This is a genomic window from uncultured Campylobacter sp. (genome assembly GCF_938002845.1).
Classification (GTDB): Bacteria; Campylobacterota; Campylobacteria; order Campylobacterales; family Campylobacteraceae; genus Campylobacter_B.
The window spans coordinates 1-57671 of sequence record NZ_CALKZP010000021.1 but is presented as its reverse complement, the minus strand read 5'-3'; the positions used below and the strand labels follow the sequence as shown (position 1 = coordinate 57671).

Here is a 57671-nt window from a genome sequence, read left to right as displayed (position 1 = left end):
GCTAGATCAAGAAGAGATAGAATTTTTAAAAAAATTGTATCCTGATTCAAAAATTTTATCTAAAGAGTTACCGAGCAGAAAATAATCAATTTTTATAAATATAAATTTGTCATAAAGATGGCTAAATGTTTAATAAAGAAATGAAAAAAAGGATAAGTGATTAATGGAGTTAAAACTTTTATACCAGAATTCAACGAATTCTGACAAATTCAGCATCAATTCGTTTGTCGGAAAATTTATCTATCAAAAAACTTGGTCGGATTGCGACTATTGGGAGTTAGATAAAACTTTAATGCAGATTTTGAGCTTTTATCATAACAAAACGCTTCCAAGAGAAATTTTCGCCGCAATACTAGCGATATTTAATGATGTTATCGGCGTGGAGGACAAATCAGAAATTTATGTAAGTAATATGTTGTGCGCGGAAAACAGCGACGGCGTAGTGCCTAGCATATATGATAGATTTGAAAGATTAAAGGTTCTGTGCAATAGCATCGTATTCAAAGAAGAATTTAGCAATAGCGGTTTTTGGTATGTTCCAAAGGATTAATGCAATGAATCTTGTAAATTTTTATAGAAATACCGCATTTGATGATAGATATGATGCAAATTCGTTCATAGGTATGATTTTGGATTATAATTTATGGTCCGATGATGAATATTGGAAATTAGAAGCCGATTTAAAAAAGATTTTGCAGCATTATAAAAACAAAGAGTTGGACCCAGAAATAATGCAAGGCATTATTTCTATCTCTAATGATATATTTCTAAACGGAAGTTGGCGCGACGTAGATATAGACGCAAAAAGCGAATGTTTTAAAACGTATGAATATCAAGAAGATACAAAGCCAAATATTTTCGATAGATTTCGTCGCATAAAAAGCTTATTATTGGCGGTTGCTTCAGGGGATGAAAATTTTTATAAAATCAAATTTTTCTATGAAAATTGTATGCTGGAGTCTTGTGCTAAAAATAGCAAAGACGGTGCGGTAGTTAAAATTCCATTAAAAGGAAATGCGATTTTAAATGAATAAAAAGACGATTTTAACTATTTTATCGGGAATAGTCGAAGATGGCGATTATATCTCTTTATGGGAGATCGTTTGGGAATTAAATTCTATTAACGTTGCCAATTCGCTTAAAGTGGCGAAAGAAATTTTATTGTTTTTATACGAGCAAGGTTATATAAGATTGTTTAGTTCAAACTGGGGTTATGATACAGAAATGAAAGAGATATGTGATAAATCTGAAATTTTAAATATTTTAAGAGATGATAAAAGTTATGAGCCGGTCGGCGTAAATAGCAAATACTTTTGTGCAACCGAAACGCAGCAAGGAAGAGCTTATTATGCAAAACAATACTAAAATGCGAAAAACAGTAGTTTGGACGGTATAAAATGAGAATAAAAGCACTTAATCTAAATTTAAGTCCATACGTCTATTTCTTTAGCGAAGCGGAAGATTTTAGGTTTAAGATTTTTAAAGATTTTCAAGCCGCAAGCGGGAAAAGACCACCGGATTTTTATGAGCTTGAGGCGTTTAGCCTAATGAAAAGCACCGAAGTCTATGAGACCGATTCTATCGCTAGCACATTAATTCATAATTTTAGTTTATGCGATGAGAATGTAAAAGATATTTTAATAATGCTATTTGGGCAGTTTTATCTAAATAATTTCATAGATACCGACATAAAATATAAAAATAGCGCTAATATAAATTCAAATATGAAAAAATTTGAAGAATGGAAAATTTTAAGAGAAAATTTCTTTTATAATTTAGATAATTTTGTAGCCCGCTCATACGAACCTCTAAAAAATTATACTTACGCAGACTGCGCCTTTTGGGAGGAGCCGAATCGGTGGTGCCATCATAATATGTATATGTTTATCACAGAATGCGGCAAAAGATATTATAATGAAATTTTAATTCCGAGCCTCTGCAACAAATACGAACACATAGAGGTCGATATCGATGAAGAAGGAAATGTAACTAAGTGGTATGGAATATAAAATTTAGGAGAATAAATGTTGATAAAAGAAAGATTATTAAGAGAATTATGCTGCCTTGCTTCATTAAAATGCCAAGAAAAATATATGCTCAACCCCACAAAGGATAAGTATTTGTTGTGCATAGATTTAATAGAAGATTGCGAGAGTGCTTGCAAAATAGCTCTAGTGGAATCAAATAAAATTTATTTCAGCGTAGAGGAGCGTAAAGCGATAGTTAAAATGCTAGATAAATTTGCAGAGTGTGATTCAAAATTTTGGAAAGAAGAGGAAAGGGCTTCTATGGCAGACTACGAAGACTTTATATACCACAATAGTACCTTTTGCGGACTACGCGAGCTAGCTCTAAAAACAATCCATATTTTCGGATACGATTTGGATGACCTCAACTACGACTAAAAGCCTTATAAGGAAAAATAGAATATGTACAAGCAAATAAAAGAGCTGTTAGAAAAGAGCGGTATAGAATTGAGCGATGGTTTGAAAGAGAGCGAAATAGACAAAATAGAGCAAATTTATGAGTTTAAATTTCCAAAAAGCCTAAGAGATTTTTTATCATATACATTGCCCATTTCGGTAGAATTTTATAATTGGAGAGACTTTAGCGATGAAAATATAAAGGAGATAAAGCAGGCCATGAACTACGTCTTTGAGTACTTAAAAAACGATCCTATTGATGAAATTTTTCCAAATGAGAACTATTGGAATACGCAAAAATGGGGTCCGATGCCCGAAGACGGATCTCGCAAGCGAGCCGTTGTACTAGAAGCAGCCAAAATTGCACCTAAGATTATACCCGTATATTCTCATAGATATATGCCGTGTCTTAAATTGCCGGATCCGCCAGTCTTATCTATACACTATACCGATGTCATTTATTATGGGAAAAATTTATATGACTACTTTTTGAGGGAATTTGGTAAAAATCCTCTTGAGCCGGTCAGAAAATGCCCGTATGTGCCTTTTTGGTCTGATTTATACTAAAATTTAATAAAGGCGAGTTTGCGTTAATCTACGCTTATTTGATTTTTAGAATTAAAGAAAATATGCGTTAGCATAGTTAGGGTGGGGAAAAATGATAGAAGCAGTGATTGACTTTGATGAGTTACAAAAAGACAGAAGATATATTGATGAGTGGCATGATTATTGCCCCAAAGAAATAGAGCATAAGTTATACTCATATTTATCCGAAAAGCTGTATTTGCCGCTGCGTATCGGCCCTGATGCATTCGCGGACTTCTTTTGGTTTCTACGATTTAAAGAATGGAAAGACTACAGCGAGGAAGAATGGGAGCAATATGAAGATAAGGAGGAATGGGAAAGCTATAGCGAATATATCGAGGAAAAAGAAGAAAACTCACGATACGGTTTAAAAAATAAGCAAGGCGTTCGAGACGATTTAAAGCTAATTTTCTTACATTTCAATGCATTTAAGAAAAAATACGGTGATTTGGCTGAGCGGTTACTCGACGTGATAAAATTTACGCTCTCGGAGACCGCCAAATACCCAGATTACGATGACTTGCTTGATATTCAAATAGAAATTCGAGGCTAGAAGATTATGAGGCGGCTATGAGAAATAAATTTAAGGAAAGTGGCGAATGATATACGGCGATTTGATATTTTTAAATTTGTTCCGTAATTACGAAGATGAATTTGCCGGAGTCGGTCGGTGCGACTTTATAATTTATTTGGAAGAGCTGGTTAAGGCTGGAGAATATGGTATAGCGCTGGAAGATTTTTTAGTTCAAATGTATGAATATGATATAAAAATTTCTTCTAACGACTTAACAATTATAAAAAATTTATGCGAAGGCGTGAATATAGGTAGTGATTTATGGTCGGTTCTAGGCATTAGAGCGGCGGGCGATTAAAAATATATCTGAAAGGGGCTCTTATGATAGAGGAATATATAAAAATAATAGAGGATTTTTTGCAAAACAGAATCGACGTATTTGAATTTGAAAAGATATATTGGGATAAATTTATGAATGATAAAAATTTTCCCGATGAATATTATGAGCCGCTTAATAGACTTCTTACAGATATCGATGAATTTGAACCAGACGAAGAGTTGAGGGGTGATGATACGGTAGGCGATTCATTAAGTGAAGAGGATCTAAGGGGATGCGCGAAAAAGGCTTTAAAACAAATTACGCTTTTAAAATAGTAGTTTTATAAAATGATAATTTCTGCGAGAATTTTAAAAATATATTACGATATAATGCGCGCAAACTCACATCCCAATAAAAGGAAACCCAAATGCAGAAAAATAATGCACAAAAGGCTTTTATCGTCGAGCCTTTATATTGTCTTGCATCGAGAAAACATCAGATTAGATATATAGATAATTCCACTATCGATGAATATGCAACACCGGGCGAATTAGTAGAATATGTATATAATCCTCTATAGATAGCCCAGAGACCGGAATACAAATTTCTATTTACAGAAATAGAACTAAAAGCCATAGCAGAGTATAAAGAGATGATCGATTATTTTTATAGCAAATATGACTACGATGAGATATATGATAATATGCCTGAAATTTGGAAAAAGATAATGAAGAAGTCATTAAGACTACTGAATATACTTGGTTTCACTCTCGATGATTTTTATGAGCGCGGGGATTTAAAATCCAAAACCAACGAAACTCATATCCCAATAAAAGGAAACCCAAATGCAAATTAACGGAAAAGAGATATTTAAGAAAGGCACTCTTATGTGCCGCCTAAGCAGAATGGCTTCTTCGGAATATCAGGACAAGTATATCGTCCATCCCACAATCAATAAATATGAAGATCCGTCGGAAATGGCGGAACTTTTATATACCGAATGCAAGAGCGCTTTATTGGAGCAATTTGAATTTTGCTTCCTGCCATACGAGAGGGATGCGCTAAGAGAGCTTATGGGGCTTATAGATAGATACTTTAAAGATCAAAGCCTACTAGAAGGCATAGGTGAGTATTTGGTATATCACAATAAATCTTGGATAGAGGTTAGAGAGCTAGCCTTAAATACCTTGCATATTTTCGGCTACGATTTGGACGACTTTAATTATGATTAAATTCCGATAAAATGAAATTTATCCTATATATCTTTAATCTGCTGCTATGCCTAAGTGCCTGGGCTCTGCTTCGTCATATACGGCAAAATAAAACCGATGCCGCGTAAACAAATAGTTTTATTTCGGGTTGCGCTTGGTTGTGCTGCATCATACCGCACGCCGTAACGGCGCATCTAATGCTGTCAGGCCGTGCTCTAGCCACTACGTCGCGATGCGCTCTATCGCTATGCCTTAAATCCTTACACCGAGGCGTCTAGATCATCTTTCCGACGAGTTTTTCTTTAAATTCTTTATAAATTTCAGGCCCCGCGTGTTTGTATTCGCTCGTCAGCTTATTGTGAAATTCCGCCATATCGCCGCCGCTTTCGCGGTAGAGCTTGATCGCGTTTCGCCTTACGGCGCCGTCTTTTAGGTCGCTATCGTAGGCAATGCTCGCGTATCGCGTCCGCGCGCCGTCCTTGATCTCGCGGTAGGCCTCGCAGCCTTTGGCTCTGCCGAGCTTTGCGACGCACGCGGCATAGAGGGCTTGTAGGCTCACGCACTGGGGTATCAGCGCTTCCGCCGCGGCAATGTCCGCTTTGGCGATTTTAGAATTTGCAGCTTTTTGTTCCTGTTGTACAGCCTTCGGCTCCTGCTTCGCGGTTTTTGCCCCTTGCTTTTGGGTCTTTGGCTCACATTTCGCAGTTTTTGGCTCCTGCTTTGTAGCCTTCGGCTCCGCTTTTTGGGCTTTTTTCTCCGCCGCGCCGCTTGCTTTGCTTTGTTTTGCGCTCGCCCCTGCGGCGTGCGAGGCTAGACTGATCTTTTCAAATTTAGGATTTTTGCGGTAGTTTAGATTGTTAAAGAATTCTATCACGTCGTCGTAAAATTTATCGTTACTGACGATGCCGATCTTGCCTTCCTGCCCGCAGAGCTTGCCCATCAAAAACACGATGATCTTATCGGCAAAGTCTTTTCTCTGCTTGCCGATCGTAAAGACCTCGCCTATGCTAACGCCCATCTTCGATAGGCGCGCAAGGGTCAAGGCACCGATCTTTTTGGCGGTGTTGGAGACGATATTTAGCTCATCGCCCTCTTTGAGATTTACGACGTCGAATATATTATCGACGTCGATATTTTCGTCGTCTATGATAAAGTGCGTCAAAGTTTTTCCTTTAAATTAAATTTCAATGCCCACGCTCGCGCAAATTTCATCTCTAAAGCGCGCGAAAGGCTTCATCGCAGGCTGGTTTTGCAGATGCTCGCCGATGGGCTTTTGCATCCACGCCATATCGTACCAGCGGCCGAATTTATAGGCGCAGCGCTCGAATCTGCCGACGAAGCGAAAGCCCATGCGCTCGTGAAATCGCACGCTAGCGTCGTTTAGATATTCGTCATCCCCGCAAGCGATGCAAGCGTTCATATCTACTATGTTTTGAGTCTTGAGCGCGCGCTGTAGCGCCTCGTAGAGCAGCCTGCCGATACCCAGAGCGCGCGCGTTTTGCGACACATAGACCGAGCTTTCCGCCGACCAATCGTATGCCGCCCGCTCTTTGAAAACCGAAGCGTAGGCGTAGCCGAGGATTTGCCCGTGTTTTAAATTTACGCCGCTTTGCTTTGCTGCGACGATTAAATTTGCACCGTTTTGTTTCGTCGCGGCGTTTGTGCGATCTCGCGCTTCGTCTGCGGGCGAAATTTCACTCTCTGCGCCAGCCGCGCTTGCGGAAATTTTAAAATTTTCATCTCGCTTATCGTTCGCAAATGTCGCCTCGTCGCTTGCGTAAGCGAGCAGATAGGGGTATCTTTGCAGCGTCTGCTCGATGCGCCCCGCAAATTCCGCGGCGCCGGGCACGTCGTATTCGAAGCTGATCGCCGTTTGCTTTACGTAAGGAGCGTAAATTTCAAGCAGCGCCTCCGCATCTCGCGGCGTTGCGAGCCGCAGTTTTATCCGCATAAAATCTCCTTTAAATTTCGCCATTTTGTATAATTTCGGTTTTAAGCTTATCCAAATTTGTCGCCGCGACCAGCTTTTAAATTTAGCGGGAATTTTATCTCACGCGCAAAACGGCTAAATTTCAGAGGCGTGTTCGAGCGCGTAAATTTTAAAATTTAACCCGCGCAAGCCTCTATTCGCCGAAAAGTCGCCAAAACTCGGGCGCAAATTTCGTAGGCGCAAATTCTATGATCTCGTATTTTGCGACGCCGTTTTGGAAGAACGGATCTTGCGCGATGATCTCATCAAGCTCCGTGCGGTCTTTGGCGTTGATTAAGATGATGCCACCCGTGCGAGGGACTTTGCGCCCCGAGCAGATAAATTTATCGGCCGCATAAAATCGGTCTAAAAACGCGTTGTGCTCGTTGATGAAGCGATCGATTTCGCTAATTTCTTTGACGTAAGTGAGGTTTGCAATAAACATTTTGATCCTTTGTGAGATTTAAAGCGCGATTTTAGCATAAAATTCCAACGGATAAAATTCCTGCTGGGATTTTCGCGCGCTACGTTATAAAAAATATCGGCGAAATTCCGATTATCGCGCAGCCAAGCGCTGCGTAGCGAAGCTTTATCGCAGCAAGCGCGCAGATGTTTGCGAGCGCGAAAAGAAGCGGCGGAATTTGCGCTTGAAAGCTCGGCAAAGTAAAATTTAAAAACGCAAGCAGCGGCGTATCGAGCGCGCCGCCGAGCCCGAATAGATGCAAAAATATGCTTAGCGGATAAAAGATCACGAACACGTATCCTAGAGGCATTACGCTAAGCTGCTGCAAGCTCGCGGTCGGGAAGAAATAATAGACCGCCGCGTTCATGCTGAGCCAGACGTATAGGTTAAAAAGTATGACGTTCTGCCAGAGCTTAAATTTAGGCGCGAAGTGGTGCAGGTAGAGGAAAATATACAGCACGCCGAGGCAGGAGAAATAAAATCCGATCGAAAAGGCTAGGTGCGGGAAAAATGCAAGCAGAAGCACGATCGTTAGGAAGAGGTTCGTAAATTTAAGTACGTAGAAATTTCGCATCGCGAGGTAAAAGCCCACGCAGCACATCGCAAGCGAGCGTAGAAAGCTCGGCGTAAAATCGAGCACGAAGAGATATCCGCTCATCAGCACGATCACAAAGACGCTAAGATCGCGCTTAGCGCTGCGGTACGGAAAGTAGCGATCCTGAAAATAGCGGTAGATCGGCATTGCAAGCAGAAAGACCGTGCTAAAGATAATGCCCAGATGAAAGCCGCTGATCGAGATGATGTGCGCTATGCCCCAGTTCGTCACGCTGGCGCGCAGCGGTTTTGAAATTTCGGTCGCAAAATACAGCGCGGAGTAAAGATCCGCGGTCATCTCATCTTCGTGTTGGGCTCGGACGAAGCTTATCGCGCGCCATTTTGCCCCGGAGGGCGCGGTTTCGGCTGAAATTTTAAAATTTGGCGCGTAAAAACGCTGCTTTAAAAAATCTAAAAATTTTACGTTTTTGGTTACGATGCCGATATTTACGCGCGCGAAGCGGTGAAATTCCCGCCCGAGCCCAGTGGTCGTGTAGAGGATGAAATCCGCCGTTTTGAGCTTTAGCACCGTGTAGGTGCGGCCGCGCTCGTTGGTTTTGGCGTAGGCGTTTAAAATTTGCGCGTCGTAAAGAGCGTAGTTTTTCGCGCGGAATTCTCTGAATTCATAAAATTTAAGACCTAAATTTAGCGATAAAATTCCAAGCAAAATGAGCAGAAAGTATAAAATTTCACGTTTGCGGTAAAAGAGCTGAAGCTTCACGGACGGTGTTTAAGTTCGCGCGACAGAATTTTAAAAGCTCGCGCGCGGCTAAATTTTAAAATTCCAAAGCCCTATGCCGCTCCGCCCGTTGGAATTTCGGCAGTGCGGCATAAATTCGGTCTTAGCACGAATAATTCGTCGCAAACTCAAACGGCGTAGGGCGCGCCTCGTAAGGCCAAACCTGAGTTTCAAATTTAAAATGTTGATAGGTCTCGATAAAAAGCTCGCTCATTATCGGGCGCAGATACTCGTTGTCGCGGATCACCGCCTCTAGGCTGCCGCGAAGCGTGTGCGGAAGCTGCTCGATGCCGCGCTCGCGAATTTCATCCAGGTGCAGCTTGAATAAATTCTCATCCATCGGCCCGACCGGCTCGGTTTTGTTTTTGATGCCGTCGATTCCCGCCATCAGCATCGCCGCGAACGCTAAATACGGGCACGCCGTGCTATCAGGAAAGCGCATCTCCGCGCGCACGGAGTTCTCGCCGCTGCCGTAAGGGATGCGGATCGAAGCGGAGCGGTTTTGGCTCGAATAAGTTAGAATGGACGGCGCCTCAAAGCCCGGGATCAGGCGCTTGTAGCTGTTGGTGCTCGGGTTCGTAAACGCCGCGACGCTGCGCGCATGCTTTAGCACGCCGCCGATATACCATCTCGCCGCGTCGCTTAAATTTGCATAGTTGCCCTTTTTGTAAAAGGTATTTTTGCCCTTTTTCCAGATCGATTGATGCACGTGCATTCCGCTGCCATTATCGCCGTAGAGCGGCTTCGGCATAAAGGTCGCGGTTTTGCCGTTTAGGTGCGCGACCATCTTTACGACGTATTTGTATTTTTGCACGTTGTCGGCGGCCTCGACGAGAGTGCCGTATTTGACGCCGATCTCGCCTTGACCTTGCGCTACTTCGTGGTGGCAGATGAAGGTCTCAAGCCCGATCTGTTCTAGCACTTTTAGCATTTCGGCGCGCAGATCGACCATCGAATCGACGGGCTGGACGGGGAAGTAGCCGCCCTTTACGCCCGGGCGGTGGCCGCTATTAAAGCCGTCTTTGTAGTTTTTGCCGCTGTTCCAATGCCCCTCCTCGGTATCTACCTTAAACATCGCGCAGTTCATATCGTCGATTATCTTTACGTCGTCGAAAACGAAAAACTCATTCTCCGGCCCGAAGTAGCAGGTATCTCCAAGACCCGTAGTTTGCAGAAACTGCTCGGCTTTTTTAGCGATCGAGCGCGGGCATTTTTCGTAAAGCTTGTTTTTATAGATGTCGTAAACGTCGCAGATGACGATGATCGTAACGTCCGCGGTAAATGGATCCAAAAATGCCGTTTGCACGTCGGGCTTTAGCATCATATCGGATTTATCGATTGGCTGCCATGCCGCTACCGAGCTTGCGTCAAATGGAATTCCGTCGGCGAAGTCCTTCGGCAGGCGCTTGTAGTTGTAAGCGACGTGGTGCCAGGTGCCTTTTAGATCGGTAAATCTAAAATCGACGAACTCGACCTCGTTTTCATCGCAAAATTTAAAAAATTCCTTCACGTCATTAACAAATTTTCCCATATTTTTTCCTTTTTCCGCCCGTGTTCGGGCTAAATTTAACTGCGGATTTTAACATTATTTAGTTGAAATTCGACTTTATCTGCGCGCCGTTTTGCGCGCCGCGATTTTTAAAATTTTGCGCCGCCGAAGCTTTTGAAATTTTAAAATTTCGCGCCGTTCGTACCTTTTAAAATTTAGCAGAGAGCGGCCGCCGCTAAATTTACGCCAGATTTACGAACTGTCGCTCGCGATTTTTGAAAACTGCGATCCGCTCGTAGCCGAACTCGCGCGCTTTGGCGTAAATTTTATCGTAGTTTAGTGCTACTTGAGCTACCGAGTGCGCGTCCGAGCTAAGCGTGATCGGCACGTCCGCATCCGCTAGCATCTGCAAAAGCGCGTCGCTTGGATAAATTTCATTTGCGGGCTTGCGAAGCCCCGCGGAGTTTAGCTCCACGACGATACCGCTTTTTTTGATCGCGTTTATCGTGCCGCCAGCCAAAACTCTAATATCTTTTTTCGGAGTAAATTTAAAAATTTTAATCAGATCCATGTGTCCTAAAATGTCGAATTTGCCGCTTTTGCACAGCGCGCAGATCAGCGCAAAGTATTCGCGATAAACGTCGTCTATCTCGCGCCCGCTCCACTGATCTAAAAATTCCTCATTATCAAAGCCCCAGTTGTTTAAAAAATGCACCGAACCGATGAGATAATCAACCTCGCGCGCGAAAATCCGCTCATCCATCAGCTCTTTTTTCGTCATAAAATCGACCTCGTATCCCAGCCGCACGTCGATCCGCCCGCCAAACTCATCTCGCAGATCCCTAATCATCCCCTCGTAAAGCTCCATCTGCTCGAAGCTCATTCGGTATTTTTGATCGAAGTTCATCGGCGCGTGATCCGCAAAGCCGAAAATTTCTATGCCTCGTGCGATCGCCGCTTCCAAATACTGCCGCGGCTCGCCGTTAGCGTGGTTGCAAAGATAGGTGTGGTTGTGTAGATCGGCTCGCATCAACTGTTCCTTAAATAAAATTTTGGCTAAATTGTAGTAAAATCGCGCTTAAAAAATCACTAGGAATGTATTTGAAAAAACCCGAACTCTTAGCTCCTGCTGGGAATTTAACGAAACTAAAAATCGCCCTGGCTTACGGCGCGGACGCGGTGTATGCAAGCACCGGCTCATTTTCGCTGCGCCAGCGAAGCGCGAAGGAATTTAGCAAGGAAAGCTTCGCGCAGGGCGTCGCGTACGCGCACGAGCGCAGCAAGAAGCTCTACGCGACCGTAAACGGCTTTGCGACCAACGGCCAGCTCGAAAATATCAAAAGGCATTTGGAATTTCTTCGCGATCTGCGCGTGGATGGAATTTTAATCGCCACTTTGGGCGTTGCGAGCCTCGCGCGAGCCGTAGCGCCTGAGATTCCTATTCACGTCTCTACTCAAGCTAACGTGCTAAACTATCTCGACGCGCAGGTTTGGGCAGAGCTGGGCGCCGTTCGCATCGTCGCGGCGCGCGAAATGACGCTCAAAGACGCCGTGGAGATTAAGGAAAAAATTCCGAATCTCGAGATTGAAATTTTCGTGCACGGCTCGATGTGTTTCGCATACAGCGGGCGCTGTCTTGTTAGCGCGGTGCAAAGCGGCCGCTTCAGCAACCGCGGAAGCTGCGCGAACGACTGCAGATTTAACTACGAGCTTTACGCGAAAAATCCCGAAACCAGCGCGCTTTTCCGCTTGCAAGAGCGCGAAGGGGAGGGCACTTTCGTAATGAACGCGAAGGATCTTAGCCTCATTTCGCATGTGCAAAAGATCATGCAAACGGGCGCGATCGACAGCTTCAAAATCGAAGGGCGCACCAAGAGCGAATACTACGTCGCATGCGCCACGAATGCTTATCGCGCGGCGATCGACGATGCCGCGAGCGATAAATTTGAGGCCGGCGTTTACGAGCGCGAGATTGCGACGCTTAAAAACCGCGGCTTTAGCGACGGATATTTGATAAAGCGCCCATACGAGCGAGAGGATACTCAAAATTTAGACCGCAGCATCGAGCTTGGCACGCATCAGGTCTGTGCTATCAGCGAAGACGGCGAGTTTATAAGCGTCAAGGATAAAATTTTGCCAGGCGAGAGCTATGAAATTTTTGCTCCGCGCGGCTTTGAAATTTGCGCTTGCGATAATGAGATCGGCGAAATTTTTGAGCTTGACGGCAAGCCGTATTTAAAATTTAAGAGGCTGCAAAGTCGCAGCGGTAAGGAATTTAGCGAGATTCACAGCGGCAATCTAAATGAGATTAAGCTGCCTGCGAAGCTCGCGGAGTTTTGCTTTTTAAGAAAGGAGATAGAATGAAATTTGTTTCTATAATAATGGGCTCAAAGAGCGATTACGAAGTCGTTTACGAGGCGGCTAAAATTTTAAACGAATTCGGCGCGCCGTACGAGATGATCGTATCTTCGGCGCACCGAAGCCCCGCCCGCACGGCTAAATACGTCGCGGACGCCGAGAAAAAGGGCGCGCAGGTTTTCATCTGCGCGGCGGGCATGGCGGCGCATCTTGCCGGAGCGGTCGCTGCGAATACGACCAAGCCGGTGCTAGGCGTCCCGCTCGGCGGTAGCGCGCTTAGCGGCGTAGATGCGCTGTATTCGACCGTGCAGATGCCTGCGGGTATCCCCGTCGCGACGCTTGCGATCGGCAAGGCGGGCGCGAAAAACGCGGCGTATCTGGCGGTGCAAATTTTAGCTCTAAGCGACGAGGTGCTAAGCTCGAAGCTAAAGGCGGATCGCGCGGCAAAAGCGGAGGCGCTGAAAAAGGACTCCGAGCAGATTGAAGTGCTACTTGAGGGCTAAACTTTGAAAATTTTAAAATTGCACGAGAGCTTTGAAATTTGTGGGCCAAAGACTCGCACGAATAACGCAGATGAGATGAGTGAGCGAGGGGTGATCGCAAATTTGTGGGGCGAGTTTTTAAAATTTAACGCTAGCAGAAGCAGCGCCGAGAAAAACGAAATTTATGCTGCGTATTACGACTACGAAAACGGCGCACAGGGTGAATATTTCGTGCTAATAGGCACTTGCTTGAAGGAACAGCACCATTAAAGAAAGCCACGACGAAGCTTGCAAATCCGCGAAGCAGTGCTGCAAAAATGAGTGCGATGAAACTTGCGATAAATTACGTATCGAAGCGGGCGATTACGCGGTTTTTGATTTTGCTAACGAGCCTACGAGAGCTGGCGAATACTGGACCGGAATTTGGAAATTTTTTAAAAGCTCGAAGCTTCAAAGAGCCTTTAAAACGGACTTTGAAAAGCTCTTTGGAAGATAAAATTTAAATTTACATATCGATAAAAGGATAAAAATGACGTTTTCACAGATTATTTTGACGCTTCAAAATTACTGGCACGAGCAGGGCTGCTTGCTCGTTCAGCCCTACGATATGCCCGCAGGTGCAGGCACCTATCATCAGGCCACCTTTTTGCGCAGTCTAGGAAGCAAACCTTGGCGCGCGGCATACGTGGCACCCTCGCGTCGCCCCACAGACGGGCGCTACGGCGAAAACCCAAACCGCTTGGGCGCGTATTATCAGTTTCAGGTGATCTTAAAACCGAGCCCGGATAATATCCAAGAGCTCTATCTAAAAAGCTTAGAGAAGCTGGGGTTAGATCTTAAAAGCCACGATATCCGCTTCGTGGAAGACAACTGGGAGAGCCCGACGCTAGGGGCCTGGGGGCTTGGCTGGGAGGTTTGGCTAGACGGCATGGAAGTGACGCAGTTTACATATTTTCAGCAAGTAGGCGGCATCACGTGCGAGCTCATAAGCGGCGAGATCACCTACGGACTTGAGCGTTTGGCGATGTATCTGCAAAATAAAGACGACGTTTACGACATCGTCTGGGACGACAAGGCGGGGCTCGTGACCTACGGCGACGTGCATAAAAGGGGCGAGTTTGAGTTTAGCAAATACAACTTCGAGCTTGCAGACACCGCAATGCTTTTTAATCAGTTTGAAAACTGCTTCGGCGAGTGCAAAAGCATCCTAAAGCACGGCCTGGCGCTTCCTGCGTATGATTACTGTATGCTCGCGGCGCACACGTTCAACGTCCTTGACGCGCGCGGAGCGATCTCGGTTACGCAGAGGCAGGATTATATTTTAAAGATCCGCGATCTTGCCAAAAACTGCGCGCTTTGCTACGCAGATCCGAAAAAATATGTCGCTGAGCTTGACGCTGCGGCGTGCGGCGATAAAAAAAGCGGCAAAGAAGGCGGCGCGGCAAATGAGGGGGAAAAGAGCGAGAAATGCGGCGTTAAAGGGGCTGTCTCGGCGCCCGCTTCCTCCGCAGGCGCAAATTTAAAAAACGCCTGCAGCAAGCAAAACGCCGCAGACAAAGCGGATAAAAGCGCAAAGTAAGATTTATGAAAACGGGCGAAATTTATGAAATTTTAAACGCCGCCGCGCCCTTTTGCGACGCAGAGGCGTGGGATAATAGCGGGCTAATGCTCGGAAACTTGGATGATGAAATTTCAAAAATCTATCTAAGCCTCGACGTTACTAGCGAGCTGGTGCGCGAGGCGGAGGCGGGCTCGCTTTTCGTGGTCCACCACCCGCTGATTTTTAGTCCGCTAAAATCGCTCGATCCGCGGCTTTATCCTGCAAATTTGATCTATGAGATGATCCGCAAAAACATCTCTCTCATCGCGATGCATACGAACTTTGACAAGCACGTTTTAAACGGATTCGTAGCGCGCGAAATTTTAAAATTTGAAATTACGGATGAGCGGGAATTTTTGGTTTTCATGCGCGCGGATTTGAGCTTTGAACAGCTGTGTGCACAGATAAAGCGCAAGCTTGGCATCGAGCATCTGCGTGCCGTAAAGACGAAAAATTTTATCCAAAATATCGCGCTTTGCACCGGCAGCGGAAGCGAACTGAACCAAAGCTTAGGCGTGGACTGCTTCATCACGGGCGATATAAAATATCACGCGGCGCTTCAAAATTTAGAAAACGGCGTGAGTTTGATCGACATAAATCATTTTGAAAGTGAGCGCTATTTTGGGCGCGCGCTCGCACCTTTCTTGCAAAAAAGCGAAATTGAAGTTATAATAAGCGAGCAAAAAAATCCATTTACGTATTATTAAAGGAAAAAGATGAACAAATATTTAAGCCAATTGGTAGAGCTTTGCGAATTCGATAAGCAGCTGGACGGATTTAAGCCTAAAATCGAGGCCGCACAGGAGAAGCTGGGCAAAAAAAGCGGCGAAATTTCAGGTGCAAAGGAACAGATCGAAACTCTAAATGCGGAGATCGCCGAGCTAAAATCTCAAATTTTACAAGCAAACGCGCAACTTAGCGCATTTTCGTCCAAACTAAAAAGCACGGGTAAAAAAAGCGGCGCGGCAAAGACCGAAAAGGAGATCAAGGCCCTTAGCGTCGAAGAGGACATCGCAAAAGAGCAACTCGAGGCCACAAACGAGGAGATCGAAAGGCTGGAAAAGATCGTAGCCGCAAAGGAAGCGCTCGTAAAAGAGCAGAGCGAAAAACAAGAGGCGTTTGAAGCCGAGCTAAAAAGCTTGCAGGAGCAGGTAAGCGCCGAGATGGGCGAGGTCGAGGTCGCTCGCGGCGCGATCTACGCCAAGCGCGATAAGCTAATGCAGGCGATGAACCCAAAAACCGTCTCATTCTACGAAAAGATCCGCAAATGGGCGGGCAACACGGCGGTCTCGCCGGTGCGCAAACAGGCCTGCTATGGCTGCTTTATGCGCATAAGCGACAAGACCTATTCTGCGGTCATCAAAAGCGACGACATCGTAACCTGCCCGTATTGCGGCAGAATTTTATATAAAGAAGCCGAGTGATCTACACCGCCTTGGCGTTTTTGGCGTGGCTCGTCGCTGCGCCTTTTATTTTTATCCTAAGCTTTAAAAAAAAATACCGCACGAGCCTGAAGGCGCGATTTTTTCTATACAAAAACCCTAAATTTAGCCCCGCTGCGGTGCATTTTCACGCTTGCAGCCTGGGCGAGGTAAACGCTCTTGCGCCGCTAATTTCTAAATTTGAGAGCGTCGCGCTTAGCACGACCACGCAGACGGGCTTCGGTGCGGCGCGCGCGCTCACGCCGAACTCTCGCTACCTGCCGTTTGAAAACTGGCTTCCATTTTGGCTTACGGGTAGCCGCGTGCTGGTGATTTTTGAAGCGGAGCTGTGGCTAAATTTGATCCGTACCGCTAAATTGCGCGGAAGCTACGTGATCCTGCTAAACGCGCGCATAAGCGACCGCTCGTACGCGAGCTATCTGCGTTTTAAGCTTTATTATCGCAAAGTGTTTGAAAATATCGATCTGGTGCTTGCGCAAAGCGAGCTTGATGCGGCGCGGCTGAGGGAGCTAGGCGCAAAAAATATAAAGGTCGCGGGCAACGTAAAAAGCGCGAATATCGCCGTTGCGACGAAGGATTATTCCGCCGCGGCCGTAAATAGCTTCGTGCTTACGATCTCAAATACTCACGAGGGCGAAGAGGAGCTCATTTTATCGAATTTAAACGATTTTATAAAATTTCGCAGTTCGCAAAATATGCCCGAAAAATACCCGCGCGCAGCGAGTGCCCGCGGCGATAGAAGCTTGCCTGGGGCTGAGCTTCGCGACGAGCAGGGCTCGACCGAGCCGATAAATTTAAACGCAGCTTCTTTGGATGCGGCGAGCTCAAGCGACGCTTCGTCCGCCGTGCTGAATATGACGCCTTTAAAGGGCGCGTCTTTAAATTTTGCTGCACCGAATACGGCGCTTTCGATTGCCGCGCCACAAAAGCTAAAAATCATCCTGGCGCCGAGGCATCCTGAGCGCTTCGAAAAGGTATGTGAAATTTGCAAGACTTGGGTGCGCGAGCACGGGCTTAGCTTTGAGCGATTTAGCGACGACGCGGGGCTTGAGAGCGATTTTATCTTGCTCGATGCTTTCGGCGAGCTAGCGAACTTTTATAAAATTTCAAACGCCGTGATCTTGGGCGGCAGTTTTTTGTCAAAGATCGGCGGACACAGCCCGATCGAGGCGGCGAGCTTCGGCGTACCGATCATCAGCGGGCGATTTTTTCATAATCAAAAGGCGCTGTACGGGCTCGTACAAAATATCGCTCTATGCGAGGCGAACGAAATTTCAAGCGCTTTAAAAGAGCCGCTAAAAGGTACGCGGATAGATAAAATTTGCGATCTGCAAGAGATAGAAAATTTAATCAAGGAAAGAATTTAATGCAAGAAAAAGCCTACAAACTGCTGGCGGCGCAGGAAAATATCTCGCACAACGAAGCCAAGGCTCTCATCGACGCGGGGCTTGTAAGCGCGCACGGCGCAAAGATCGCTCTGGCGCGCGAGATGCTCGGCGAAAATACTAAATTTAGCGTGATGAAGCCCGCAAAACCCGCGATCATTTATGAGGATGAGAACGTTTTGGCGGTCAATAAGCCGCCCTTTATGAGTAGCGAAAATTTGGAAAAAATCTATAAATTCGGGCTTCTAAACCGCCTGGATAAGGAAACCAGCGGCGTCGTGCTGCTGTACAAAAACGAGGAATTTCGCGAAGCGGCGATCGCGGAGTTTAAAAATTTGCGCGTGAAGAAAAGCTATATCGCGATCGTAAAAGGGATCGTGAGCGAAGAGATGAAATTTGACGAGCCGATTTTGACGATAAAAACTAGAAGCGGCGCCTTTTCTAAAATTTCGCCAAACGGCAAGAGCGCATTTAGCGAGGTTTATCCGCTGATGATAAGCGGCAAAAAATCGCTCGTAAAGGTGCGGATCGAGACGGGCAGAACGCATCAGATCCGCGTGCATCTGGCAAATGCGGGATTCGGCGTAATAGGCGATGAAAAATACGCTAAAATCCGCGCGAAGCGGATGTTTCTGCACTCGTACGAGACCGAAATTTTAGGGTTAAAATTTAAAGCTCCGCCAGGTAAAAGCTTCAACGAATTCGGCTTTGAAATTCCCAAGGATCTCTGATATTCAATGGCTTTTAAGTTAATTTTAGGTAACATCGCAAGTTTAAAAATTTTATAAGGGATCAAAGTGTTCGAGATCATAAGCGAGTCGTTTAAAAACGCGGTCAATAAATTAAAAACAATCGATGACGAAAAAGCTTTAAAAAACGCCTTGGAGACGCTAAAAAAGGCGCTTTTAAAGGCCGACGTGCATCACAAAGTCGTAAAGGATTTTTTGGCGCTTGTCGAGGCCGATCTTCGTATCGGCACGATAGGACAGAAGCCGTTTTTGCAGTCCATCAAGATAAATTTGACTAAAATTTTAACGGCGCCTAGAGGCAGCAGTCAGGGATTTGTATTTGCTAGCACGCCTCCTACGGTAGCTTTGATGACGGGACTTCAAGGAAGCGGAAAATCTACAAGCACGATAAAACTTGCAAACTATCTGAAACTTCGTAAAAAAAAGGTCTTGGTCGCTGCGTGCGACTTGCAGCGCCTAGCTGCGGTCGAGCAGCTCCGCCAGCTGTGCGAGGCGAATGAGATCGAACTGTTTTTTATCGAGGGCGAGAGCGATCCGATAAAGGTTGCGGAAAAAGCGCTAAGCAAGGCTAAAAGCGGGCTTTATGACGTACTGCTTGTAGATACGGCGGGACGTCTTGCGATCGATGAGGCGCTGATGGCACAGCTTGCGGAGATGAAAAAAGCTCTAAATCCGCATGAAATTTTTTACGTAGCGGACGCTATGAGCGGTCAAGACGGCATTAAAACGGCCGCTAAATTTGATGAAATTTTAGGTTTAACGGGCGTGGTCTTAAGCAAATTTGACGCCGATACCAAAGGCGGCGTAGCTCTTGGCATCGCGCAGCAGCTGGGCATCCCGCTTCGCTTTATCGGAACCGGCGAGAAAGTGGCCGATTTAGAGGGCTTTATACCCGATAGAATCACCGGTCGCATTATGGGCGAGGGCGATTTAGCGACGTTAGCCGAGAAGACAAGCGCCGTTTTCGATGAAAGAGAAGCTAAGGCCTTGAACAAAAAGATCAAAAAGGGCGAGTTTAATTTCAACGATTTCGTAAATCAGCTCGAAAGCGTGAAAAAGCTCGGCAATATGAAAAATTTGATCGGCATGATCCCGGGACTTTCCGGCATGGCGAATAAGATAAAAGATATCGATTTGGAAAACTCAAAAGAGATACTTCATATCAAAGCGATGATCAGCTCTATGACGCCGAAAGAGCGCGAAAACCCCGATCTGCTAAATAATTCGCGTAAGCGCAGACTTGCTGCCGGCGCAGGGCTTTCACAGGTGGAAGTAAACCGCTTCTTAAAGCAGTTCGCGGGCGCTTCGAAGCTTGCGAAGAAATTTTCAAGCAAGGGCGGCATGCAGGGGCTTGCCTCGATCGCTCAAAGGCAAAATTTACCGAGATAGCCTCTCGGTAGAATTTGCAGATGTTTAAGTTTTAGCCATCTGCAAGTTCTAAAACTTACAAAAATTTAAGGAGAAGAAATGGCAACAGTTGTTAGGCTTACAAGAATCGGAAGAAAGAAGCAGCCTTTTTACCGCATCGTGGTAACGGATAGCAGAAAAAGACGCGACGGCGGCTTTATCGAGACGATCGGCTTTTATAACCCACTAAAAGAGAGCGATAATATTAAATTCGACGCGGAGCGTTTGGCATACTGGAAGAGCGTAGGCGCGAAGTTAAGCGATAGGGTCGCTCAAATCACAAGCAAATAAAATGGTAGAAAATTTTATAAAAGAATACGCAAAGTTGATCGCCGACTATCCGCAGTCCGTCTCTACGCAAAAGCGGATCGGTGAAAACTTTACCGAGATCATCGTCTATGCTGACAAGGCCGATACAGGCAAACTCATCGGCAAGGACGGCAAAATGATAAACGCCATAAAGACCGTCATCATCGGCTACAAAGCAAAAGATCCGATCAATTATAAAATTACCGTCAAAGCCAAAGATGCCTGATGATCTTTTAGAGGTCGCAAAGCTCGGTCGGACTATCGGCTTAAAGGGCGCGGTTAAAATTTTTGATCGCAGCGACTTCCCTTCTCAGTTTAAAAAAGGCGCCAAATTTTATCTGCGAAACGGCGAAATTCTAGAAATTCTATCCTTCAACGGCGCAAACTTTAGCGCTATTTTTAAAAATTACGAAAGCGTAGAAGCGGCGGCAAATTTAACCAACCAAATCCTTTACCGAAGCAAAGAGGACACGCGGAAATTTTGCAAATTGCAAAAGGGCGAGTTTTTTTACTTCGATATTATCGGGCTTGAAATTTATGAAGACGGCGCGATTTTAGGGCGCGTAAAGGACATATCGCAGATCGGAAGCGACTATCTTTTTGAAATAGAAACGGATGAAAGCCTAATCTCGCATGCTTTGCCGAAAGAATTTTTCATCCCCTACGTGGATGCCTATGTGAAAGAAATTTCGCTTAGCGAGCGTAAAATTTTTACGCAAAATGCGCGCGCGATTTTGGAAAACTCATGAATTTTATCTTTATTTCGCTGTTTGAAAATCTTATCGCGCCGTATTTTGAAGACTCGATTTTAAAGCGCGCGGTTGATAAGAAAATAATCTCGACGCATTTTTTTAACCCGCGAAATTTCACGGCAAATCGGTATAAAAAGGTAGATGATTATATGATCGGCGGCGGCGCGGGGCTTTTGATCGGCACGGAGCCGCTTGCCGGAACGATCGAACATGTAAGAGCTAAATTTAAAAACGCCAAGTTTATCTACCTCTCGCCCGCCGGTAAGAAATTTAACCAAAACGACGCCAAGCGCCTAAGCGGCGAGGAGAGCTTATGCTTTATCTGCGGGCGCTACGAGGGGATCGATGAGCGCATAGTCGAAAGGTATGTAGATGAAATTTTTTGCATCGGCGATTTCGTCCTTACCGGCGGCGAGCTCGGCGCGCTTTGTATGTGCGATGCGATAAGCCGCAACATAAAGGGCGTTTTAGGCAACGAAAGCTCGCTTGTCGAAGAAAGCTTTGAAGAAGGAATTTTAGAGGCGCCTGCATTTACAAAGCCTGATGTTTTTGAAAATTTACCTATAGTTTCAGAGTTTTTAAAGGGTAATCACGCTAAAATGCGCAGCTTAAAAAATCAAATGGCGCTATGCAAAACGAGGTTCTTCCGCCCGGATATGTACCGAAAAATCGCCAGAAATAAAGGAAATTTATGAAAAACAAGTATATCCAAGCGTTTGAGGACGCCCAGATCACAAGCAAAAGTGTGCCTGATTTCCGTGCCGGCGACACCTTAAAGGTAGCCATCAGGATCAAAGAGGGCGATAAGAGCAGAATTCAAAATTTTGAAGGCACCTGCATTGCGCGTCGCGGAAACGGCGTCAGCGAGACTTTTATCATCCGCAAGATCGGCGCAAATAGCGTCGGCGTAGAGAGAATTTTCCCGATCTACAGCGAGAGTATCGAAAGCATTGAGGTTTTAAGAAAAGGACGCGTTCGCCGCGCGAAGCTATTTTACCTACGCGACAGACGCGGTAAAGCGGCTAAAATCAAAGAGCTTCGAAAATAATCCTTTAAATTTACGCTTCCCAATTCAAAAGGAAGCTCTTTTTATAATGCGCGAGATTTTAAAAAATTTCGCGCAAAGTCTACTCGCATTAAATCTAAAATTTTACAACTTTTCCATTAAAATTTTTAATTCTAAACTGCCTAAAAATCGTCTTTTTCGATAGAAAAAGATAAAATATATCCTGATTTTATTTGCGTTTAAAAATATTACTATAAAATGCAAATTTTAATTTAGAAAGCTCGCGCTAAATTCGAGGATTCGGCCGAGTAAAAATTTATTCAGTAAAGAGCGAGATGTGATTTTTTTAGGCATTGACGTAGGATCAACCACTGTTAAAACGGTAGTTTTAAACGATAAATATGAAATTTTAAGCAAGAGCTACGAGCGGCATTTGGCAAAGCCCAAAGAGCTGGTGCTGGATAAAATTTTGCAAATCCAAAAAACCTATGCAGGCGAGCAATTTAGCGTCGCCATAGCGGGTTCGGCGGGCATGGGTATCGCCAAAAATTGCAAAATTCCGTTCGTCCAAGAGGTTTTCGCTACCTCGCTCGGCGTCAAGCGGATGTTTCCAAAGACCGACGTCGTAATCGAGCTGGGCGGCGAGGATGCTAAAATTTTATTTCTCACGGGCGGACTTGAGGAGCGGATGAACGGCTCGTGTGCGGGCGGCACCGGTGCATTTATCGATCAGATGACCAACCTTTTGCATCTGGATATCACGGAGCTCGACCGCCTAAGCTTTTCGGCTAATAAAATTTACCCGATCGCCTCACGTTGTGGCGTATTTGCTAAAAGCGACATTCAGCCGCTACTAAATCAAGGCGTTAGAAAAGAGGATATTTGCGCTAGTATCTACGCCGCGGTCGTCGAGCAGACGATCTCGGGGCTTGCGCAAGGTCGCGAGGTCAAGGGCAATATCCTGTTTCTAGGCGGCCCGCTGTTTTTCCTAAAAGGCCTTCAGAAGCGCTTTAAAGAGGTGCTAAAGCTCACCGACGAAACGGCGACTTTCCCCGATATTGCGCCTTACTTCGTGGCTTACGGCAGCGCGCTGTACGCAAAAGATACAGGCGAAACGTTAAATTTAGAGGAGACGATCGCGCTTTTAAAAAAGGAACCCGATAGGACCGCGCTGGAAGCCGAGCCGCCACTTTTTAAAGATAGGGCGGAATTTGACGAGTTCACCGCTCGCCATGCCCGCGCGAGCGTGCCTAAGGTGGATATCCACACCTACAGTGGAGATGCGTATTTGGGCGTGGATTGCGGCAGCACTACGATCAAAGTCGTGCTTATGGGCGCAAACTACGAGCTGCTGTATAAATTTTACTCCTCCAATAAAGGCGATCCGGTCGACATCCTATTGCCGCGCCTTAAGGAGCTATACGATCTTTGCGAGGGTCGCATCAAGATCAAGGGCAGCGGCGTTACCGGATATGGCGAGGATCTCATTAAAACCGCCTTTCGCTTTGATTACGGTATCGTCGAGACAATCGCGCATTATAGTGCTGCGCGCCACTTCAATCCGAAAGTAGATTTTATCATCGACATCGGCGGGCAGGACATCAAGTGTTTCTCCATTAAAGATGGCAATATCGATTCTATCGTGCTAAATGAGGCATGTAGCTCGGGCTGCGGCTCGTTTTTGCAGACCTTTTCAAATTCTTTAGGCTACGACATTAAAGATTTTGCAAGCTTAGCCCTTTTTGCGACCCATCCCGCCAAGCTTGGCAGCCGCTGCACGGTCTTTATGAACTCCTCGGTTAAGCAGGCTCAAAAGGACGGTGCTACGATCGAGGACATCAGCGCCGGACTTGCTATTAGCGTCATAAAAAATGCGATTTACAAGGTTATCCGCGTGCGAAATGCCGACGATTTGGGTCAAAACATCGTAGTGCAGGGCGGGACATTTTTAAACAATGCCGTGCTGCGCGCGTTTGAAAAAGAGCTCGGCAAGGACGTGATCCGTCTAGATATCAGCGAGCTTATGGGTGCATACGGCGCGGCACTTTTTGCCAAAAATAACGCAAACGAGCGTACCGATATGATCAGTCGTGCAGAACTTGAAAATTTCACTCATCGCAGCGAATTTAGCGTCTGCAAGCTCTGTACGAACAAATGCCCGCTTACGATCAGCTACTTCGGCGATACTAAATTTGTCTCGGGCAATAAATGCGAGCGCGGCGCGGGCAAAGAGATCCGCCACGACATTACGAATTTATTTGAGTTTAAAAACGAGCTTTTGCGAAAATATCGTAAGCCGCCGAAGCAAGACGCACCGCGAGTCGGAATTCCGTTTGTTTTGAATATGTTTGAGATGATCCCGTTTTGGAGTGCGTTTTTTGAAAATTTAGGCATGAGCGTCGTGCTGTCGCAAAAGCCGCGAAAAGAGACGCTGTTTTTGGCAAGCCAAAGCATCCCGAGCGATACTGTCTGCTACCCGGCTAAAAGCGTGCACGGCCACATCTACGATCTGCTAAATAAGAGCGTCGATTTTATCTTCTATCCGTGTATGAGCTACAGCTTGGACGAAAATATCAGCGAGAACTGCTACAACTGCCCCGTAGTCGCATACTACCCCGAACTGATACGCGCAAACGTAGGCACGTTGGAGGAGAAAAAATTCCTCTACCCGCACGTGGATCTTAACATGCAAGATTCGTTTTGCAAAACGATGCAGGCTGAGCTCGCGGACGCCGGGTATAAATTTCATTCCGACGCCGTGAAAAACGCCGTCTTGCAAGGCCTTAAGGAGCTGCAAAACTATAAAAATACCATTTTAATAAAAGGCGAGGAGACCCTAAAAGAGATACAAAGTAGCGGCGCGTCCGCCGTCGTGCTAGCTGGTCGTCCGTATCATATCGACAAGACGATCAACCACGGCATCGATCGCTATCTAAATTCATTGGGCTTTATAGTGCTTAGCGAGGACGCGCTGCCGCTTAGCAGGGTGCAGACGAAAAGCCTTAATCAATGGACCTACCACGCCAGGCTTTATAGCGCGGCGCGGTTCATCTGTAAATACCCGCGCATGCAGCTGGTGCAGCTAGTGAGCTTCGGCTGCGGGATAGATGCGATCACAGGCGACGAGGTGCGCGACATACTGCGCCAAAACGGTAAAATTTACACTCAACTTAAAATCGACGAGGTTACGAACCTAGGTGCGGTCAAGATCCGCCTGCGTAGCCTAAAAGCGACCATGATAGAGCGCGAGAGGCAAGGCGCGCAACAAGAAGCAAGAAAGGATGCGCGCTAATGTTTGCTAAATTTACGAAAGATATGAAAGCGACCCACACGATATTGATCCCCACGATGATCGATCCGCATTTTCGCTTTATGCAAGGCGTGCTGCGCGACGAGGGCTATAAGAGCGTCTTACTCGGCGAAAATCGTCAAAATATCGTCGAGGAGGGGCTTCGCAGTGTGCATAATGACATGTGCTACCCCGCGCTGCTCGTCATCGGGCAGTTTATTGACGCGCTAAAAAGCGGCGAGTTCGATACGCACAAGGTGGCGCTCCTCATCAGCCAAACGGGCGGCGGCTGCAGAGCGAGCAACTACATAAATTTGCTTCGCAAAGCGCTTGAGGACAGCGGCTTTAGTTATGTCCCCGCGATCTCGTTAAATTTCGGCTCGCTAGATGAGAACGAATTTAGCCTCGGAAAAAAATCGCTTCTAAAGCTCTTCGCCGCAATATTTTACGGCGATTTGATGATGGGGCTGTATAATCAGTGCAAGCCCTACGAAAAGATCAAAAATCAAACGAATGAAATTTATGAACTCTGCGCCGAGCGGATCAAAAATTTGACCGATCAAAGATCGTTCTTTAATCTTAAGAAAAATTTCAAATTTATCCTCTCACAGTTCGCTAAAATCGAGCGTGACGATAAGCCGCGAGTAAAAGTGGGCATCGTGGGCGAAATTTATCTCAAATACTCGCCCATCGGCAACAACGGCCTGAACGCCTACCTCATCCGCGAAAACGCCGAGCCCGTCAATACGGGGCTGATGGACTTCGTGCTTACCTGCATCTATGATGCGGTCTACGACAAGCAGCTCTATGGCAAGGGCGGCGCGGCGTATTACGGCTCGCTTGCGGTCGCTAAAGTAGTGGAATTTTTCCAGCGCATGATGATTAAGCAGATGAAGCGCTTCGGATTTCGCGCGCCGAGCCCATTTAGCGAGGTTCGTGCCGCCGCCGATGGCTACATCGGTCACGGCGTGAAGATGGGCGAGGGCTGGCTGCTGACGGCGGAGATGGTCGAGTTTATGCGTCACGGCATACAAAACGTCGTGTGCGCGCAGCCCTTCGGCTGCCTACCAAACCACATCATCGCGCGCGGAATGATCCGAAAGATCAAACAAAACTATCCGCAAGCAAACATCGCCGCTATCGACTACGACCCGGGCGCAAGCGCGGTAAATCAAGAAAACCGCATAAAGCTGATGCTTGCTAACGCAAATCGAAAGTAGCGCGCCGCATATCAAAAAGGGCTTTGGAATTTTAAATTCTAAAGCCTGTCGTAAAATTTTAAAATTTAAAAGCAAGCTCGCGATGATGGTTAAGTTTTGACGCACAAATGGCTCGCTTCCTTTCGCGAAATTTCCTCGAGATTTTAAAATTTTAAGATCTTGGCAGCGCTCTTGTGCTTCTTTTACCTCTTCCGCGCGTTCTGGCTTCAATTCTTGTGAAATTTCATCGGAATTTTATGGAAGTCCGCGCGAAATTCTACGCGTCGCCGCCATGGAATTCCACCGCAGAATTCTATTCCGCTGCGCCGTAAAATTCCACTCTCATTAAGGCAAAATTTAATACAATCCGTCTTTAAATTTTACGAAGGAAGTTTATGAAATTTTGGATTTGCGGCGCGGTTTTGGCACTATGCTGTGGAGTTTTTAGCGGATGTGCTAGTAAGAATTTGCCGGGCTATATGCAAGGGCGCGAGCATATCGTCGCAATGAGCGCGGAATCCGGCGGTCAGTTGCGAATGAGTGGTGAGATTTACGATTACGTATTTGATGCGAATCTTAGCACCGTGCGCGCCAAGGTTGCGAGTCTGGCGTCGCTGAATAAAGACGCGATAAGGCGCAACGTAAGCATGCTTACGATCGACAGATATAACGAGGGCAGCGATGCCGCGTATATCCAGCATGAAATCGAGCTTGTAAAATACGATCTACCGCTATCCGTGCAGGCTAAGCTGATGGACGACCCAGAGCAGCTGGAGCCCGCGTATAGTTCTACGTTTCGCTACTCTTATCTGATCGAAGGCAAATATTTTAAGCGCTTAAAAGATCACGACGAGCTGCGCAGATCGCACCGCCTAAGCGTGCCGATCGAGTATCCCGCGCGTATAGCGGTCGATAGCGGGATCAAAAGCGAGCGCGATGCGAAAATGGATACCGATATACAAGGACTCATCGTAATGCCGCTAATGATGCCGGTGCTGCTTTTAGGCAGTATCCTAGACGGCTAAAATCGATTGAATCACGGAAGTGAAATTTTATTGATTTAAATTCTAAAATAGTGGCGGACAGAGAGGGATTTGAACCCTCGAGCCCCGGTTAGAAGCTGCACCCTTAGCAGGGGTGTGGTTTCGGCCACTCACCCATCTGTCCACAAAAAGAAATTGCATTATACATAACTAATCTAATAATGGGCTTAAATTAGCTCAGCTCGCAGAATTTATCACCACTCGGATATTTTGAGCTGACGGCACAAAGAGATATAACGAGTCAAAAGGCGCTATGAAAAGAATTCATATTTATCATAGTAAAATTTTAAGTATAAATTCGCTTGCCTTGCAAATTCTAAAATTTTTGAAGCTTAATTCCAAAGTTTACTATAACTTTACGTTAAAATCCTCTTTAAATTTATGGTGGTCCAGTAAAATCTGGCGCAAATTCTGCACATAAATTCCGATCCTTAAATTTTCTACCTTCGTCATCGCACGAAATTTAAGCTAAGATTAATGGGGGTATAATCTTCAAATACATTTTTTAAAAGGATTTACCGTGTCGTCTAACGCTAAAAGGTTGATGGGTATTATTATTGCACTTGTGGCTGCTTTTTTTGGAGCTGGTTTTTATATGAATAGCATCGATACGCTAGCCTCCCTGTTTGGAAATTTTTATAATCCATCTTTTGTTGTAGATTTTCTCGCTTTTGAGAAAGGAGTAGATCAACTTAAAATTACCTATGTAATCGCATTCGTGATTATATTTGTAGTGCTAGCTATTTTGATTGATAAATTTATGATTAACTCGAAAGATTCTAAAAAATAACGTCGCCAAATTTTTAAAGCAGGCGCGACGATGAGGTTAAAATTGTAAACGATCTCGTTACGCTTTTAAATTTAATTTTAAAATCTGCGTTTTTTTTTGCAGTAAATTTTGTATAAATTCCATATTTAGAAAATTTTAAAATATTCAGAATTTTTAAAATTTCAAATTCAAAAATTTCAAAGTATGGGAATTTTTTAGGCTTTTAAATTCCGAAATTTTGCGAGTTTCAAAGCCTTTAAAATCCCAAGAATTCCAAATGTGCGCGATTTATTCGCCTAAAGCTTTGTCGATGAGCTTGACGTCTTCGCTTGCGCTGCCGTCGATGACTAGGGCTTGATCGCCGCCACTTACAGCGCTTTTTCCGTTAAATTTCGCGCCCACTTCGATGCCGAAGCTTTGCGATAGCACGTCGCCCACGAGTACACCGCCGCCTAGCAGCTCGACGAGCTCGGCTTCTATATTGCCGAAAAATTTGCCGCTGATTACGATATGCTTGGCCCTGATCGAGCCGCGCGCGGTACCATTTTTACCAATGACGACGGTGTTATCGGAGATCACGTCGCCTTCGACATTGCCATCGATATGCAAAATGCACGACAGGTGTAGCTCTCCTTTGATGAGCGTGCCTGACGAGATTATTGTTGTTTGAGCGGTGTTTGCATCGCCTTTATTAAAGATTGCCATGGGACATCTTCCTCCTTAGTAAAAATTTCTTTGTAATTTTTTTCGTTCCAGTTGATGAAATTTAGCGGATCTAACGGCAGCTGCAAAAACCTAATCTCGTAGTGCAGATGAGGTCCGGTGCTAAGCCCGGTGTTGCCGCTAAAAGCGATAAGATCGCCCTTGTTTACAAACTCGCCTACTTTGCGAGTTAAATTTGAATCCAAATGCGCATATCGTGTCGTAAAGCCATAGTTGTGGCGAATCTCGACTAGATTGCCATAGCCAGTAGCGCCAGCGCCGCTGTATTGGATGATGCCGTCTGCAGGCGCGTAGATGGGCGTTTTGGGCGGAGTGCGCAGATCGACGCCCGGGTGAAACTGCTTGCGCTTTAAGATGGGATGGTTGCGCCAGCCAAATTTCTCGCTGAGTTGATGAGTGCGCATTACCCTGCCGTTTGGGATCTGCATAAAAATTTCTTTTATCAGCGCGTCGGAGAATTTTTCGTTGATGATCTTTTGCGCGCGCTCCTTGATCTCTTGCTCGGAAGTAGGCTTGATGTGAGATAGGCGGTCGATTGCGCGCTCATCTTCCTCAGGATCAAGCCCAAACTGATGCTCCAAATCCGAAATTTTACCCTCGATGGCTTCAAATTCCATCTGACTTGCCGCGATACCGTCGCGAAGTTTTTGATTTAGCTCGTTAAGCTCGGTTTTGGTTCGCGAAAGGCTGTCGATTTTAGAGCCCAGATACCTGATATATAGCGCACCTGTGACGAAAACAGTAAAAACAAATAGTACCAAATATAACGCGATCTTTTTGATGATTTGCGAGAGCAAAAAATTCCTAGAGCCGTTAAGGTCGGTTATAGTTATCATAAATTTGTTTTTCATAATGCGGCATTATAATGCAGCATAGCTGAAATTTCAAAAAAATTGTAGATAAATTTAAAAGCTATTAAATTTCAAAATTTCACTAAAAGATAAAATTTATTACTTAGTATAATTATAATTTAAGCAAATCTTGCTATAATTACAGCAATTTTAAATAAAGGAGACACAATGTCAAAAACAGTAAAACAATTAAACAAACTTCAGGCGGACGCTCATGCGTTCTTTGTTGCATTCCACGATTATCATTGGAATGTTAAGGGCTTACAATTCGCGCAGGTTCACGCTTACACCGAGAAAGCATACGACGAGATGGGCGAGCTCTTCGACGATATGGCTGAGCGCGCGCTTCAAATAGGCGGTAAAGCTGTAACTAAAGCTAAGGATCTAATTGAGCTTTCAAAAGACGCTCCGATTAGTGTAAAAGATAGCTATAGCGTATCTGAGGTACTTGAGGATGTTAAAAAAGCCTACGAGTATTTAGTAAAAGAATTTAAAAAGCTTCAAGAAGTAGCCGAAGAAGAGGGCGACGATACGACTTCAAATATCGCGCAGGATCACTACGGCGATTATGAAAAACGCCTATGGATGCTAAGCTCAATGCTAAGCAAATAATCCCCGCAAATCCTTTCAAAAGTTTTAGGGGCATATGCCCCTAAAACTTAAATCTACTATTTAAATTTTTAAAATTCTAAGATTATGATTTCACACTAAAATTTTAAATTCTGCTTGAAAACTAAAGCCGAATCGCTCATTCAAAGCAAAATTCATGTAGGTTTTAAATTTCATATAATTGAAATTTAACTCATTTGCCATGTAAAAACATAACTCTTTTTGTAAAGCTCGGTTTCATTTAAAATTTTGCCGCATCGTTAAAATTTCTTGTCGATTTCAAATTTCATAGCCGTAAAAATTCTAAGAGCTAAGGCTTTGTAGCTAAAGAGTGGCATTTGCTAAGAGCTCGCTTGTGATAAATTTATATTTCTTTTTAGCATCTGATGATAAATTTTTTGGCTTGCAGTTTTACTATTTTGATTATTTTTAAAACCTCGGTGCTTATAAATGAAGCGGAATTTTAAAAATTTCAAAGAATTTCGCAAATTCCGTAAAATTTCGCAATTTCACGGAATTTTAGTTTTTATAGAATTAAGCTCTAGTTTTAAAAATTCTCTTCGGTATTGCGGTCGCTGACACGGTCCCACGGCAGTTTCATTCCGCCTAGGATATGAAAGTGCAGATGCATCACCTCTTGACCTCCGTTTTCGCCGCAGTTGCAAACGAGACGGTATCCGCTCTTATCAAGCCCCATTTTGCGAGTTACTTCTTGGATAAAAGCGCTCATTTTACTCATCACTTCGGGTGGTGTTACTTGAAAGTTTTCGTAGCATTTCTTAGGGATCGCCAGGATATGGATCGGCGCTTTTGGGTTTATGTCGTGGAAGGCCAAAAATTCATCGTTCTCTAGCACTTTATTGCACGGGATTTCGCCGTTTACGATCTTTTCGAAGACATTCATTTTAGATCCTTTTATGGGGTTAAAATTTAACCGCGATTATAGCCAAAAAATCCAAACACGCAAATTTACCTAGCTTTTATCAAATTTTAACTACAATCGCGCCATTAAATTTAACCACAAGGATAGAATTTGCAAGAGATTAAAGCAAAAATCGACGCCGCATCGAGCCTAAGCGAGCTAGAAGCCGTGCGCTTGGAGCTTTTCGGCAAAAAAGGCATCATAACGGCGCTTTTTTCCGAGCTCAAATCCGCAGCGCCCGAGCAGAAAAAAGAGCTTGCCGTAAGCGCGAATGAAAAGCGCGATTATTTCAGCGAGCTCATCGCTGTAAAAAGGGCGAGCCTGGAAGCGGCGGAGCAAAAAGAGGCGATGAAAAATGAAGCAATCGACGTCACGCTTTTTAACGAAAACGTAAACTGCGGAGCGCTGCATCCCGTGATGGAGACGATGGATAAGATCATAGACTACTTCATCGCGCAAAATTTTAGCGTCGAAAGCGGCCCGCTCATCGAGGATGACTTCCATAATTTTGAGGCGCTAAATTTACCCAAATACCACCCTGCACGCGATATGCAAGATACGTTTTATCTAAATGACGGGCGGCTGCTACGCACGCACACCAGCGGCGTTCAGATCCGCACGATGGAGAAATTTAAAGCTCCGCCGGTGCGTATGATCGCCCCGGGCGCGGTCTTTCGCCGTGATATGGATCTAACCCACACGCCGATGTTTCATCAAGTAGAAGGTCTCGTAGTCGAGCAGGGAGACCGCGTGAGCTTTGCAAATTTAAAATACGTTTTAGAGGAATTTTTGCGCTATATGTTTGGAGACGTAAAGGTACGCTTCCGCCCGAGCTTCTTTCCGTTTACGGAGCCTAGCACTGAGGTCGATATCAGCTGTATTTTCTGCCACGGCGAGGGATGCCGCGTCTGTAAGCAGACGGGCTGGCTCGAGGTGTTAGGCAGCGGTGTGGTCGATCCTAACGTCTTTAAAGCGGTGGGCTGGAAAAACGTCAGCGGATACGCATTTGGGCTCGGCGTGGAGCGCTTTGCGATGCTGCTGCACGGTATCCCCGATCTGCGCTCGCTATTTGAAGGCGATATTAGATTATTGGAGCAGTTTAAATGATAATAACGAGAAATTGGTTGCAGGAGTGGATCGACATAAGCGAAATTTCAAGCGAAAGGCTACTTTCTACGCTAAATTCCATCGGTCTTGAGGTTGACGCTCACGATAAAATTTCGCTTCCTAAAGGCGTCGTCGTAGGACTCGTAAAAAGCAAGCGTCGTCACGAGAATTCCGATCATCTAAATGTCTGCGAGGTTGATGTCGGTAAGCAGAGTCTGCAGATCGTCTGCGGTGCAAAAAACGTCGAGGCAGGGCAATATGTCGCGGTTAGCCTAATCGGTACCGTGCTTCCTGGCGGACTTGAGATAAAGCCTGCCAAACTTCGCGGCGTGGAGAGCTTTGGTATGATCTGTTCGGCAACCGAGCTTGGACTTGCTAAGACGAATGATGGCATTATGGTGCTTGATAGCAGCATCGGCGAGCTCGTGCTCGGTAAAGAGCTGCGCGAGTATGAAATTTTTAATGATGATCTTATCGAGATTGAGCTTACCGCTAATCGCGGCGACTGCCTTAGCATCTTAGGCATAGCGCGCGATCTAGGCGCAGCGCTTGATCTGCCGCTAAAGGAAAAGCACGAATTTGAAGATGCCGACGGAGCACCTGGTATCGGTAGAATTTTAAGCGTGCGTGCAAGCGATGAGGTAAGCGCTAAATTTGCTTTTCGAGCTTATGAGATCAAAGGCGAGCTGAAGTTAAATTTAAAGCAGACCTTGCGTCTTGCAAGCGTTGGTATTTTGCAAAGCTGCGCGGTGCAAAATTTCATCAACTACGCTACTCACTCTACCGGAGTATTGCTGCGCGCTTATGATTTTGAAAAGATCGCTTCCACAGATGGCAAAGTAGCGCTTGACATAAAGCCTATGCCAAACGGCGAGTTCGGCGTTTATACGGGCAAGAGATTGCTTAGCGTAGCAGGGATTTGCCAAGACGCGGAGCTAAAGGCGTGTTGCAGTAGCAAAGTGGTGCTATTAGAGGCAAACTACACCGCGCCACTAATTATCGCCAAAGCAGTAAACGAAAACAAAGGCCTAAAAGGCGACGAGCATGTGTATCGCTCAAGTAGAGGCAGCGAGCCAAAGCTTAGGCTGGGACTTGATCTGCTATTTAGATTGCTACTTAAAAATAAAGCCGTGAGCCTATATGCGGGCACACAAAAGATTTCAAATGCTTTGGAACCGCTTATCGTGGGCTTTAGCGAAAAAGAGATAAACTCAATGATCGGCGCGCAAATTCCACGCGACAAGATCGTAAAAATTTTAAAAAGGCTGGGCTTTGATGTGGGAGTCGAAGCCGATCTCATCACCGCCAAGGTGCCGCCTTTCCGCCACGATATCGTAAATCCTCACGACGTGTGCGAGGAGATCGTGCGTATCGTGGGCATCGACAATATCGCCGCCGCGCCGCTAAGCTTCTACGAAAAAAACCGCCTAAACGATACCTACGTAAGCTTATGTAATGGACGCAAACTTCGCAGCAAGGCGGCCGCAGTGGGATTTTTCGAGTGCGTGCATTATGTATTTGACGACTGCAAGGCGCTAGAAAGCTTAGGCTTTAAGCCATGCAAAGTTAAAATTTTAAATCCGATCAACGGCGAGTTAGACGCGCTAAGACCGACGCTGATTAATCATCTGTTGGAGTCTGCTGAGCGAAATTTAAAGAATTCCCGCAGAAGCGTCAAACTTTTTGAGCTAGGAGAGGTGTTTGATGCGGACGGTAAACAGAGCCTAAGGCTGGGCTTTATAGTTAGCGGACTAAAAGCCGAGCCCTCTATCGCGGCCGGCGCAAAACCCGCTGCGGTGGATTTTTTGTATTTTGCAAATTTAATCCAAAGCATCATCGGTAAATTTAACGTTAGACTCCCAAGCGAAAATTTGAAATTTTTAAGCGAATTCGAGCAAGCGCAGATCGAGCAGGGCGGGCAGATAGTGGGCTTTATCGGGCGCGTGGATTACGCCGTAGAAGCAGGGCGCGATCTGGATAAAAGCTATCTGTGCGAGATCGATTTTTCCAAGCTTAAATTTAAAAATATCGTAGCGGACGTTTATTCGAAGTTTCCTAGCGTATCGCGCGATCTAAGTATTTTGGTGCCGAGCGGAATGCGTTTCGAGCAGATCAAGCAGTGTATAAACGCCCTTAAAATCGAGGCGCTAAAGGAATTTATCCCGAGCGATCTTTACGGCGACGAAAGCCTGGGCGATTCAAAGAGCCTGACGATCAGGCTTGTATTCCAAGACCTTCAAAAAACGCTCTGTGACGAGGAAGTGGCGGGCTTCACCGATAAAATTTTAGCCGCTCTTAGCAGCGAGCTAGGACTTGGGCTGCGATGAGAATTTTTGCGCAAGTGGGTCCTTTACGAGCGGAGATCTCAAACATCGCCGCGGATAAATCGATCTCGCATCGTGCGGCGATCTTTTCGCTGCTAGCGGAGGGGACGAGTAAAATTTCAAACTATCTAGCCGCCGAAGATACGCTAAATACGCTAAAAATAGTGGAGCTTTTGGGCGCTTGCGTGCAGCGCGAAGGGGGCGAAATTTTAATCACTCCGCCGGAGGTTATCAAAGAGCCTAACGTCCCGCTTGATTGCGGCAACTCGGGTACGGCGATGCGGCTATTTATGGGCTTTTTGGCGGGACGAGAGGGCTTTTTCGTGCTATGCGGCGATCGCTATCTAAGCGAGCGCCCGATGAGGCGCGTTGCGGATCCGCTTTGCAAAGTAGGCGCTAAAATTTACGGACGAGCAGGCGGCGAAAAGGCGCCTATTGCGGTGCTGGGGCAAAAGCTTGAGTATTTTGAATACGCGAGTAAGATTGCGTCCGCGCAGGTAAAGACCGCTTTGATTTTAGCGGCTTTGCGCGGTGGCGGGTGCAGGTTTAGCGAGCCCGAGCTTAGCCGCGATCACAGCGAGCGGATGCTAAAAGCGATGGGCGCGCAAATTTCGCGAAACGGACTTGCGATCGAAGTCGCGCCGCTTAGCTCGCCGCTTAAACCGCTTGAAATTTTTATCCCAAACGACCCCAGCTCGGCGTTTTTCTTCGCGGTCGCCGCAGCGATAACCCCAGGCTCGCGCATCGTGCTAAAAAATATGCTGCTAAATAAAACCCGCATAGAGGCGTATGAAATTTTAAAACGCATGGGCGCCGAGGTAAAATTTAATAAAACGAGCGAAATTTACGAGCAGATCGGCGATATAGAGGTCGCTTACGCGCCGCTTCGCGCCGTGGAAGTGAGCGAAAATATCTCGTGGCTGATAGACGAAGCGCCTGCGCTTGCGATCGCCTTTGCCTGCGCACAGGGAAGTAGCGTGCTTAAAAACGCCGCCGAGCTGCGCGTGAAGGAGTGCGACCGCATAAAGGTAACCTGCGAAGGGCTTCGTGCCTGCGGCATCAAGGCTCGCGAACTGCAGGACGGCTGGCAGATTGAAGGCGGCGAGGCGAACGCGGCGATCATCACGCCGTGCGGAGATCACCGTATCGCGATGAGCTTTGCGATTTTGGGTTTAAGATCGGGGATGATCATCGAGGATAGCGATTGTATCGCGACGTCGTTTCCAAATTTCGCTGCGATTTTAAGACAGATCGGAGCCGACGTTGAAGATTGAGATGGCCAAAAGCTACGGCTTTTGCTTCGGCGTCAAGCGCGCGATCAAGATCGCAGAAAGCGCCGGCGAGGCCGCTACGATCGGCGAACTGATACATAATGCCGAAGAGATCAATAGGTTAAAGCAAAATTTCGGCGTCAAAACCCTGGAGGGCGTTGGCGAGATCAAGGGCGAGCAAAAGCTCATCATCCGCACCCACGGCATCCAAAAGGACGATCTGCAAAGATTAAAGGCGCAAAATAAAGAGCTCATCGACGCTACCTGCCCCTTCGTGACAAAGCCGCAGCAGATCGTAGAAAAGATGAGCGCGGAGGGCTACGACATCGTGATCTTCGGCGATAAAAATCATCCCGAGGTAAAGGGCGTGAAGTCCTACGCCAAAGGAAGAGTTTACGTAGTGCTGGAGCCCGCGGAGTTGCTACAGATCGAGCTTGGGACTCGCGTCGCGCTCGTTTCGCAGACTACGAAAAAGATAGAAAATTTTACCAAAATCGCGGATTTTTTGATGCAGCGCGCGAGAGAGCTGAGAATTTTTAATACGATTTGCAATGCGACGCTGGAAAATCAAGAGGCGGTAAAAAGCCTGTCGCAAAAGGCCGATGTGATGATAATCGTAGGCGGGAAAAATTCCTCCAACACCAAGCAGCTTTTTTTAATTTCACAAAATTTTTGCAAAGACAGCTACCTTATAGAAAACGAAAGCGAGCTTGAGCGCTCGTGGTTTGAAAACAAAAGCCTCTGCGGCATCTCCGCAGGAGCTAGCACGCCCGATTGGATCATCAAAAAAGTAGTGGCGCGAATCGAAAATTTAACGCAGAATTTATAAGCCCTCTTATCAAATTTACTCTTAGAAATTTATCAAATCGAAAGCAAATTTTAGCTAGAATCGCGCATTTTAGTTCTTTTCAAAAAAGCACAAATAAATTTAAAGGAAGCATATGGCTGAGGTGAACGAGAAGGTTCAAAACCACGCAGAGGAAGATTTTGCGACATTGTTAGAGGAGTATGACGCCGGGAAGTCTCGCGACGAGGTTGTCACAGGTAAGGTTATCGCCCTTAAGGACGGCGAGGTTTTCATAGACGTAGGCAGGAAGTCGGAGGGCATTTTAGATGCCGCCGAGGTGAGCGACGATCAAGGAAACCCGCAGGTTAATGTAGGAGATGACATCAAAGTCGCTATTATCGGAAGCAGAGGCGGTCGCCCGGTTGTATCGTATAAAAAGGCCCTAAAGAAGGAAAAAGTAAAGGCGTTCATCGACTCCTATGATGAAAACGCAGAGAATGTCTATGACGTTAAAATTCTATCATTTAATAAGGGCGGTTTCGTTTGTGCTAACGCAGACGACGTGGAATTTTTTATGCCGCGCTCGCAAAGCGCGCTTAAAAACCCAAATGGCGCCGTCGGTAAAAATTTCAAAGTAAAGATCATTAAAGTTGATAGAGATGAACAAAGCATTGTAGTATCGCGCAAGAAGCTACTTGATGAGGACCGCAAAGCAAGCAAAGAGGCGATCGAGAAAGTAATCGCTACTGAGGGCATCATCGAAGGCGTCGTCAAAAAAATCACCACCTACGGTATGTTCGTAGACGTAGGCGGCGTAGATGGGCTCGTGCACTACAGCGAAATTTCATACAAAGGCCCGGTAAATCCAAGCTCGCTCTACAAAGAGGGCGATAAGGTTCCGGTTAAAGTTATCAAATACGACAACGATAAAAAGCATCTCTCCCTTTCGATTAAAGAAGCGATGCCCGATCCTTGGAACGAGATCAAAGATAGCCTGGAAGTGGGCGATACTATCCGCGTAAAAGTAAGTAATATCGAGCCTTACGGCGCGTTTGTCGATCTTGGCAACGACATCGAGGGCTTCTTGCATATCAGCGAAATTTCGTGGGATAAAAATATCAAAAATCCGAAAGATTTCATCAGCGAGGGCGAGGAGCTTGATGTCGAGGTCGTAGAGATCAACCCTAGCGAGCGTAGATTGCGCGTAAGCCTTAAAAATTTACTCACTAAGCCTTTTGACGAGTTTGTTGCTAAGCATAAAGTGGGCGACGTGCTAAAAGGTAGCGTCACTACGATTACAAATTTCGGCGCGTTTGTAAGGATCGACGGTGTAGAGGGACTTTTGCATAACGAAGACGCTTCATGGGATCGCGGCGAGAAGTGCAAAAATTTATTCAAAGTAGGCGACGAGATCGAGGTTAAGATCATCAAGATCGACAAAGATACTCAAAAAATTTCTCTAAACCACAAAGAGCTCGGCGATAGCCCTATTAGCGAATTTGCCAAGAGTCACAATCAAGGCGATGTCGTAAAAGGCAAGATCCGCGATATTAAAGAGTTCGGAATTTTTGTCGAGCTCGGAGGCGGTATAGACGCGCTTATCCGCAAGGAAGATCTCGGCAACGTAAGCGTAGATAGCCTAAAAGTGGGCGACGAGATCGAGGCCGCGATCGCCTTCATCGACGAGAAGAAAAATAGAATCCGCCTAAGCGTGCGCAGGCTGGCTCATCAGAAGGAGCGCGAGGCGCTAAACGAGATCAATAGCAACGACGACGAGAAGCAAAGCCTAGGGGATCTGATCAAAGATCAACTAAATAAATAAAACTCTTTCCGCAAGGCATCTCCGCCTTGCGGACCTACTTCAAAAGGTTAAATTTAATGAAAACTATCATAGTCTGCGACGCAATCCACAAAATCGGTTTTGATCTGCTTAAGCAAGAATCGGACATTAAAGTAATCGACGCTACGAACGTGCCCAAGAGCGAGCTTTACGGAATTTTAGGCGATGCGGACGTCGCGATCACCAGAAGCTCTACGGCGGTGGATGAGAAATTCCTTGGCGCAGGCACCAAGCTAAAAGCGATCGTGCGTGCTGGCGTGGGCGTAGATAACTGCGATATCGACGGCTGCTCCAAGCGCGGCATTATTTTGATGAACGTACCTACGGCAAACACCATCGCCGCGGTCGAAATGACCATGTGCCATCTGCTAAATGCGGCGCGCAAATATGTAAATTCCTGCAATGATCTAAAAATTAATAGAATTTGGAAACGCGAGAAATGGTACGGCACCGAGCTTTATAAAAAGAGCCTCGGTATCATCGGCTTTGGAAACATTGGCTCGCGCGTAGGAGTGCGCGCGCTTGCGTTTGGGATGAACGTCATCGCCTACGATCCGTATATCGAGCCCGAGAAGGCCACGAAGCTCGGAGTAAAATATACGAAGAATTTCGATGAAATTTTATCTTGCGACTTCATCACGATCCATACGCCGAAAAATCAAGAGACGATAAATATGGTAGGCGAGCCGCAAATAGCGAAGATGAAGGACGGCGTACGCCTAATAAACTGCGCCAGAGGCGGGCTGTATAATGAAAAAGCGCTCGCAAACAATCTACGCAGCGGCAAGATCGCGTATCTCGGCATCGACGTTTTCGACAAAGAGCCTGCTACTGATCACGAGCTTTTGGATATCGAAAATTTAAGTGCGACTCCGCATCTTGGCGCAAATACGCTCGAATCGCAAAGCAATATCGCCAGGGAAGCCGCGGAGCAGGCGATCAGCGCCGCACGCGGCTTAAACTATCCAAACGCTTTAAATTTGCCGCTTAAGCTCGAGGATCTGCCGCGCGGTATCGAGCCGTATATAAATTTGGTCTCGAAAATGGCCTATCTTGCGGCGCAGATCAACAAAGGCCCGATCAAATCGATCACGATCGAGGGCAGCGGCGAGGTGGTGCAGTATCTAAAATCGATGCTCGTTTTTGCGATCGTAGGCGCACTGCACGATTCTTTGGGCGATTCGCTAAATTACGTCAATGCCAAATTTCTTGCGGATGAAAAGGGGATCGAGACGAGCTTTGGCGAGCTTGCAAATAGCGTCTATAAAAGCGAGATCGCAGTAAAAATCATGACCGACGAGGCGATCTCAAACGTCGCGGGCACGGTCTTTGACGGCAGCGAGGAGCGTATCGTAAATATCGGCGGATTTAAGACCGATTTTAAGCCGAAGGGCAAGATGATAATCTTCAAAAACACCGACGTGCCGGGCGTTATCAAATCCGTAAGCACGATCCTAGCCGACGAAAACATCAATATTGCGGACTTCCGCCTAGGCAGAGGCGAGGAGGGGGACGCTTTGGCGGTCATTTTGGTCGATTCCGAAGTGCAAAAAAGCACGCTTGATAAGCTGGCGGCGCTTCAAACCTGCCTAATGGTGCGCTACGCGGCGATTTAATCCTTTTCCGCTTAGGAGGTGAAATTTTAAATTTTGCCTCTCCCGAATTCTTTAATAATTTAAATTTACTTCCTGTGTGCAGAGCCGCGCTTGCGATACGTTGCGACATGCGCTCGGCAGATACGTTTTGGCGCGCGGCTTGTGAAAACGCTGCGCACGCGTCAAATTTAACTCTCGCCGCGGGCTTGCTTTTAAATTTTAAATTTCGTCCTTGCGGATCTGCTTTTAAATTTCATCATCGCGGGCGCCGCCGATTAAATTCTGCCGCTATGCGAGTTCGGCACTCAAAGCACTGTGTCGCGATACAAGGCGCGGTAAAATTTTATTTTTACGAGACGCGGGCGCTTTTGTTTCAAATTTATGCGCGACAGGCACTTTCATCTCTAATCGTATCGCCCGTTTAAATTTAGGGCAACTACCGAGCGATTTTATTGCTGATTAAATTTAGGACGGCTGCCGAGAGATTACACCGCTGATTAAATTTTACGTTTTGCCCAAATTACGCTTCGGTGAAAATTCCGCCCGGCGTAAATTTGGTCGATACAAAATTTCAGCTGTAATGCGTCCTGCTAATTTGTGGCCCCAGTGTCTCGATTAGGCTTAAAATTTTGCGGATCTGCGTTTGGTATTCGCGCGCGAGCTCTATGCTAGCGGGCCTATCAAAAAGCGTAGTTTCGAAAAGATCGGGCGCGCCTTTTAAAAATAGATATAAGCACTTATCCATAAATACCGCGCTCAAGCTGAACTCGCCGCTCGTTTCGCGATTTATTTCGCGCAGACGCTCCATAAACGCGGGCGTTAGCAGATAGCGCGCTTCTACTTTGTCATCCGCAAACACGCGAAAATCGCGCATAAAATCCACATCGTCCATCATCTCTTTTTCGCCGAAGATCTTGGCGTTTAGCTCCCTGCTTACCACTATCGTTTTGCCCGAGGTTTTTTTCGCGAGCTCGCAGATCAGTACGTTGCCGTCAAAGTCCATATAGTTATCGTAGAATATTTTGATCAACATAATCGCCGCTATGAGCGGATTATCCGTTTTCATGTAAAACCTACCATTACTATGTACCTCGCTGAGGCTAAATTTAATCCCGCAGTACACGCCCGTAATCCGATCCTCGCTTTTGATCCTAGATTTCCTATAAATTCTAAATTTTTGAAATTCCTCTTCTTGCATACCGGTATATGGATCATATTTTAAACCGGCATCTATATCGTTTATTACGGCGCGGACGAATATCTCTACGGCGCGGACGAATATCTCTTTGTAAAATTTGTAGTAGCGAATTTCTGCTTCAGTTTCTTGACCGGCACAATGAAGAAGAAATATCCAAAAGATCTGAAAAAGGATCAATACGCCCAAAAATTCGGCAATTTTTATTAGAGGAGTGTCTGCTTTAACGCCGTCTAGAGACATTATTGCGAATAGGACCGAAAAAAAGGCGGCTATACTGAGGTAGTAATATCTATTAAAAGCTCTAGCGCACGCTTTTTGTTCGGTTAAAGTTTGCGAAATAGCATCTTGCAAAGAAGGCGACATATCTATTCTTGATAAAAATTTCGCCCGTATTGTAGCGAAATTTAGCGGAATTCATAAAAAGCGAATTCCGCCGCATAATTGAATGGTCGAGATCGGAGCTTAATTTATGCAGTCCGTGCGGCGCAAATTTTAAAATCTTACTATTCTGAAAACAATTCGCATTGGATTTAAAATTTAACGTATCGCGTAAACTTATATTTCACGCGAGCCGCCTTTGAAATTTGCGTTTAAATTTTGCGATCACAGTATCCTGAGGCTGTCTGAGATGAAATACATAAAAATCCCGAGCCCGAACATCACGAAAAGCCCCAAAAATTCGACGTATAGCTTCAGGCTTACGAGCCGTTTTGAGCTTAGCTCGTTTGCTTTCGCACCGAAAAGCGCGGCTAAAAATATCACGACGCTCATTCCAAAACCGATGAAAAGCGCACTTGCGACGCTAAGCGCGAAGCTGCCGAGGCTGAAGGCAAGCACGAAAATAAGAATCGTGCCGGGGCAAGGCACGAGCGCCGCTGCAAGCGCGATAAGCCACTCGCGCCCTTTCTCGCCGCCGCCAGTCGCGCCATTTTGCAGCGAGTGAGATGAGGTTTGGTTTTTGAAATTTATAGAATTTAAGACCTTTTTTTGCTCGTTTTGGCTAGGCGAGTTTTCTTCTAGGCTTGCGGTTAAATTTGAATCCGAATTTAGCTCTGCCGTTGCGGCGCCTAAATTTTGAGTATCTAAATACCGCGCGGATTCGCCGCTAGGGGTTTTAAATTTAGAAAATTTATAGCTCTTTGACGCTGCGTGAGCGGAATTTCCGGCGTTTGCAAATGCCGTATTTTTTAAGCGGGCGTCCGTCTCTGCGGTCTTTGCGACAGAAGCACAAGCGGCGCAGGAGCAGCTCGCATCGTGGTGGGCGCCCGACGATCTTACGCGGCGAGCTTTGTCGTAGATGATGAGCGCCGTTATGACGATGATCAGAAGCGCCGAAATTTTCGTGGTGATCGAGGCGGAGTTTGCAGAGACGAGCCCTGCGACGTTTTGCAACACAAACATGCTCGCGCTTACTAAAACGAGCGCTCCTAGTACGTGCAGAAGCCCGATTTTAAGGGCAAATCCGAAGGCTTTGACGTAGCTGCCGCCATGGGCTAAGAAATAGCTCGCCGTTAGCAGCTTTGCGTGTCCAGGGCCTGCCGCGTGGAAAAAGCCGTATATGAAAGAAAGCGCCAAGACCCATAGGATCGTGCTTGCGCTTGCATGCTCGCTGCTTGCGCGAAACGCCGTTTTGAGACTTTTCATAAAATCCATCGTCTTTTGCGCGACAAATCCCAGCGAGACCTCTTTGTGCTGCTCGTTTGAAATATCGTCGCTACCGGATGCGGCTCCGTTTTTCTCCGCTCCATTTTGCGCTAAATTTAAAGAACTCTCCTCGGGCGGCGTCGCGAGATCTTGCGTAGAATGCGCGGAATTTAAAGAGTTATCTCGGATCGCAGCAAAATTTTCGCCCGCGCCTTTATCTGCAGGCGCCGCAGAATTTGCGGAACCACCTTTTTCCTGCGCATCCTTTTTAGCGGCTTTATTAATCTGCGCGAGAGCATCCGAAGCGGCGATATTTTTTTGCGCCTCTACTGCAGCCTCCGAAACGATATCACCAACCGATCTTTGGTTTGATCTGCGCGCCGAGCTGGCATTAGGTTTTCCTTGCCCGCCTTGCGCAAGTTTATCCTCTGAGCCCGCAAGGCTCTGCTGGCTAGATGCAAGATCATCCTGCGCTAAATCGGAGCTCGGCGCGCTTGAAATCAGCGGTTTTTTATCTGCGATCTTTGGTTTTTCGCCGCTAAATTCTATAAAAGTGGTGGCTAAATTTGAATTAGGCTTTGCTACAAAGCCCTCGCCCAGATTAATGGGCTTGTCGTCAAGCATTTTGAAATTGAAAAATCCCTGATCGTCGTTAATGGAAATTTTAAGAACGCGGCCGTTTCGCAGCTCGAAGCCGACCTTTTGATCGAACTCAAACACGAGTCTGCCCTTTTTGACGAGGCTTATTGCGTTTTTAAAATTTCCCTTGATTTGCGTGCCTACTAGGTTACTAAGCGCGGGCTTTGCGTTTTTTGGCGCTTGATCGTAAAATTCCGCCTCGCAAAGGTAGTTTTTGGGGGTTAGATAATCGGTCATCGCCTTAGTTATCTCGGCAAGCTCGCTATTTTCAAGCTTGCCGTTGGAATTTATATCGTAGGTCTGCATTATGACGTCGGTAAAATTTTGAGAGAAAAGCCACGAAAAATGCAGACTCACGATCTTGCCATCTTGTGCGACGGGAGTAATGCTAACGTGCGCAGTGGGCGTGTATAGGGCGCACAGAGCGCACGCAAATATCCGCGAGCTAAAGATCGCGGATAAAATTAAAATTTTAATAAATTTCATCAACTACAAATTTTCTCCGAAAACGTTGATCGTCTTTTTCATCGTCTCATACCAATCTAGCGGCAGCTGATCGATCTCCATCACCTTTGCGCCCGTTTGCGCGGCGATGGTTTGCGCTGCCTTTTTGGAAAACTGCGGTGCGACGAAAATCACCTTGATCTTTTCCTCTTTGGCTTCCTCGATTAGCTCGGCTAAATCCGCAGGCTTAGGCTCTTTGCCCTCCACTTCGACTGCGATCTGCTCTAAATCGTATCGGTGCGCGAAATAGCCCCAAGACGGATGATAAACCATAAATTTCTTTCCCTTGACGCCCGCTAATTTCTGCTTTGCGTAAGCGTCTAGCTCGTCAAGCTTTTTAGCAAATTTATCGAAATTTGCTTCGTAAATTTTAGCATCCTTAGGATACTGTTTGGTTAACGCGTCTTTAATATTTTTAGCTTGAATTTTTACAAGCTGCGGATCGAGCCAGATATGTGGGTCTAAACCGCCGTGATGGTGATGGTGCTCGTGCGCCTCGTGGTCTTTGTCACCATGCTCATGATGCGCGTCATGATCGTGATCATCGTGATGCGCGCTATGATCATGTTCGTCGTGATGGTGATGCTCTGCCATAGCCATTTTGGTGATGCCATCTTCGGTGCGGATTATCTTCATCTTTGGATACGATGCGGCAAGCTTTGGTAGCCAGACTTCATCGAATTCTATACCGACTGCAAAATACAGATCGCTATTTTCTAGCATTTTCATCTCCGAAGGCTTAGGCTCGTATGTGTGCGGATCAGCGCCTTTACCAACCATCGTATTTACCTGCAGGGTATCACCTGCGATCTGTTCAACAAAATACTTCGTAGGAAGTATGGTCGTAGTGACCGTAGGTTTGGCGAATGCTACGCAACTAGCTGCTAAAAGCGTGAAAACAAGCTTTTTCATAAAATTCCTTTCCAAAAAAAATTGCGGAAGTATATCAAAAGCAACTTAGTTGCAACTTAATATAAATTTATCTAAATTTCGCTATCATCGCTTAAATTTTAAAAAAGGCGTAAAATGGATCCCAAAGATTTTTTAGCGAGTCACGATATCGCTCCTACGGCACTTAGAGTGCAGATCGTGCAGATCCTAAGCGAGAAAAAATGCCCGGTAAGCTACGATGAACTAGTAGAACAAACGGGTGCTAATAAAACCACGATATATCGTAATATAGCGCTTTTGGAAGAGAAAAATTTGATAATTACCAGCGAAAATAATCATAAAAGCTTTTATGAGCTTACCGACGGCGCAAAAGCGTATTTTGTCTGCGAAAGCTGCCATAAAATGGAGGAGATTTCGATGCCAGCTTTGTCACAAAAAAATGTCAAAAGTGTGCTCGTGCGAGGATTGTGCGAGAAGTGCGGCGGCTGAGGCAGGAAATTTAATCAAAAGCGCTCAAAGAAATTTGGCTAAAACGCTAGGGCAAAATTTAACCGATTTTTAACGGATTTTTATAAAACAAACGATATAATCCGAGCGTTTCATATTTTAAAAGGGAAAAATTCAGTGAATAAAAACGATACGATAAAAGCAATAGAGAAGTTTGTAAGTTCTCAAGAAATGACGATGTTTCGCCTAAAAAAGGGTATCTACGGCGATGCGATGAAAAACCTGGATCAGGTTTTTACGCCGTATAAGGAGTTTGCCGAGTTTTTCAAAAATCCCGCAAATAGACTGCAGGAGCTGTTAGGCAACATCGCGTACGAATCGATTTTAAACTACACTGAAGCAGGGCTATCGCACTGCGAGAAGATCCACTCGATCTATTTTGTGGAATCCAAAGGACTTTTCAAAAGTGGTCTAAAGTATATCGAGCCTGATGCGACCGCGAGAGAAAGAGCCAAGAGCTATTACGACAAATTGCTGGAAAATAATGAGAAGCTTAACGAATATATCGATATCGGCTTGCAAAGGCTACATGGCTTAGAAGCAAAGGTTTTCGAGTAGGCTAGGCTAGCTTTGGGATTTGATTTGCGCGGCGAAATTCTATCGCAAATTCTTGGCGCTTAAAATTCTATGATTAAATTTCATACCTTTTACAAGATCTACTTATACTATTTAATTCCGCGTTAGCGCCGCTTTTAATTGTGTATATAGCAAATAGGGTGGCTTGAGCAATTCCGTGCCGGCAGGCATTATCCGATACGATCAAAGAAATAATCTAAATTTTTAAAGCTCGACGAAGCGGGTTAAAATAAGCAAGCTTGGCTAAATTCCGTGGAGCGACTAAAGCAAGCTCTAACATAAACTAGCGCTTGGTTGGAGTCTGCGAATTTGAAATTTTGCGGCTAGCGCGAACGGGAATTTAAAATTCTAGCGCTACTTTAGATTTCTGCGAAATGCAGAATTTTAAAGTAGGTATTGCGCCCGCAATAAGCAAAACGCAAGATTTGAAATTTTCTAAAAATGCTCGCTGCAAAGTAAAAATTTAAAAGCCAGGCTGCAGGGCGACGCAGCGTAAATTTTAATTTACTCTGCAGCGCAAAACGCATTCAGCAAGAGATATTTTTGGAAGCGGAAAGGGCGCGATAGAGAGCCGTAACGAATTATATTTGATTGCGCTAATACCGCATTGTTGGTATATGCAGTGATGTAGCGATACGTAAAAATTATTTAGTGGTGTCAATATGGTGAAGCGTGCGGTATAAATTTTTAACTCGTTTTGGCATGCTGTTTTAATATCTCTATCATGCGCGGCAAATTTAAGCGGTTAAACTTATTGAGATTAGAAAATTCTAAACACGGATTAAAGCTTAGCGGCGAAATTAGACTTGCTAGCACTCTGCTGCATCTTAATTTCGCCGCAAGCAACTTTATTTATCTGCCTTTTCGGCTTTATATTGCGCTAGCAGGGTGCCTAGCTCATCTTTTATGCGAAGCTTTTCTTTCTTCATTGCATCGATCTCCAGATCGCTCATATGCACTCTGCCGGCTTGTGCGTCGGCGATCTTGTGATCCAGCTCGTCGTGCTTCTCAAAAAGCGAATCAAATCGCGCGTTTTTGCCTTTTAACTCAGTGATTAAATCTCTGTATTCATGAAACATGCTTTACTCCTTTAAAAAATTTATTCAAGTATATCAATAAAGCGCTTAAAACCTAATTTTAGCTATCAAATTTAGACTGAATTTCACGCATGAGATTCCAAATTTTAAGAGGTAAAATTTTAGTATTTAAAAATTTAAAACAGGCAAATTTAAATGATAAAATTTTAAGAGCAGAGCTCTAAAACCCTGCCGCTATTCGCTATTTTCGAGACGAGATTTTTAGGTTATGAAGCGAGCTGTGAATCTTTATGATCTATAATCGGCGTTGATTTTTACGTAGTCGTAGCTAAGATCGCAGCCGTACGCGCTAAACTCGCCCTCTCCGAGCCCCAAATCGCACCAGATCGTAAAGCTTTTTTGCTGCATCACGGCGTGAGCCGCAGCCTCGCGCGCGGCGTCCAGCTCGCGATTTTGCGCATCATAAAGCAGCACGTCGTCGTATTTGATACGCAGCTTTTCTTCATCGCATTCTATACCGCAGGCGCCTATGGTGGAGGCTATGCGACCCCAATTCGGGTCTTCGCCGAAGATCGCCGTTTTAACAAGCGGCGAATTGCTTAGCGCCTTCGCCGCCCTGCGGGCATCATCGGCATTTGCGGCACCGCTTACTTTAAATCGCACCAGCTTGTTTGCGCCTTCGCCATCTTTTACCAGCATTAGCGCAAGCTCGCGCGTCAGGGCATTTAGCGCGGAGGCGAAAGCATTTTTGTCGTAGGCGCATTTGGCGCTGCTGCAGAGCATAATCGTATCGTTGGTGGAGGTATCGCCGTCAACGCTTACGGTGTTAAAGCTCTGCTCCGCTGCTTTTTTTAGTAGTTCGTCCATATCCGCGCGCGGTATTTTTGCGTCGGTCAGGACGAAACAGAGCATGGTCGCAAGCGCAGGATTGATCATACCCGCACCCTTGCAAACGGCTGCGATGTGAAATTTCTCGCCGTTTTCTAAAGAAATTTCATATGCAAGCTCCTTTTTTATCGTATCTGTCGTCATAATGGCGGTGGCTAGGGCGTTCGAGTTTCGCGCCGAGAGGTTAAAATTTTGCGCGGCGGCGATAATTTTTTCCTTTTTGAGACGGTATCCGATGACGCCGGTGGAGCTCATAACGGGGTTTATCAGAGCGGTCTTTTTACCAAGCTCGCTAAAAATTTCATCGATGTCTGCGATGCCTTGCTTCCCGGTCATCGAGTTTGCGTTTTTAGAATTTACGAGGATAAAATTTGTTTTAAGCTCCCCGCCCGCGCGCTCTTGCGCCCTTTTGAAATGCCTAATCGGCGCGGCTTGAAATTTATTGCTCGTAAAGATCGCGCTTACGGTAAAGGGTTCGTCCGCGCGGATAAATCCCAGATCGTTTCCCTCTTTTTTAAAGCCCGAATTTACGCCGTCAAAATAAAAACCCTCGACATTTTGTAAGCCGCCCTCGAGCTTAGTTATTTTAAACATATCTCATCTCCTGCGGCTTGTATTTGCTGCGGATGAGTTTTTTAGTGTTGCGGATGCCCTCTGCCGTGCCGATGACTAAAAATTTCACCCCAGTACCGATGAGGTAGTCGCCATCTGGCATCGGGATAAAGCGGCTGTTGGGCTCTTTGATTCCCACGACGTCGGCGTTTGTAAAATCGCGCAAGCGAGTTTCTTTTAGGCGCTTGAAGCGGATCCACGAAAAATCGGGCACCGTGATCTCTTCGATATCAATGAGAGAGTCCTTTTTATACAAAAATCGCTCCAAAATGTTTTCCATATCGGGGCGCACGCTGATCGCAGAGAGCCTTTGTGCGGCGAGTTTGGACGGCGAGACGATAGAATTTGCGCCGAGTTTTTTTAGCCTCTCGGTGTCGCTGTCATCATCGCTATTTGCCATGATGAAGTAGGGAGTGATGCGACCAAGCTCCTTTTCGTATAGGCGCACCAGCGAGATTATCGCGATATTATCGGCTAAATTTGGAGCCAAGGTGATGACGGATTTTGCAGATGACAGATGCGCTTTTAGCATCGTGGTTTCTACATGCGGTTCGCCTACGATGAAATATGGATAGCGGTTTTCTTCGGCGATTTTGGCTAGAGCGGGATCGGGGTCGATCACGACAAAAGGTAGATGATTTTCGCGAAACTGCTTGGCAAGCTCGGCGCAGTAGATGTTGTTGTAACAGATAATGTAGTGGTTTTTGAGCCTTGCGATGTTATTGATCATTCGTTGCTCCCTAAGTAAATTTTGAAGTTTGCCGTTTTTTATGACCTCGACGACGACGCCTAGGCAAAACGAAAAGGTTCCAAAGCCCATGAGGATGAATAAGACGGTAAAAATTCTACCCGCAGGCGATATCGGCGCTACTTCGGTAAAGCCTACCGTCGTAAAGGTCATGCCTGCTTGATAAAAGGCGTCTACGAGCGAAAAGCCCGCTATAAAAACATAGCCTAGCGTGCCGATTAGCATCATTAGCACGATGGTTATCAGCGGTAAGCGAAAAGGGCGTAGCTGGTCGTAAATTTCTGTGTAGAGGTTGATGTCCGGCTTAGTCGAGCCGGACCAGTCGAGGAATCGCTTGATCTTGTCCAAAACAGACATAAATTCCTCTTTGAGGGGTTATTTTGATTGTTTTTTCATAGTTCGTAGAGTTGAGGCGGCGACTTTGATTCGTCTGGTTGAGCCGTCTTCTAGCTGAACGCGGATGGTGCGTAGATTGACCTGGAATTTCTTTTTGGTTCTGTTATTTGCGTGGCTGACGTTGTTTCCTACCATCGCACCTTTGCTGGTGATTGCGCATCTTCTTGCCATAATAAATCCTTGATGATTAAAATAAATGACGATTATATCGAAAAAATTTCAAATTATGCTTAAAATCCGCCGCGGTTTAAATTTAGCGAAATTTATGACAAAACTAAGTAAAATTCCGCATCTTGAAATTTTAAAGGAATCTTAATGTATGTCGCACCCAGCATTTTATCGGCGGATTTCGGAAGGCTTGCGGAGGAAATTCGCGCAGTCTGCGAAGCGGGCGCCGATCTCATTCACGTGGATGTGATGGACGGGCATTTCGTACCTAATCTTACGATCGGACCGCTCGTAGCAAGCGCCGCGGCAAAGGCGAGCAGCAAGCCTTTAGACATCCATCTGATGGTTAAAAACGTGCCGTTTTTCGTCGATCTTTTTTTGCCGCTAAAGCCGAAATTTCTTAGCTTCCACATCGAGGAGGAGCAGCACCCTCTGCGCCTCATAGATCATATACGCCGCTGCGGCGTCTCGCCCGCGGTCGTGCTAAATCCGCACACTCCGCTTAGCGTGCTGGAGTTTATCTTGGGCGAGGTAGATATGGTGCTTTTAATGAGCGTCAATCCTGGCTTTGGAGGGCAGAAATTTATCCCCTCGGCGCTTGAGAAAATTAGGCAGCTGCGCGAGCTGATCGATCGCAAAGGTGCAAAATGCCTCATAGAGGTCGACGGCGGCGTAAACGGGCTGAATATCGCAGATATCGACGAAGCGGGCGCCGACGTCGTAGTAGCGGGCAACTACATATTTTCTTCAAACGACTACGCGGAGGCGATCCGTGCGCTTAAAATTTAGGCGCGGCACAGGGGTAAAATTTTGACACGCCAGATCGAAAATTTAATAAATTTACTGGCTCAAAAGAGCATAAATTATTACGATTTTATCTCAAAAGCAAGCGATATTGCCGAAATTACCGAGCTTTTCGAGCCCAAAGACCTTTCGATGTGGCGAGCGCTGGGCATAGAGATAATAAAACTCGACAACGGCAAAATCACGCTCAAAACCCGCGAGACGGACATTTCGGATGAAATTTTTTGCTTCGTAGATATTGAGACGAACGGCGGGCTCTCAAACGGCCAGATCATCGAAATCGGCGCGATAAAAACGCGCGGCACGCAGGAGCTGGACCGCTTCGAGAGCTTCGTTTATGCGCCCGTCGTGCCCGAAAATATCACGGAGCTTACCGGTATCCGCGCGGACGATCTGGTGGGTGCGCCGCCGCTAGCTAGCGTGCTGGAGCGATTTAGACTGTTTTTAGGAGATAGCGTTTTTGTGGCGCACAACGTCAAATTTGACTACGGCTTCATCGACGCTAGCCTGCAAAAATGCGGCTTCGGAATGCTTTTAAATCGCAGGCTCTGTACCGTCGAGCTCGCGCGCCGCACGATCGAGGCGCAAAGATACGGGCTCGGCTCGCTAAAAGAGCTTTTAGGCGTACAAAACGTCCACCACCGCGCATTTAGCGACGCCGTTTCCTGCTTTGAAATTTTCAAATTCGCGCTCTCGCGCCTGCCGTGGAGCGTGCAAAGCACCGAGGATCTGATACTTTTTAGCAAAACCGCAAAGAGCCTGGCGCTGCCTAGGCCGCAGATTTCGGAGCGCGGCGAGGGCGAAATTTTATAAATTGCACGCCGAATGAAGAGATGAAATTTTAATAAAATTTCGCGCCACCGTTTGAGAGGTAAATTTTGCGCTTTTAAGCGGCGGCGCTTTAATCTGCGCAGATTGCGGTAGTATAAATTCGATCCGAGCGATTTTGGCGGGCAAATCGGTGCGTATGGACCTAGATTTTGAAATTTTACCCTTGCCGTAGCGATTGAATACGCACAAATCGCGGCGGCGCAAATTTAAAACGCTACTGCGGCGAGATGTGGTTGCGAGCGAACCGAAACGGCGCGAATTTAAGCAGGCGCGGTTTTAGATAGCATTGCGATCGCACCGGATTTAAATGCAAATGCCCGCAGCGGCGCTCTCTACGTATGCCGCTGGCGGATCATGCGATTTTAATTTGCTCGGGCGGGTGCGGCAGCGAGCGCTCGTGGAGCCTTTTTGCTTTCGCGGCTTTGATTTTTGCGGCGATAAATTTTGCGCCCGCCCGCGGTTTTACAACCTTGCTTCGGACGAATTTTATGAGCGCTCGCAGTCGCGCGGATGCGTCCGAATCGTTGCGCGCTTTAAATTTAGCCTAGGCGTGCGAATTCGATGCTTTAAACGCTAAAATCAATAAATTTTGCCCGCGCCTGCCCGTCTTTTGCGTCCTAAAAGCGATAAATTTAGCGCGCCCGCACCGCCGTCGCAGATACGCTAGACGCGAGGGTTTTCTGCATTCGTCGCTTAGAATTTTGAGATTTGATTTTAGCTTGGACCTGATCGGTATGCGCCCGTGCCGCAAATTTTAAAATGGAGCTTTATAAAATTTTTTGGCGCCGACCGCAAATGAAATTTCATAAATTTTTATCGCAAAACACAGCGCGATCGGAGCAAATTTAACGAAAGCTCGCCCCTGTCGTAGCGGCATACGGCGGCCGCATCCGCACTAAATTTAGTGATAAGCAAATCCGCGATCTTAATAATACAAAATTTACGCAGACGCAGCCCGCTCCTCATCAAAGCGTTATCGGAGGGCGGCGGGCTTTGCGAGCGAGCGAAGTAATGCGCCGCCGTCATCTTTGCAAGAAGCGCGATTTTGCGATTGAGCAGCCTTTCTTACCTCAAAATGAACATATCGCGGGCTAAAATTTAAACGGAATTTTATAAAGCGGATCGCTGCTTTTAAATTTACGTTACAAATTCCATAGGCTGCGAATATGGCGTTAAATTTTAAAATTTTGTCTGTTTTAATCACGCCTTGAGGTATGTATTGCGAGGGTATGCGAGCCACTTGATTAGAAAATGAGTTTTAAATCATTCCTAGCGTATATGCTCGCGCAGTAAAGTGAAATTTTGCGCCGTAAAATTTCGCGCCGCTGCGTTACTGCTGAGCCGCTCGCCGTCTTACCTCCTGTCCTATTGCTCCGTATTTTCAAACGCGCTAGAATTTCAGCAAAGCTACGTTTTAATGCAAAATTTATCCACTTACCGCGGTCTGCGGCGGATGAAATTCTGCCGCCCGTCGTAAGCTGCGTGCAGTATCTGCTTGCCGCGCATGCACGTCATAGCCCATATCCTCTTGCCGCAACTGCTACTTGAATAACGTCCATCATTGTAGGCTCTCGCCTGCTTCTTCGCGTATATTTTTGCGCCTTGCAAGCTGCGCGTCACCCCATCTGCGTCAAGATCACGCCGTGCCTTTAAAGCGCACAAATCTATCCTGTATAAAATTTCGCTTCTTCGCCATGCTCGCCTCCTGCCGCACTTTGTCGTGCTTTGTCTGTTGCGAGCAGTCGCCGCCTTATTTAGCGACCGCACCTGCCGCGCATACACACTGCACTCTCTGCAAGCTTTAGCGCCCGCGTCTTGAAATTTCAGTCCAAAATCCCTATTTGGCGCTGCGCCCTAGCAGAAACAATCTCACTGCTTGTTCGGCGACGCGGGCTAAATTTTGCGTCGCGACGGTGGGCTCCATAGCGCGCTCAAGGCTCATCGGTTCGTTTAGGATGCAAAAAAATGCGCCTATACCCCGTTCATTACAGCCTCCGGCACAGGGCGAGATACCGCCTGCTAGCGCGATTACGGGCACGCCGTAGGAAGCGGCGATCTTCGCAACACCGCAAGGGGTTTTGCCCATTGAGCTTTGAAAATCAAGCCTTCCTTCGCCGGTGATGACGAGCTCGGCGCCTTGCATATCGCGCTCTAGTCCGATCTCTTCGGTGATGATGTCGATGCCTGGCTTAAGCGTCGCGTTTAGAAAGCTCACGAAGCCAAAGCCTAGCCCGCCGGCAGCTCCTGCTCCGGGGCTATTCCAAAGCTCGCATCCAAGATGTTTGCTTACGACGCTTGCAAAATTTATAAGTCCCGCATCGAGCTGCTTTACCATCGCCGCATCCGCGCCCTTTTGCGGAGCGTAAATATATGCCGCGCCGTTTTCGCCAAAGAGCGGATTATCCACGTCGCAGGCGATAAGAAACTCGCACTCTTTAAGATGCGGCAGCACCGAAGTGCAATCTATCGTGGCGAGTTTAATCAGATCCTCGCCCGCTCCTGCAAGCTCTGCGCCATTTGCATCTTTAAATTTAAAGCCGAGCGCGCGCAGCATACCCATACCCGCGTCATTCGTAGCACTTCCGCCGATGCCGATGATAAACTTTCGCGCGCCGTGCGCAATCGCATGCGCTATCATCTCGCCAAAGCCATAAGTGCTCGTTTTTAGTGGGTTGCGGCGCGATTTTTCGATGAGCGGCAGACCCGATGCGGACGCCATTTCTAAGATGCCTAGCTCGCCTTTTAAGGCGTAGCGCGCGGGCGTTTTTTCGCCTAACGGATTTGCTACGATGACGTCCATGAACTTAGCTTTTAGCGCGTCGGCAAGGGCTTCAACGCTTCCTTCGCCGCCATCTGCGATAGGTTTGACGAGCACCTCGCAGCCTAGCTTTTCGATGCCTGATTTTACGGCGTTGCCCGCCTCAAGCGAACTAAGTGAGCCCTTAAACGAGTCGATCGCGACTAAAACTTTCATATTTTTCCTTTAGCTGGTATTTTAAAATTTTGGAATTTTACAGCGCATAGGCTAAATTTACGATGACAAGACTGAAGCAAGAGTATAATTTTAAAATCTCGTCGCCAAATTTGTGGGGCAAATTCTAAAATTTTATGTCGTGGAATTTTAGAATTCTGTAAGCCACAGAATTCAGGCTAAATTTTAAAATTCCGTAGCGATAGAATTTTAAAATTTCGCTCCTTGAGGCTTTGTGTGTAAATTTAAAACTATGTTAAGCGAAATTTTAATACTAAGGCATTTGCGCGACGCGGGCTAGCTACGTAAATTTAAAGAATTTTATGTAGCTAGCCGCTGGTAGATGCCCGTAGCGCTCCGCACTGATTTAGCGCTGTAGCGGCTAAATAAGCTAGCCTAGATCAAAAACAGCGACAAAACCCACACGCTGATCATGCCCGTAATGCCCATAATTAGCGTAAGCATTGTTTGAGTGCGGTAGCCTTGCTGCGGATTCATCTTGCTGAAATTTGTAACGACCCAAAAGTAGCTGTCATTAGCGTGCGAAACTGTCATCGCGCCCGCTGCGATCGCCATTACCACAAGCGCGCCGGACATTTCAGAGGTGAAGCCCAGTACCTGCATCAGCGAGCCATCCGCGTTAAATGCGCCCATAATCGAAGCGGTGGTGATGATCGCCACGGTGGAGCTTCCTTGCGCGCTTTTTAGGATAGCCGAGATTAAAAACGGAAAGAAAATCCCCGCGGCTTTAATGGCGGTCGCATTGTCCTTGATGTAGGTTACGAAGCCGGCGTCGGTGATTACCTTGCCTAGCACTCCGCCCGCTGCGGTGATGAAGAGGATCGGGCCTACTATCTTTAAGGATTCGTTGGTGATCTCGCTAAATTCACCTAATTTGCCGGTTTGCATGAGTAAAAATACCGCAAAAACTACGCCCAAGGCTAGCGCGATGATAGGATTTCCTAAAAATTGCGAAATTTCACCCGCAAACCCGCCTACTTTTAGGATCTTGGCGACGGAACCCAGCGCCATAAATAGGATCGGCACCAAAATAGGGGCTAAGCTTAAAAATCCGCCCGGCAATTTGCCGTATTGCTTAAGCAGATCGTCGTAGCTTTTGGCGATGACTTCATTGGCTTCAGCTTCGCTTATATGCACACTCTTGGCGACTTTTTTGGAAAAAAAGTATGTAGCGATCAGCACCGGCAATGATACTACCGCGCCCATTGCGATTACGAGCAGCAGATTACCGCCTAGACCCACGGCGCCTGCTGCGGCGATCGGTCCAGGAGTCGGCGGGATGAATACATGCGAGGCGTAAAGTCCGCCGGAGAGCGCTACTGCAAGAGCGACCGGATTTTCGCCGATTTTTTTGCTGATCGCTTCTCGAATTGGGTTTAAAACGACGAAGCCGCTGTCGCAAAATACGGGGATACCTACGATCCAGCCCATTATGAGCATCGCAAGCTCGGGGCGCTTCTGCCCGACTACGTTTACGACCATATCGGCGAGTTTGAGCGCCGCGCCGGTCTTTTCGAGCACGGTGCCGATGAGCGCGCCGAAGATTATGACGATACCGATACTCTTAAACGTGCCGCTGAATCCGTCGCCGATAATCGCAGGGATCTTGGCTAGCGGTATGCCCGCGACAATCGCGAGCGCCAGGGAGATAAGCATTAGCGCCAAAAATGGGTGAACGCCTGCTTTGGAGATCAAAAAAATCATCACGACGACCGCTATGGCGAAGCAGATGATTAACGCAACACCGCTCATAAAAGCTCCTTGAATGGATTTAATTTGCCCGCAAGCGGTTTAAACTTAAGCTCCGTTTGCGCCTCAAATTTAATGCGGTAATTTTAGCGAAATTTTAATATAAAGCAAGAAAGGCGGCGTTAAATTTATGGAAATTTATGATTTATGCGGAAATGATGGACTAGCTAGCGGAGTTTATCGGTTGGAATTTATCGGTGCCGCACGGCGAGAGGTGGTTTAAATTTTAAAATTTGCGATGTTTACTTTGATATGCTGTTTGTTTTAATGCGTTGCGCGGCGGGCGACGGAAATTTTATCGAGGATCGGCTGTGTGGCGCAGCAATGGCGGCATCGCGCTTGCGCTTTATACGCAGCTTTGGCGGCTAGGCGGCGTGAGCGATGCGGACGGCTTTGCGCGCTTGCTGCGGCGGAAGCAGTGAAGATAGAGCGCAATAGCCGCGGTGGCGATAGCGGCGATGGAAGGCGATAGTATTGGCAGCGGCGGCTATGAGGCAGCGGCGAAATTTTGATTTTAGCGGCGCCAGAGAAGCTTTTCTTAAAGATAGAATTTTAATCAAAGGCAGAAGCGGCGTCGGTGGAGCTTCGATCAAAACGGCGCATAGAGGCTCGGATAAAAACCAGCGGTAATGCCCGATCTCTAAAATTTTAATCAAGAATACTCAGGATACAAAAATTTATAGCGATAATCTTAGCTCGCCCGAGTTGGAATTTTGATCGAGAGTATCTGGCGATAGAATTTCATTCAAAGCTAGCAGTAGCGAAATTTTACGGCTTCGAAAACGGCAGGAATTCTACTGCTTAAGGCTAGTAGGAATTCACAGTTTTTCTATATAAGTTTTCTGTGAGTCTGTCGTGATATTTTCGCGATTTTTTAAAATTCCAGACGGTATTTGAGCGGTCTGTATATGACGAAATTTTACGGTTCGTGAAATTTATAGAGCCATTTAAATTTACAAAGTCGCTTAAATTTATAAGCTACTGCGCCTCTTTTTTGAGCGCTCTTAGCACGCGTAAATTTTAATCGGCAGCTCTATCTAATCCGCAAAATTTTAGTTTTTGAAATTTTATATATTTTCGAGCTTGCGTTTTGGCTAAAATTTTGATCCACGACCTCGTCTGCCGCCGCTTTCGCCCAGGCTTCGTCGAAGTTTTGCCCGTTTAAATTTGCGCTACTGGAGTAGAGCCAGTCAAATTTGCGCAGAAATTCCTCGTGGGCGCACCCTTTGACTACGCGTACGGCTTTGGCGTTCGGATACAAAAAGGTCGTTTTCCTCGCACGACGCACTAAATTTTTAAATTTAGCGGGCACGCGAGCGAGATTTTTTAGCTCGCTAAGCTTCGCCGTCGTTATGAGGCAGG

Annotated in this window: 62 protein-coding genes, 1 tRNA gene and 1 pseudogene (1 of these 64 running past the window's edge); 42 read left to right on the top strand and 22 right to left on the bottom strand. The window is 46.3% G+C overall.

The genetic code is table 11. The features are described 5' to 3' along the window. From Q0224_RS03105 to Q0224_RS03055, 11 genes are all read left to right on the top strand, one after another. Positions 1–85 carry the 3' end of a hypothetical protein gene (locus Q0224_RS03105; protein ID WP_297949016.1) on the top strand. It extends 251 nt beyond the left edge of the window, so 85 of the gene's 336 nt are visible here — the last part of the coding sequence; its start codon lies off the left edge, out of view; the stop codon is at positions 83–85. Positions 86–163: 78 nt separating this feature from the next. Then, positions 164–550 carry an Imm41 family immunity protein gene (locus tag Q0224_RS03100; protein WP_297949015.1) on the top strand — a complete coding sequence of 129 codons (387 nt, stop codon included), beginning with the start codon at positions 164–166 and terminating at the stop codon, positions 548–550. 4 nt (positions 551–554) lie between these two features. Next, positions 555–1034, top strand: coding sequence for an Imm41 family immunity protein (locus Q0224_RS03095; RefSeq protein ID WP_297949014.1), 480 nt, complete (start codon positions 555–557; stop codon positions 1032–1034). Then, positions 1027–1365: a hypothetical protein gene (locus Q0224_RS03090; protein ID WP_297900659.1), complete on the top strand. Its 339-nt coding sequence runs from the start codon at positions 1027–1029 to the stop codon at positions 1363–1365. The genes Q0224_RS03095 and Q0224_RS03090 overlap by 8 nt, the downstream gene beginning before the upstream one ends. Before the next feature lie 32 nt (positions 1366–1397). Then, the gene (locus Q0224_RS03085) at positions 1398–2009 is read left to right on the top strand and encodes a hypothetical protein (protein ID WP_297949012.1); all 612 of its coding nucleotides are present in this window, start codon (positions 1398–1400) and stop codon (positions 2007–2009) included. 111 nt (positions 2010–2120) lie between these two features. After that, complete coding sequence (locus Q0224_RS03080) at positions 2121–2405, top strand: hypothetical protein (protein ID WP_297949011.1); 285 nt, start codon at positions 2121–2123, stop codon at positions 2403–2405. 24 nt (positions 2406–2429) lie between these two features. After that, a complete protein-coding gene (locus Q0224_RS03075; protein WP_297949010.1) occupies positions 2430–2990 on the top strand; it encodes a hypothetical protein in 561 nt (186 codons plus the stop codon). 91 nt (positions 2991–3081) lie between these two features. Continuing rightward, complete coding sequence (locus tag Q0224_RS03070; protein WP_297949008.1) at positions 3082–3561, top strand: hypothetical protein; 480 nt, start codon at positions 3082–3084, stop codon at positions 3559–3561. A 46-nt stretch (positions 3562–3607) separates the two neighbouring features. Then, complete coding sequence (locus Q0224_RS03065) at positions 3608–3880, top strand: hypothetical protein (RefSeq protein WP_297949007.1); 273 nt, start codon at positions 3608–3610, stop codon at positions 3878–3880. Between the two features lie 23 nt (positions 3881–3903). Continuing rightward, on the top strand, positions 3904–4176 hold the full coding sequence (locus Q0224_RS03060) for a colicin immunity domain-containing protein (RefSeq protein WP_291939734.1): 273 nt from the start codon (positions 3904–3906) through the stop codon (positions 4174–4176). Positions 4177–4857: 681 nt separating this feature from the next. After that, positions 4858–5073 carry a hypothetical protein gene (locus Q0224_RS03055; RefSeq protein ID WP_297895388.1) on the top strand — a complete coding sequence of 72 codons (216 nt, stop codon included), beginning with the start codon at positions 4858–4860 and terminating at the stop codon, positions 5071–5073. Positions 5074–5326: 253 nt separating this feature from the next. On the opposite strand, the gene Q0224_RS03050 is transcribed toward Q0224_RS03055, so the two are convergent. The 6 genes from Q0224_RS03050 to Q0224_RS03025 form a co-directional block, all read right to left on the bottom strand. Beyond that, entirely contained in the window at positions 5327–6214 is an 888-nt protein-coding gene (locus tag Q0224_RS03050; protein WP_297895390.1) for a hypothetical protein, read from the bottom strand. A 15-nt stretch (positions 6215–6229) separates the two neighbouring features. Further along, positions 6230–7003 (bottom strand): GNAT family N-acetyltransferase, encoded by a 774-nt coding sequence (locus Q0224_RS03045; RefSeq protein ID WP_297949006.1) that lies wholly within the window; start codon positions 7001–7003, stop codon positions 6230–6232. Between the two features lie 172 nt (positions 7004–7175). Beyond that, a complete protein-coding gene (locus Q0224_RS03040; RefSeq protein WP_297949004.1) occupies positions 7176–7466 on the bottom strand; it encodes a YciI family protein in 291 nt (96 codons plus the stop codon). Between the two features lie 79 nt (positions 7467–7545). After that, on the bottom strand, positions 7546–8799 hold the full coding sequence (locus tag Q0224_RS03035) for a ComEC/Rec2 family competence protein (RefSeq protein WP_297949003.1): 1254 nt from the start codon (positions 8797–8799) through the stop codon (positions 7546–7548). 121 nt (positions 8800–8920) lie between these two features. After that, positions 8921–10348 carry a type I glutamate--ammonia ligase gene (glnA, locus tag Q0224_RS03030; protein WP_297949001.1) on the bottom strand — a complete coding sequence of 476 codons (1428 nt, stop codon included), beginning with the start codon at positions 10346–10348 and terminating at the stop codon, positions 8921–8923. Positions 10349–10547: 199 nt separating this feature from the next. Beyond that, positions 10548–11336 carry a histidinol-phosphatase gene (locus Q0224_RS03025; protein WP_297949000.1) on the bottom strand — a complete coding sequence of 263 codons (789 nt, stop codon included), beginning with the start codon at positions 11334–11336 and terminating at the stop codon, positions 10548–10550. A 71-nt stretch (positions 11337–11407) separates the two neighbouring features. Between Q0224_RS03025 and Q0224_RS03020 the strand changes: the two genes are divergently transcribed. From Q0224_RS03020 to Q0224_RS02935, 18 genes and pseudogenes are all read left to right on the top strand, one after another. After that, the gene (locus tag Q0224_RS03020; protein ID WP_297948999.1) at positions 11408–12670 is read left to right on the top strand and encodes a peptidase U32 family protein; all 1263 of its coding nucleotides are present in this window, start codon (positions 11408–11410) and stop codon (positions 12668–12670) included. Then, a complete protein-coding gene (purE, locus tag Q0224_RS03015; RefSeq protein ID WP_295153068.1) occupies positions 12667–13167 on the top strand; it encodes a 5-(carboxyamino)imidazole ribonucleotide mutase in 501 nt (166 codons plus the stop codon). The genes Q0224_RS03020 and purE overlap by 4 nt, the downstream gene beginning before the upstream one ends. 3 nt (positions 13168–13170) lie before the next feature. Further along, on the top strand, positions 13171–13416 hold the full coding sequence (locus tag Q0224_RS03010; RefSeq protein ID WP_297948998.1) for a hypothetical protein: 246 nt from the start codon (positions 13171–13173) through the stop codon (positions 13414–13416). A gap of 259 nt (positions 13417–13675) precedes the next feature. Beyond that, a pseudogene (gene glyQ / locus Q0224_RS03005) lies at positions 13676–14512 on the top strand (glycine--tRNA ligase subunit alpha); the annotation flags it as partial. Positions 14513–14730: 218 nt separating this feature from the next. Continuing rightward, complete coding sequence (locus Q0224_RS03000) at positions 14731–15453, top strand: Nif3-like dinuclear metal center hexameric protein (RefSeq protein WP_297948997.1); 723 nt, start codon at positions 14731–14733, stop codon at positions 15451–15453. Between the two features lie 9 nt (positions 15454–15462). Next, entirely contained in the window at positions 15463–16170 is a 708-nt protein-coding gene (locus Q0224_RS02995; RefSeq protein WP_297948996.1) for a zinc ribbon domain-containing protein, read from the top strand. After that, complete coding sequence (locus Q0224_RS02990; protein ID WP_297948994.1) at positions 16167–17555, top strand: 3-deoxy-D-manno-octulosonic acid transferase; 1389 nt, start codon at positions 16167–16169, stop codon at positions 17553–17555. Before Q0224_RS02995 ends, Q0224_RS02990 begins: the two co-directional genes overlap by 4 nt. Next, entirely contained in the window at positions 17555–18304 is a 750-nt protein-coding gene (locus tag Q0224_RS02985) for an RluA family pseudouridine synthase (RefSeq protein ID WP_297948992.1), read from the top strand. The genes Q0224_RS02990 and Q0224_RS02985 overlap by 1 nt, the downstream gene beginning before the upstream one ends. Before the next feature lie 66 nt (positions 18305–18370). Continuing rightward, positions 18371–19711 carry a signal recognition particle protein gene (gene ffh / locus Q0224_RS02980; RefSeq protein ID WP_297948991.1) on the top strand — a complete coding sequence of 447 codons (1341 nt, stop codon included), beginning with the start codon at positions 18371–18373 and terminating at the stop codon, positions 19709–19711. Between the two features lie 78 nt (positions 19712–19789). After that, positions 19790–20020, top strand: coding sequence for a 30S ribosomal protein S16 (gene rpsP / locus Q0224_RS02975; RefSeq protein WP_297901685.1), 231 nt, complete (start codon positions 19790–19792; stop codon positions 20018–20020). A gap of 1 nt (position 20021) precedes the next feature. Further along, on the top strand, positions 20022–20264 hold the full coding sequence (locus Q0224_RS02970; protein WP_297948990.1) for a KH domain-containing protein: 243 nt from the start codon (positions 20022–20024) through the stop codon (positions 20262–20264). Continuing rightward, complete coding sequence (gene rimM / locus Q0224_RS02965; RefSeq protein ID WP_297948988.1) at positions 20257–20787, top strand: ribosome maturation factor RimM; 531 nt, start codon at positions 20257–20259, stop codon at positions 20785–20787. The genes Q0224_RS02970 and rimM overlap by 8 nt, the downstream gene beginning before the upstream one ends. Beyond that, positions 20784–21485, top strand: coding sequence for a tRNA (guanosine(37)-N1)-methyltransferase TrmD (trmD, locus tag Q0224_RS02960; RefSeq protein ID WP_297948986.1), 702 nt, complete (start codon positions 20784–20786; stop codon positions 21483–21485). Before rimM ends, trmD begins: the two co-directional genes overlap by 4 nt. Next, positions 21482–21838, top strand: coding sequence for a 50S ribosomal protein L19 (gene rplS, locus Q0224_RS02955; RefSeq protein WP_005873155.1), 357 nt, complete (start codon positions 21482–21484; stop codon positions 21836–21838). Before trmD ends, rplS begins: the two co-directional genes overlap by 4 nt. Positions 21839–22133: 295 nt before the next feature. Beyond that, positions 22134–25088, top strand: a complete 2955-nt coding sequence (locus tag Q0224_RS02950) for an acyl-CoA dehydratase activase (protein ID WP_297948985.1) — start codon at positions 22134–22136, stop codon at positions 25086–25088. Then, on the top strand, positions 25088–26305 hold the full coding sequence (locus Q0224_RS02945) for a 2-hydroxyacyl-CoA dehydratase (RefSeq protein ID WP_295098664.1): 1218 nt from the start codon (positions 25088–25090) through the stop codon (positions 26303–26305). The genes Q0224_RS02950 and Q0224_RS02945 overlap by 1 nt, the downstream gene beginning before the upstream one ends. Further along, positions 26283–26405, top strand: a complete 123-nt coding sequence (locus tag Q0224_RS02940) for a hypothetical protein (RefSeq protein ID WP_297948983.1) — start codon at positions 26283–26285, stop codon at positions 26403–26405. Before Q0224_RS02945 ends, Q0224_RS02940 begins: the two co-directional genes overlap by 23 nt. 274 nt (positions 26406–26679) lie before the next feature. Next, a complete protein-coding gene (locus tag Q0224_RS02935) occupies positions 26680–27309 on the top strand; it encodes a hypothetical protein (RefSeq protein WP_297948982.1) in 630 nt (209 codons plus the stop codon). A gap of 51 nt (positions 27310–27360) precedes the next feature. Here the strand turns inward: Q0224_RS02935 and Q0224_RS02930 are convergent. Next, a tRNA-Ser gene (locus tag Q0224_RS02930) sits at positions 27361–27451 on the bottom strand. A gap of 396 nt (positions 27452–27847) precedes the next feature. On the opposite strand from Q0224_RS02930, the gene Q0224_RS02925 reads away from it, so the two are divergent. Further along, positions 27848–28117, top strand: a complete 270-nt coding sequence (locus tag Q0224_RS02925; protein ID WP_297901721.1) for a hypothetical protein — start codon at positions 27848–27850, stop codon at positions 28115–28117. Positions 28118–28384: 267 nt separating this feature from the next. Here Q0224_RS02925 and Q0224_RS02920 read toward each other — a convergent pair whose 3' ends face one another. Both Q0224_RS02920 and Q0224_RS02915 read right to left on the bottom strand, forming a co-directional pair. Then, positions 28385–28801 (bottom strand): polymer-forming cytoskeletal protein, encoded by a 417-nt coding sequence (locus Q0224_RS02920; RefSeq protein WP_005873147.1) that lies wholly within the window; start codon positions 28799–28801, stop codon positions 28385–28387. Next, positions 28753–29673 carry a M23 family metallopeptidase gene (locus Q0224_RS02915; protein WP_306528386.1) on the bottom strand — a complete coding sequence of 307 codons (921 nt, stop codon included), beginning with the start codon at positions 29671–29673 and terminating at the stop codon, positions 28753–28755. The genes Q0224_RS02920 and Q0224_RS02915 overlap by 49 nt, the downstream gene beginning before the upstream one ends. Before the next feature lie 165 nt (positions 29674–29838). Here Q0224_RS02915 and Q0224_RS02910 point away from each other — a divergent pair, with 165 nt between their 5' ends. After that, positions 29839–30282: a DNA starvation/stationary phase protection protein gene (locus Q0224_RS02910; protein ID WP_005873145.1), complete on the top strand. Its 444-nt coding sequence runs from the start codon at positions 29839–29841 to the stop codon at positions 30280–30282. A 544-nt stretch (positions 30283–30826) separates the two neighbouring features. On the opposite strand, the gene Q0224_RS02905 is transcribed toward Q0224_RS02910, so the two are convergent. After that, on the bottom strand, positions 30827–31183 hold the full coding sequence (locus Q0224_RS02905) for a histidine triad nucleotide-binding protein (protein WP_177387424.1): 357 nt from the start codon (positions 31181–31183) through the stop codon (positions 30827–30829). A gap of 129 nt (positions 31184–31312) precedes the next feature. On the opposite strand from Q0224_RS02905, the gene pheS reads away from it, so the two are divergent. The 6 genes from pheS to serA all read left to right on the top strand — a co-directional run bounded on the left by pheS (position 31313) and on the right by serA (position 40146). Further along, a complete protein-coding gene (gene pheS, locus Q0224_RS02900) occupies positions 31313–32308 on the top strand; it encodes a phenylalanine--tRNA ligase subunit alpha (RefSeq protein WP_297948980.1) in 996 nt (331 codons plus the stop codon). Then, positions 32305–34635 (top strand): phenylalanine--tRNA ligase subunit beta, encoded by a 2331-nt coding sequence (gene pheT, locus Q0224_RS02895; RefSeq protein WP_297948978.1) that lies wholly within the window; start codon positions 32305–32307, stop codon positions 34633–34635. The genes pheS and pheT overlap by 4 nt, the downstream gene beginning before the upstream one ends. Continuing rightward, entirely contained in the window at positions 34632–35906 is a 1275-nt protein-coding gene (aroA, locus tag Q0224_RS02890; RefSeq protein ID WP_297948976.1) for a 3-phosphoshikimate 1-carboxyvinyltransferase, read from the top strand. The genes pheT and aroA overlap by 4 nt, the downstream gene beginning before the upstream one ends. Beyond that, positions 35896–36732 (top strand): 4-hydroxy-3-methylbut-2-enyl diphosphate reductase, encoded by an 837-nt coding sequence (locus tag Q0224_RS02885; protein WP_297948974.1) that lies wholly within the window; start codon positions 35896–35898, stop codon positions 36730–36732. The genes aroA and Q0224_RS02885 overlap by 11 nt, the downstream gene beginning before the upstream one ends. 112 nt (positions 36733–36844) lie before the next feature. Next, the gene (locus tag Q0224_RS02880; protein ID WP_297948972.1) at positions 36845–38512 is read left to right on the top strand and encodes a 30S ribosomal protein S1; all 1668 of its coding nucleotides are present in this window, start codon (positions 36845–36847) and stop codon (positions 38510–38512) included. 56 nt (positions 38513–38568) lie between these two features. Beyond that, positions 38569–40146 (top strand): phosphoglycerate dehydrogenase, encoded by a 1578-nt coding sequence (serA, locus tag Q0224_RS02875; protein ID WP_297948970.1) that lies wholly within the window; start codon positions 38569–38571, stop codon positions 40144–40146. A gap of 550 nt (positions 40147–40696) precedes the next feature. On the opposite strand, the gene Q0224_RS02870 is transcribed toward serA, so the two are convergent. From Q0224_RS02870 to Q0224_RS02860, 3 genes are all read right to left on the bottom strand, one after another. Beyond that, on the bottom strand, positions 40697–41509 hold the full coding sequence (locus Q0224_RS02870) for a DUF3137 domain-containing protein (RefSeq protein ID WP_297948968.1): 813 nt from the start codon (positions 41507–41509) through the stop codon (positions 40697–40699). Between the two features lie 417 nt (positions 41510–41926). Beyond that, on the bottom strand, positions 41927–44092 hold the full coding sequence (locus Q0224_RS02865; RefSeq protein WP_297948966.1) for a DUF1007 family protein: 2166 nt from the start codon (positions 44090–44092) through the stop codon (positions 41927–41929). 3 nt (positions 44093–44095) lie between these two features. Beyond that, positions 44096–45022 (bottom strand): zinc ABC transporter substrate-binding protein, encoded by a 927-nt coding sequence (locus Q0224_RS02860; protein WP_297948965.1) that lies wholly within the window; start codon positions 45020–45022, stop codon positions 44096–44098. Positions 45023–45136: 114 nt separating this feature from the next. Between Q0224_RS02860 and Q0224_RS02855 the strand changes: the two genes are divergently transcribed. After that, the gene (locus tag Q0224_RS02855) at positions 45137–45490 is read left to right on the top strand and encodes an HTH domain-containing protein (protein WP_005873133.1); all 354 of its coding nucleotides are present in this window, start codon (positions 45137–45139) and stop codon (positions 45488–45490) included. A gap of 135 nt (positions 45491–45625) precedes the next feature. Then, positions 45626–46066 (top strand): hypothetical protein, encoded by a 441-nt coding sequence (locus tag Q0224_RS02850; RefSeq protein ID WP_291939615.1) that lies wholly within the window; start codon positions 45626–45628, stop codon positions 46064–46066. 866 nt (positions 46067–46932) lie between these two features. Here Q0224_RS02850 and Q0224_RS02845 read toward each other — a convergent pair. The 4 genes from Q0224_RS02845 to rpmB all read right to left on the bottom strand — a co-directional run bounded on the left by Q0224_RS02845 (position 46933) and on the right by rpmB (position 49936). Next, positions 46933–47163: a YdcH family protein gene (locus tag Q0224_RS02845; RefSeq protein WP_177387402.1), complete on the bottom strand. Its 231-nt coding sequence runs from the start codon at positions 47161–47163 to the stop codon at positions 46933–46935. Positions 47164–47409: 246 nt separating this feature from the next. Next, entirely contained in the window at positions 47410–48603 is a 1194-nt protein-coding gene (argJ, locus tag Q0224_RS02840; RefSeq protein WP_297948961.1) for a bifunctional glutamate N-acetyltransferase/amino-acid acetyltransferase ArgJ, read from the bottom strand. Then, a complete protein-coding gene (locus Q0224_RS02835; protein ID WP_297948959.1) occupies positions 48596–49726 on the bottom strand; it encodes a potassium channel protein in 1131 nt (376 codons plus the stop codon). Before Q0224_RS02835 ends, argJ begins: the two co-directional genes overlap by 8 nt. Positions 49727–49744: 18 nt before the next feature. Continuing rightward, entirely contained in the window at positions 49745–49936 is a 192-nt protein-coding gene (rpmB, locus tag Q0224_RS02830) for a 50S ribosomal protein L28 (RefSeq protein ID WP_297948957.1), read from the bottom strand. 144 nt (positions 49937–50080) lie between these two features. On the opposite strand from rpmB, the gene rpe reads away from it, so the two are divergent. Both rpe and Q0224_RS02820 read left to right on the top strand, forming a co-directional pair. Further along, positions 50081–50722 (top strand): ribulose-phosphate 3-epimerase, encoded by a 642-nt coding sequence (gene rpe / locus Q0224_RS02825; protein WP_297948955.1) that lies wholly within the window; start codon positions 50081–50083, stop codon positions 50720–50722. A gap of 21 nt (positions 50723–50743) precedes the next feature. Then, positions 50744–51550, top strand: coding sequence for a 3'-5' exonuclease (locus Q0224_RS02820; RefSeq protein WP_297948953.1), 807 nt, complete (start codon positions 50744–50746; stop codon positions 51548–51550). Between the two features lie 772 nt (positions 51551–52322). Here Q0224_RS02820 and Q0224_RS02815 read toward each other — a convergent pair. The 4 genes from Q0224_RS02815 to Q0224_RS02800 form a co-directional block, all read right to left on the bottom strand. Then, a complete protein-coding gene (locus Q0224_RS02815; RefSeq protein ID WP_297948951.1) occupies positions 52323–52445 on the bottom strand; it encodes a hypothetical protein in 123 nt (40 codons plus the stop codon). Positions 52446–53002: 557 nt separating this feature from the next. Next, entirely contained in the window at positions 53003–53335 is a 333-nt protein-coding gene (locus tag Q0224_RS02810; RefSeq protein WP_297948949.1) for a hypothetical protein, read from the bottom strand. Between the two features lie 70 nt (positions 53336–53405). Continuing rightward, positions 53406–54542 carry a glycerate kinase gene (locus tag Q0224_RS02805; protein ID WP_297948947.1) on the bottom strand — a complete coding sequence of 379 codons (1137 nt, stop codon included), beginning with the start codon at positions 54540–54542 and terminating at the stop codon, positions 53406–53408. Between the two features lie 393 nt (positions 54543–54935). Beyond that, a complete protein-coding gene (locus tag Q0224_RS02800; RefSeq protein ID WP_297948945.1) occupies positions 54936–56312 on the bottom strand; it encodes a GntP family permease in 1377 nt (458 codons plus the stop codon). Positions 56313–56783: 471 nt separating this feature from the next. Between Q0224_RS02800 and Q0224_RS02795 the strand changes: the two genes are divergently transcribed. After that, complete coding sequence (locus tag Q0224_RS02795) at positions 56784–56939, top strand: hypothetical protein (protein WP_297948944.1); 156 nt, start codon at positions 56784–56786, stop codon at positions 56937–56939. Positions 56940–57342: 403 nt separating this feature from the next. On the opposite strand, the gene Q0224_RS02790 is transcribed toward Q0224_RS02795, so the two are convergent. Then, positions 57343–57671: Sua5 YciO YrdC YwlC family protein (locus Q0224_RS02790; protein ID WP_297948942.1), on the bottom strand; the 329-nt coding region annotated here is incomplete at its 5' end.

Excerpts from the sequence above, each read along its gene's own strand:
- Q0224_RS02935 (WP_297948982.1), top strand. The coding sequence starts at position 26,680 with ATGAAATTTTGGATTTGCGGCGCGGTTTTGGCACTATGCTGTGGAGTT.
- Q0224_RS02995 (WP_297948996.1), top strand. The coding sequence starts at position 15,463 with ATGAACAAATATTTAAGCCAATTGGTAGAGCTTTGCGAATTCGATAAG.
- Q0224_RS02805 (WP_297948947.1), bottom strand. The coding sequence starts at position 54,542 with ATGAAAGTTTTAGTCGCGATCGACTCGTTTAAGGGCTCACTTAGTTCG.
- pheT (WP_297948978.1), top strand. The coding sequence starts at position 32,305 with ATGATAATAACGAGAAATTGGTTGCAGGAGTGGATCGACATAAGCGAA.
- Q0224_RS02945 (WP_295098664.1), top strand. The coding sequence starts at position 25,088 with ATGTTTGCTAAATTTACGAAAGATATGAAAGCGACCCACACGATATTG.
- rplS (WP_005873155.1), top strand. The coding sequence starts at position 21,482 with ATGAAAAACAAGTATATCCAAGCGTTTGAGGACGCCCAGATCACAAGC.
- rpmB (WP_297948957.1), bottom strand. The coding sequence starts at position 49,936 with ATGGCAAGAAGATGCGCAATCACCAGCAAAGGTGCGATGGTAGGAAAC.
- Q0224_RS03090 (WP_297900659.1), top strand. The coding sequence starts at position 1,027 with ATGAATAAAAAGACGATTTTAACTATTTTATCGGGAATAGTCGAAGAT.
- Q0224_RS02910 (WP_005873145.1), top strand. The coding sequence starts at position 29,839 with ATGTCAAAAACAGTAAAACAATTAAACAAACTTCAGGCGGACGCTCAT.
- Q0224_RS03095 (WP_297949014.1), top strand. The coding sequence starts at position 555 with ATGAATCTTGTAAATTTTTATAGAAATACCGCATTTGATGATAGATAT.
- Q0224_RS02835 (WP_297948959.1), bottom strand. The coding sequence starts at position 49,726 with ATGTCTGTTTTGGACAAGATCAAGCGATTCCTCGACTGGTCCGGCTCG.
- purE (WP_295153068.1), top strand. The coding sequence starts at position 12,667 with ATGAAATTTGTTTCTATAATAATGGGCTCAAAGAGCGATTACGAAGTC.
- Q0224_RS03025 (WP_297949000.1), bottom strand. The coding sequence starts at position 11,336 with ATGCGAGCCGATCTACACAACCACACCTATCTTTGCAACCACGCTAAC.
- Q0224_RS02865 (WP_297948966.1), bottom strand. The coding sequence starts at position 44,092 with ATGAAATTTATTAAAATTTTAATTTTATCCGCGATCTTTAGCTCGCGG.
- Q0224_RS02880 (WP_297948972.1), top strand. The coding sequence starts at position 36,845 with ATGGCTGAGGTGAACGAGAAGGTTCAAAACCACGCAGAGGAAGATTTT.
- Q0224_RS02815 (WP_297948951.1), bottom strand. The coding sequence starts at position 52,445 with ATGCCGCTACGACAGGGGCGAGCTTTCGTTAAATTTGCTCCGATCGCG.
- argJ (WP_297948961.1), bottom strand. The coding sequence starts at position 48,603 with ATGTTTAAAATAACTAAGCTCGAGGGCGGCTTACAAAATGTCGAGGGT.
- Q0224_RS03045 (WP_297949006.1), bottom strand. The coding sequence starts at position 7,003 with ATGCGGATAAAACTGCGGCTCGCAACGCCGCGAGATGCGGAGGCGCTG.
- rpsP (WP_297901685.1), top strand. The coding sequence starts at position 19,790 with ATGGCAACAGTTGTTAGGCTTACAAGAATCGGAAGAAAGAAGCAGCCT.
- Q0224_RS02860 (WP_297948965.1), bottom strand. The coding sequence starts at position 45,022 with ATGAAAAAGCTTGTTTTCACGCTTTTAGCAGCTAGTTGCGTAGCATTC.
- Q0224_RS02970 (WP_297948990.1), top strand. The coding sequence starts at position 20,022 with ATGGTAGAAAATTTTATAAAAGAATACGCAAAGTTGATCGCCGACTAT.
- Q0224_RS02800 (WP_297948945.1), bottom strand. The coding sequence starts at position 56,312 with ATGAGCGGTGTTGCGTTAATCATCTGCTTCGCCATAGCGGTCGTCGTG.
- Q0224_RS03070 (WP_297949008.1), top strand. The coding sequence starts at position 3,082 with ATGATAGAAGCAGTGATTGACTTTGATGAGTTACAAAAAGACAGAAGA.
- Q0224_RS03065 (WP_297949007.1), top strand. The coding sequence starts at position 3,608 with ATGATATACGGCGATTTGATATTTTTAAATTTGTTCCGTAATTACGAA.
- Q0224_RS03075 (WP_297949010.1), top strand. The coding sequence starts at position 2,430 with ATGTACAAGCAAATAAAAGAGCTGTTAGAAAAGAGCGGTATAGAATTG.
- rpe (WP_297948955.1), top strand. The coding sequence starts at position 50,081 with ATGTATGTCGCACCCAGCATTTTATCGGCGGATTTCGGAAGGCTTGCG.
- Q0224_RS02920 (WP_005873147.1), bottom strand. The coding sequence starts at position 28,801 with ATGGCAATCTTTAATAAAGGCGATGCAAACACCGCTCAAACAACAATA.
- Q0224_RS02905 (WP_177387424.1), bottom strand. The coding sequence starts at position 31,183 with ATGAATGTCTTCGAAAAGATCGTAAACGGCGAAATCCCGTGCAATAAA.
- Q0224_RS03100 (WP_297949015.1), top strand. The coding sequence starts at position 164 with ATGGAGTTAAAACTTTTATACCAGAATTCAACGAATTCTGACAAATTC.
- Q0224_RS02845 (WP_177387402.1), bottom strand. The coding sequence starts at position 47,163 with ATGTTTCATGAATACAGAGATTTAATCACTGAGTTAAAAGGCAAAAAC.
- Q0224_RS03085 (WP_297949012.1), top strand. The coding sequence starts at position 1,398 with ATGAGAATAAAAGCACTTAATCTAAATTTAAGTCCATACGTCTATTTC.
- trmD (WP_297948986.1), top strand. The coding sequence starts at position 20,784 with ATGAATTTTATCTTTATTTCGCTGTTTGAAAATCTTATCGCGCCGTAT.
- serA (WP_297948970.1), top strand. The coding sequence starts at position 38,569 with ATGAAAACTATCATAGTCTGCGACGCAATCCACAAAATCGGTTTTGAT.
- Q0224_RS03060 (WP_291939734.1), top strand. The coding sequence starts at position 3,904 with ATGATAGAGGAATATATAAAAATAATAGAGGATTTTTTGCAAAACAGA.
- glnA (WP_297949001.1), bottom strand. The coding sequence starts at position 10,348 with ATGGGAAAATTTGTTAATGACGTGAAGGAATTTTTTAAATTTTGCGAT.
- Q0224_RS03000 (WP_297948997.1), top strand. The coding sequence starts at position 14,731 with ATGAAAACGGGCGAAATTTATGAAATTTTAAACGCCGCCGCGCCCTTT.
- Q0224_RS02985 (WP_297948992.1), top strand. The coding sequence starts at position 17,555 with ATGCAAGAAAAAGCCTACAAACTGCTGGCGGCGCAGGAAAATATCTCG.
- Q0224_RS03040 (WP_297949004.1), bottom strand. The coding sequence starts at position 7,466 with ATGTTTATTGCAAACCTCACTTACGTCAAAGAAATTAGCGAAATCGAT.
- aroA (WP_297948976.1), top strand. The coding sequence starts at position 34,632 with ATGAGAATTTTTGCGCAAGTGGGTCCTTTACGAGCGGAGATCTCAAAC.
- rimM (WP_297948988.1), top strand. The coding sequence starts at position 20,257 with ATGCCTGATGATCTTTTAGAGGTCGCAAAGCTCGGTCGGACTATCGGC.
- Q0224_RS02855 (WP_005873133.1), top strand. The coding sequence starts at position 45,137 with ATGGATCCCAAAGATTTTTTAGCGAGTCACGATATCGCTCCTACGGCA.